Origin of the sequence: Caballeronia hypogeia, from assembly GCF_001544875.2 — a bacterium.
Lineage (GTDB): Bacteria > Pseudomonadota > Gammaproteobacteria > Burkholderiales > Burkholderiaceae > Caballeronia > Caballeronia hypogeia.
The window spans coordinates 1-56,291 of the sequence record NZ_FCOA02000009.1; the positions used below are offsets into that span (position 1 = coordinate 1).

Genomic DNA, 56,291 nt, shown 5'->3' on the forward strand with positions numbered 1-56,291 from the left:
CTTCCTGCAATTCGCTCAACATGGTTTGGAGCACAACGCCTTGTCGCATAAGGCTTTGAGGATTGTTCAGGGTCGACTCATTATCCTCATTGAACTGAAAAGGCGCCGGAAGGAAAAGGCGTTTTGCGCTTTTGGCGGCCAGATTTCCGCGAGATAATTCTGCGCGTTCCAGGCGGGATTTCAAAACAAGGCGAGGACCACCATGATGAACAATCCATTCAAACTGATAGCGATCGCAGCCGCACTGATCGCGTTCTTGCTCTCTGCGGCCTCGCACGCTCAATCCGTCGTTGTCCAGTACGGCAACCTTGTCTATCGCCACGCCTCAGGCGCGACCGAAGTGCTCACGGAGACGGGGGCCGACGGGAGCCCGGCGATTTCTCCGGATGGCAATCTGATTGCCTTTACGCGCCTGCGCCCAGGCGAACGGGAGAACTCGGAGATTACGGGTAGCGGGCCTCTGCGCGACGTGTATGTGATTCGCATCTCCGACCACGCGCTCAGGAAGATCGTTACAGCAACGCATTCGGCCCAACCGGAGAACGAGATTTCTGGCATCAACTCACTTAAGTTTTCTCCGGATGGCTCGACGCTCTATTTCAACACGGCAGCATGGGCTACCTCCGAAGCGATTCATGCCGTTCCGGTGCAAGGCGGTCGCGAGCGGTTTGTTACAAGCGGCAATGGCTTCGCGGTTGTCCAGCGCGGTAAATACGCGGGCTATCTAGTGACGAGCCAGCACAGATACATGGAAGGCCATGGATCATGGAATCCATACGTCTTGGTGAGCCCGGAAGGCAAGGAAATCAAGGTACTAGGGGAGTTCGGCGACGACAAAACGCGCGCCGAGATAGCGGCGCTTCGAAGTGCGGAGGGGAAGAGTGTTCCGCCTATTCCTGCAGCAGCCGGGGCCGACTCTACAAGTCCTGGCTACTCGGAAAAGATTCAGCGGCGCGTTCGCCCGAATATCGTGTGGTCCGGCGAAACCGCGGGGCTTGAAACGATCGTCTCGGTGCGCTGCTCGCCGTCCGGCACGCTCCTTTCCGCGACAATCATCCGCTCGAGCGGCAACGAGCAGTGGGATCAGGCCGTGTTGCGCGCGGTCCAGCGCTCAGCCCCGATGCCTGTCGACATCGACGGCAAGGCGCCCGATCGCTTCACGATCCCGCTACGGCCAGCTGGAGGGTAGTCCGATGAAGGTCGAACTGAAGATCAGGCGACCTCAACGCGCCCGAGGTCGCCGCGATTCGCCATCGTTTTCATCGCAAGGAGGTGCGAGGGAAGCCCACGAGGCGACTGGCAGTCCAAGTTTACTGTGGATCGATGCGACAGGCGAGTGTCCGCTGGCCGGCCCACATCCGACGGTTGACCGTCCGCGGCGTCCTCTTTACAAACGCCCCTTCCTGGCCGGAAGTCGCCGGTGTAAAGGTGTCTAACCGAGGTTTCAGGGGCTCATCGGTCGCGGAGATTCCCATTGACGCACCCGTGCGTGATGCGCACAGGCGTCTTATGGGCCTGCGCGGCGAAGGTTACGAATGAATGGCGGGGCGGGACGAAGTCAATGGGCCCGTGAGCGCATTCTCGAGTGTTGCCATCTCCATATCGTTCTGACTGCCGTCGATCCACTTCGCGTAGGTCCGCAAGAACATCTCCACCGTGTGTCCGAGTTGGCGCGCGCAGAATGCGGGCGTCATCCCAGCCATGAGCATGCTGGTATCAGTTGCTGCTCGAATACTTCACGTTCCCCGAGAAATTCATGTTCATCGACCTGTTCGGTCTGGACATGCGTGCGATTCCGGCAGGCGTCAAACATTTCGATGTCGAGATCGTGCTGGCCACGCCCTATCCGGATGACATGCGCTTTACCGAAGAGAACGTGCGCCTGTACTGCACGCCGGTGATCAACCTGTTCCCGATCGCCGCGGATCCCGTGAACGTCACGCAACTGGAGACGGAATACCGGGTGCGTGCGCGTGAACAATACGGCTCGACGGTCGATGTGTATTCGGTCGATACGGTGGACGGGATCGAAGGGGGCAAGCGCTTCGAATACGTGCCGTTCGCCGCGTTCAAACACCGCGGCGGGATGCTGCGTCATGAAATGCCCGAGCGGTATTTCCACACCCGCATGCGACGCGGGCCGTCAGGACGCTTCGACACGTGGATCACGCTGGGCGGTCACGCATGGGATCAGGCGACGACGCTCACCAAGGAAAAGCTCTCCGTGTCCGTCACGGGCACCAACGGCATGCTGCCACGCAAAGCCTTGCGAGAAGCAGGCATCACGCGTATGCGCGGCGGGTTTACCAATATCGGTGCAGTACGCAATCTGATTTCGCCCACGTTGCCCGTTTATCCGCCCACGGGCGATCGTTTTCAGTGGCGCGTGCTCTCGCACCTCGCGCCCAATTATCTGTCGTTGCTGGATGCGGAGATGCTGCGCGGGTCGCTTGGCATCTACGACTGGAGCGAGGGTGAGCTGAACCGTCGGCGCATCAACGCGATTACGGACGTGCGTCATCGGCCCCTTTCCAAACTGGTGAAGGGTGGCTTGATGCGTGGTGTCGAAATCACCGTGACGCTCGACAGCACGCGTTTCGCGGGCGACGGTGATCTTCATCTGTTCGGCAGCATGCTCAACCGATTCCTCGGTCTGTACGCGACGATCAATCTCTATACGAAACTCGCGATCGTCTCGCAACCGACGGGTAAACGGCTCGAATGGCCCGAAACGAAGGGCGAAGGAGCGCCATTTTGAACGCGCCCGAGACGTTGATCGACACGCGCATGCAGCAGCCGGATCGTCCGCTACTCGATGCGCTGCTCGATCAGGCGACGCAGATGAACTTCTTTCGTTTCTGCGAGCTGATCGAACTGGCCGCGCCCGATGCCGCGCCCATCGGCACGACCGACTCGCCGAAGAATGAACCGATACGCTTTCGCTCGCGCGGCAAGCTCGGGTTTCCGACGCGCGAGATCGATCGGATCGAACACAACGATGACAATCCTGCCGCGCCTGCATCGGTGCGCACGAGCTTCTTAGGTCTGTACGGCGTGGACGCGCGCATGCCGTCGTATTTCGTCGATGAGGTGGCGCAGAACCGCGACGGCGCGGAGTCGCTCGCGGGGTTTCTCGACCTCTTCCATCACCGAATTCTGACGCAGTTCTACCGCGTGTGGCGGAAGTATCGGTTTCCGGTCGGTTATCGCGAAGGCGGCACCGATCCGGTTTCGCGCTATCTGCTTGGCTTCGCAGGACTCGGACTGAGCACGCAGGCACCCGATGCGAAGTCCTTCGTCGATCCGCGCAAGCTGATGTCGATGCTGGGCATCATCGCGCAGAAGACGCGCACGGCGGAAGGCCTCGCGGGCGTGTTGCAGCACGCGGTGCCGGACGCTTCGATCACGGTGGAGGAGTTTTATCCGGTCTGGCGCGAGGTGAACGACTTCGAGCCGGCGGCGCTGGGTGAAAACTGTCTGCTCGGGCGCGGCTTTTACGATCGCTCGAACGTGGTGCGTGTAGTCATTACGCCCGACACGCGCGAGACGGTGCTGGATCTGACGCCGGGCCACGACACGCATCAGGAAATCATGGCGCTGCTGCAGTTTTATCTGGGGTACGAGGGCGAGGCGTATCTGGAGATGCTCGTGCGGCCGGAATTGATGCCTCAACCGGTACTCGCGCCTAAACAGACGAGTTTGGGGCTCACCACACAATTGACCTCACCATCCGGTGGCGACTCACGCATCACACGCGTTCATCTGGGACGCTGGAATGGCACGACAACATAAACACATGACGCAGGAAATCAATATGCAGGATATGAAGCACGGCCGTTGGCTCGCAGGTGCGGCCGCAGCGATCGCTACGAGCATCACGCTCTCCGGCTGCGGCGCGTGGCAAGCAACGAAAGATGGCACCGTGGACGCGTACAACTGGGCGTTCGTTACGCAAGTGAAGGCGATGAACATCGACCTCGATGCGCGCGCCGCGGCGAATGAAACAACGTCGGGCCAGTCGCTCTCGACGGTGGTGAGACTTTATCAACTGAAGGATTCGAAGACCTTCGCGCAACTCGAATACGTACAGTTGCAGAACCACGATCTGGAGTTGCTCAAAGCCGATCTCGTCGCGACTAAAGATGTCGTGATGCGTCCGGGATCGAGCGCGAGCGTGAGCGAGCCGATGGACAAAGATGCCGAATACGTGGGCGTCGTCGCGTTCTTCCGTTCGCCCAGCAGCGATGGTGTGTGGAAACTGCTGATTCCGAAGAAGCAGTGGAAGGACACCGATCCGGTCAAGGTGCACGTGCAGGGCAATTTGCTCGCCTATGACGGCGCGAACCCGAAGCCGGTCAAACGCGATGCGCCACAGCAAAGCACGCCGGCGCAGTCGGGCACTTCTGCAAGCGCTACCGCGAGCGCCAAGGAAGCAAGTAGTGCGTCGAAGGTACAGAGCACGATCAAACTGATCAACCCCGATGCCGCATTGGGCAATGCCAGTGATAGTCCGCAGGCTTTGGGTGCCGCATTGCCGACACCGACACCGACACCGACGCCCGCGCAACCCAGCATGCCGACAACGGTGCCATCGGCACCATCAGCCGGATCCGTGTCATCGAGCGTGTCGAAAGCATCGGCTGCGGGCAAGGCTGTGGCACCCAACCCCGCGCCGAAACTCAGTGCCGCAGCTGACGCGCTGTCGAAGGCCAAGGCAACCGCAAGCGGTCTCGCCAAAAGCGCCGCCGGGCTGCTCTCGCAGTGAGCCTGCTCTGGCCAAAGCCACGCGCTAAACCATTTATCCACTCAGCAAGAAAAGCATGAAAAACATCGTATCCCTCGCCGTGTGCGCGTTGTCTGTTTCATTGTTGTCCGCGTGTGCTACCGCGCCGAATCGAGACGAAGAGGTCGCCTTGAATCAGCAGGTTGGCATTGAGGTGACGCAGATCAAGGAAGGCGTGCAAGTGCGCTTGCCGGATCGTGTGCTGTTCGATTTCGACAAGTCCGCGCTGCGTGCCGATTCGGGGCCGGCACTCAGACGCGCGGTCGTGTTGCTCAAGCGCAGCCAGAAATCAGTCATCGTCGAGGGGCACACCGACAACAAGGGCACGCACGAATATAACCAGGCGTTGTCGGAAGCGCGCGCACAGACGGTGGCCAGCGCGCTGGAGCAGCGCGGCATCGCCGACTCTCGCATTACGACGAAGGGTTTTGCGTACGACAAACCGGCCGCGAGCAACGACACGCCCGAAGGTCAGGCGAAGAATCGGCGTACGGAGATTGTCGTGATCGGTGAATCGCTCGATGCGATCATGGGGAAGGCGAAGCGCTGAAGTGCGTCGCCAATTCTGACTCGGAATACAACGGAACCAGCCGATGACGTTGAGTAAAGCACCCATCAACGCCGACTTTGCCAAGCTAAACGCTCTTGCGGCGGAGTTCGGCTGGCGTTGTGGTTCGTCGAGCATGAGGTGCTGCAGCGGGCGTATCTGCATCGCGAAGCGCGCGTGCACGTGCTCGATCGACAACGGATTTCGCACACGCTGAGCACGGCTAGTGATGTGCGATCGACAATTGAGCCGTCGCGGGTCGATAGCGGTGAGAAGGCGTAAGCACGTCGGAACGCGAACGCCTCAAGGCACCGGAGCGCGAGGTTAAGGAACTGCGCCGTGCCAACGAGATTTTGAGGCTGGCGAGCGCATTTTTCGTCCAGGCGGAGTTCGACCGCCGCCTGAAATCCTGAAGGCCCTTATCGGTCAGCATCTCGACACCTCCGAGGTCGAGCCGATCTGCAAGGTCTTGCGGATTGCACCGTCAGGCTACCGGCGTCATGCCGCACAGCTTCGCGATCCGCCGCGGCGGTGTGCCCGCGCGAAACGCGATGACTTCTGCGCTCGCAGATTTGCAGGAAGCTCGCGGGATCCTCCAAACGATGACCAAAATGTGAGAATCGAGCCTCTGAAGCCTTCTGCTAGAATTGGCTCGCTCGCTTATCAGGCAAGGGTTTGGCGGGTTTTTGGTGGACGAATATAGACTGCCTTGGGGACGAACAGTCCCATTGAATCGACGCGAATACAGGATTCCACAGAAGCCCAAGCCGGCTGGCTCCTCGGCTGGACACCGCAAAGCGCAAAAGGCCACCCCATGACGCGCATCGAACGCAGCGATCAGACGCCCATCGACGCGGCACGCCTCGAAGACGAATGGCTCGAAGCCGATTCGTGCGGCGGCTTCGCCTCGGGCACCGTCGGCACCATGCGCACGCGGCGCTATCACGCGCTTCTGCTCGCAGCCACGCAGCCGCCCGCCGGACGCGTCGTGCTCATCAACGGCATCGAGGCGTGGCTCGACGTGAGCGGCCAGCGCTTTCCCCTGACGATGCAGCACTACGCCCCCGACGTGCGCTATCCCGACGCGTCGGCGAGCCTGCTTTCCTTCGACACCGAGCCATGGCCCACCTGGCGCTTTCGCGTCGGCGCGGATGCGGTCGTCGTCGCGGAGGCGTTCGTCGCGAAGGACATCCGCGAATCCGTGCTGCGCTGGCGTTTCGAAGGCACGACCACGCCCACGTTCGAAGCCGCGCGGCTGCACGTGCGCCCGCTCCTGTCCGGCCGCGACTATCACGCGCTGCATCACGAGAATCCGGCGTTTTCATTCGACGCGAGTCTCGAAGGCGAGCGCGTGCAATGGCAGCCCTACGGCGATCTGCCGACCATCTGCGTGACGTCGAACGGCGCCTACGATCACGCGCCCGACTGGTATCGAAATTTCTGCTACGCGCGCGAACGCGAGCGCGGCCTCGATTTCACCGAAGACCTCGCGAGCCCCGGCGCGTTCACCTTCGACCTCGCGCGCGGCGAAGCGGTCATGATCCTGCACGCGCACGCGGGCCACGACAAACCGTTCGAAGACAGCGCGATCGCGCATGCATCGCGGCTGGCGTCGAAGGAAGCGGAGCGCCGCGCGTCGTTCGGCTCGCGGCTCGCGCGCTCGGCGGACGCGTATGTCGTGACGCGCAACGTCGGCCGCACGATCATTGCGGGCTTTCCGTGGTTCACCGACTGGGGCCGCGACACTTTCATTTCGATGCGCGGCCTCCTGCTCGCGTCGGGGCGCGTTCAGGAAGCGGAATCGATCCTGCTCGAATGGGCCGACACCATTTCCGAAGGCATGGTGCCGAACCGCTTTCCGGACAGCGGCGGTCTGCCGGAATACAACTCAGTCGATGCATCGCTGTGGTTCGTCGTCGCCGTGCACGACTATCTGGCGACGGGCCACGCGCACGCCGCGACCACCAGCCGTCTGCAGCACGCAGCCGACGCGATTCTCGACGGCTATTCGCGCGGCACGCGTTTCAACATCGCCGCCGACACGGACGGCCTGCTGCGCGCCGGCGTGCCCGGCGTGCAGCTCACATGGATGGACGCCAAAGCCGGCGACTGGGTCGTGACGCCGCGCATCGGCAAGCCGGTCGAGGTGCAGGCGCTGTGGATCAATGCGCTGTGCATCGCGAGCGCGTGGGATCCGCGTTGGCAGGCGCCGCGCGATGAAGCGCGAAAGGCGTTCGCCGCACGCTTCGTCGATCCCGGCACACACACGCTCTTCGATGTCGTCGATGTCGATCACGCGCCGGGGCAGATCGATCGCTCGATTCGCCCGAACCAGATTTTCGCGGTGGGCGGCCTGCCGTTTCCGCTCGTCGATGGCGAGATCGCGCGCGCCGTCGTCGATCAGGTCGAAGCGCAGCTTCTCACGCCGCTCGGCCTGCGCACGCTCGCACCCGCCGATCCGGCCTACAGGCCGCACTACGCGGGCGGCGTGCTGGACCGCGATGGCGCGTATCACCAGGGAACGGTGTGGCCGTGGCTGATCGGCCCGTTCGTGGAGGCGTGGGTGCGCGTGCATGGCGCGGCGGGCGCGCGCGAGCGCTTTCTCGCGCCGCTGCACGCGCATCTGGACCGCTTCGGTCTCGATCACATCAGCGAAGTCGCCGATGGCGACGCCCCTCACACGCCCGGCGGCACGCCGTTCCAGGCGTGGTCGCTCGCGGAGCTGCTGCGCATCGAAAAGCTGCTGGACGCGGCCTGAGTTCGCACCGGGGCACGGCGCGCGCGGCCCTCTGTCAAACGCGTTAAATTACGAGTCTTGCCCGCCGCAAACGAGGAGACGCCCATGTCGAAATCGCGCCCCGTCAATCAGCTCGATACCGTCGAAGGCTCGCGCCTCCATTCGAAGGATTGCCCGCGCTGGCAGCGCTGGGGGCCATACCTGAGCGAACGCCAGTGGGGCACGGTGCGCGAGGATTACAGCGAATTCGGCACCGCGTGGGAATATCTTCCGCACGATCACGCGCGCAGCCGGGCATACCGCTGGGGCGAGGACGGCCTGGCGGGCTTTGGCGACGACAAGCTCAGCTGGTGCATCTCGCTGGCGCTGTGGAACGGCTGCGATCCGATCATCAAGGAGCGGCTTTTCGGTCTGACGAACCAGGAAGGCAATCACGGCGAGGACGTGAAGGAGCTGTACTTCTACCTCGACGGCACGCCCACGCATTCGTACATGCGCATGCTCTACAAGTATCCGCATGCGGCATTTCCCTACGCCGATCTCGTCGATGAAAACGCCCGTCGCGGCGCCGATGTGCCCGAATACGAAGTGCTCGACACCGGCGTGTTCGACGACGAGCGCTATTTCGACGTGTATGTCGAATACGCGAAGCACACCACCGACGACATCGTGATGCGCGTGACGGTCGAGAATCGCGCCAACGTGGCCGCCGCGCTCGACGTGCTGCCGCAATTCTGGGCGCGCAACACGTGGTCCTGGAAGACGACGCTGATCAAGCCGTGTCTGAAGCTTGAGACCGTGCAGGGCGAAGGCACTTACGTGCTCGCGACGCAGGGCAATCATGAGCCGATCGTCGTGTCCGCGTGGTCGCCCGACGCCGCGGGGATCGAATGGATCTTCTGCGAGAACGAGACCAACACGAAGCGGCTCTTCCACACGGAAGACCAAGGCCCATTCAAGGACGGCTTCAACGACTACATCCTGCAGGGCGATGAAAACGCGATTCGCCGCGATACGGGCACGCGCGCGGCGGCGCATGCGCGTCTGCAACTGGCGCCGCTCGGAAAGGCAGTCGTCTACATGCGCTGGCGTCCCGAATCGACTTCGGACGACGGCACGCCGCTCGATGTCGATGGCCTGTTCGAGCGACGTCGCGCGGAGGCGGACGAGTTCTACGGCGCTTTGCAGCACGACATCGCCGATGCGGATCAGCGGCTCGTGCAGCGTCAGGCGCTCGCCGGCATGCTGTGGTCGAAGCAGTACTATCAGTTCGACGTGCAGCGCTGGCTCGACGGCGATCCCTTGCAGCCGAAGCCGCCGAAGCAGCGCCGCTTCGGACGCAACGCGGACTGGCGGCATCTGTGCAACGCGGACATCGTGTCGATGCCGGACAAGTGGGAATACCCGTGGTACGCGTCGTGGGATCTCGCGTTTCATGCCGCCGCGTTCGCGCTGATCGATCCGGAGTTCGCGAAGCGCCAGTTGCTGCTGCTGGTGAAGGACCGCTATCAGCATCCGAACGGACAATTGCCCGCCTACGAATGGGCTTTCAGCGATGCGAATCCACCGGTGCATGCATGGGCGACGTGGCGCGTCTACGAGATCGATCGCGCGATCACCGGCAAAGGCGATCGCGACTTTCTGGAACTGGTGTTCCACAAGCTGCTTTTGAACTTCTCGTGGTGGGTCAACCGCAAGGACGCCGACGGCAAAAACATCTTCCAGGGCGGCTTTCTCGGGCTGGACAACGTGGGCATCTTCGACCGCTCGTCGCCGCTGCCGACGGGCGGCCACATCGATCAGGCCGACGGCACCGCATGGATGGCCGCTTATGCGCTCGACCTGATGCGCATCGCCGTGGAGCTGGCGTACGCGAACAAGGTGTTCGTCGATATCGCGGTGAAGTTCTTCGAGCACTTCCTGTATATCGCGGAAGCGGTGAGCTGCGAGGATAACTGCGACACCGGCCTCTGGGACAGCGAGGACGAATTCTTCTACGACAAGCTGCGTCTGCCGGACGGCTCGAACATCCCGATGCGCATCCGCTCCATCGTCGGACTGATTCCGCTGTTCGCCGTGCACGTGCTGGAGCCGACCGTGTACCGCTCGTTGCCGGAATTGCGCGAGCGCCTGCACTGGTTCCTCGATCATCGCACCGACCTGTCGAAGCTCGTGTCGCGCTGGAACGTGGCGGGGAAGGGCAACAGCGTGCTGCTCTCGCTGTTGCGCGGGCATCGCATGAAGGCGCTGTTGAAGCGCATGCTCGACGAAACCGAATTCCTCTCCGATCACGGCGTGCGCGCGCTGTCGCGCGTGCATCTGGATAACCCGTTCGTCTTCTATCACAACAGCGAGAGCTTCAGCATCCGCTATCTGCCGGCGGAATCGGACTCGCGCGTGTTCGGCGGCAATTCGAACTGGCGCGGGCCGGTGTGGATGCCGGTGAACTATCTGCTGATCGAATCGATCCACGAGTTTCATCGCTATTACGGCGATGAATTCCGCGTCGAGTATCCGACGGGCTCGGGGCAGAAGTTCACGCTCGCGCAAATCGCCGACGAGCTCGCGCGCCGCGTGACCACACTCTTTCTGCTCGACAGGAACGGCGAGCGCCCGGTGATGGGCGCGTATCCGCTGTTGCAGGCCGACCCGCGCTCGCGCGATCTCGTGCTGTTCCACGAATACTTTCATGGCGACAACGGGCGCGGCGTGGGCGCTTCGCATCAGACGGGCTGGAGCGGGCTCGTCGCATTGTTGCTTCAGCCGCACGCGACGGGACCGTCCGGCGTCGTGCCGCTCGCGGGTGAGGCGGATGCGGAGATTCAGGAGTTCGCGGGCGCGAAGTGACGCGTATCAGGCGGCCACCGCCTGCGTGGCCGCGCTCAACAACACGGGAATCGACTTCGATGTCGGCGTGCCCGCGCCATCCGCGACCGACGACAACGGCACGAGCGGATTCGTCTCCGGATAATACGCACCGAGGCAGCCGCGCGGAATGTCGTACTCGACGAGCTTGAAGCCGTTCACGCGACGCTCCGCGCCGTCGTCCCACACGCTCGTGATATCGACCAGCTCGCCCGGCTCGAAGCCGAGCATGTCGATATCCTCGCGGTTCGCGAACAGCACATGACGCTGGCCGTACACGCCGCGATAACGATCGTCGAGACCGTAGATGGTCGTGTTGTACTGGTCGTGCGAACGCGTGGTCATGAGCGTCATCAGGCGCTCGCCGTGAAGCGCACGGGCGCGGTGGATCGGCGTATCGAACGCGATCGCGTGGACGATGAAGGTCGCCTTGCCGCTCGGCGTCTTCCATACGCGATCGCGCGACGCCACGCCCAGATGAAAGCCGCCCGGTTGCTTCAGGCGTTCGTTGTAGCGCTCGAACCCTTCGATCACTTTCTCGATGCCGTCGCGGATCAGCGCGTAATCGTCGGCATGCGCGCGCCAGTCCACTTTCAATGAACCCAGCGTCGCGTGCGCCATGCGCGCGACGATGGCCACTTCGGAGAGCAGGTTCTGCGAGGCGGGCTTGTTCATGCCGTACGAAATGTGGACCATGCTCATCGAATCCTCGACGGAGACGCCCTGCGGCACGCCGTGCTGCAGGTCGATTTCGGTGCGGCCGAGCGTCGGCAGAATGAGCGCGTCGCGGCCGTGCACGAGATGGCTGCGGTTGAGTTTCGTCGTGATGTGCACGGTGAGATCGCACGCGCGCATCGCTTCCCAGGTGCGCGGCGTGTCGGGCGTCGCGATCGAGAAATTGCCGCCGAGGCCGATGAAAACCTTCACCTTGCCTTCGAGCATCGCGTGAATGGTTTCGACGACGTCGTAGCCATGCTCGCGCGGCGGCTCGAAATCGTACGCGGCGCCGAGCTTGTCGAGGAACGCTTGCGTCGGCTTTTCCTCGATGCCCACCGTGCGGTCGCCCTGCACGTTCGAATGGCCGCGCACCGGGCAGAGCCCCGCGCCGCGTTTGCCGATATTGCCGCGCATCATCATCAGGTTCGACAGGATCTGAATCGTCGGCACGGAGTTCTTGTGCTGCGTGAGACCCATGCCCCAGGTCGAGATCACAGCGCGGCCCTGAGCGTAGATGTCGGCGAGCCTGAGCACGTCGTCCATTTCCACGCCCGATTCCGCGATGATCGCGTCCCAGCTTTCGGCGCGCAGATCGTCCGCGAACGCATCGAAGCCGACCGTGTGCTGCGCGATGAAGTCGACGTCGAGCACGCGCTCCGCGCCGTTCGCGACGGCTGCGTCATCGAGTTCGATCACGCGCTTCGCCACGCCCTTGATCAACGCGAAATCGCCGCCGACTTTCGGGCGGATGAACACCGAACTGATCTTCACGCCCTTGGGCGAAAGCATGTCGAGCGTATGCTGCGGGCTCGCGAAACGTTCGAGGCCACGCTCCTTCAGCGGATTGATCGACACGATGGTTGCACCGCGCTTCGCGCAGTCGCGCAATTCTCCGAGCATGCGCGGATGATTCGTCGCCGGATTCTGGCCGAAGATCAGGAGTGTGTCGGCGTGCTCGAAGTCGTCGAGCGTGACCGTGCCCTTGCCGATGCCCACCGTATGCGGCAGGCCGCGGCTGGTCGCTTCGTGGCACATGTTCGAGCAGTCGGGGAAGTTGTTGGTGCCGTACATGCGCACGAACAACTGATACAGGAACGCGGCCTCGTTGCTCGCGCGGCCCGACGTGTAGAACGCGGCGCGGTCCGGATCGTCGAGCTGCTTCAGATGCGAGGCGATCAGCGCGAAGGCGTCGTCCCATTCGATCGGCACGTAGCGGTCGCGCTTCGCATCGTAGACGAGCGGGTCGGTGAGTCGGCCGTGCTGCTCCAGTTCGTAATCGGTCTGGCTCATCAGCGATTCGACCGTGTGCTCCTCGAAGAACGCGGGCGTCACGCGCTTGCTCGTCGCTTCGGCGGCCACGGCCTTCACGCCGTTTTCGCAGAATTCGAATGTCGAGCCGTGTTCGCGATCGGGCCACGCGCAGCCGGGGCAATCGAAGCCATCGGGCTGGTTCTGCTTGAAGAGCGTCTTGTAGTTGCCGCCCGCCACTCTCTCCTTGACGAGATTGATGGCGACCTGCTTCAGCGCGCCCCAGCCGGCGGCGGGATGCGTATAAGGTTCGATGCGCTCTTCTGGTTTCTTGAACATGGCGTGGCGTATGACACTTTCAGCTTGCGATGTTCGAATCCTACTGTGTTCCGAAATGCGCGGAGCGCACAGAAAATGCGAAAACGGAGGAGTACAGTTGCGGCGTTTTGGCATAGACTTGACGCATTGCCACCGGAACTCGAAAACCACTTGAAGCTATACGAAAAGCTCGCCGATGAAATCGAGGAAGCTGTGCGCCGCGGCGTGTTCGCGCCGGGCGAGAAGGTCGCGTCGGTGCGGCAGGCGAGCCAGCAGCACGACGTCAGCATCAAGACGGTGCTGCACGCATACGCGATCCTGGAAAGCCGCGGCATTCTGGAGACGCGCCCCCAGTCCGGCTACTTCGTGCGCGCGCAGCCGCAGGCTCTGAAAACCGAGCCGAAGCGCGCGGGTCGTGCCCTTGCGGTGGCCTCCGAAGTCGACGTGAGCCGCCTCGTGCTCTCGACCTTGCGCAGCATCGGCGCGCACGACGCCGTGCCGTTCGGCTCGCCGTATCCGGACCCCGAGCCGTTTCCGTGGCGGCGCATCAACCAGTACGCAAACGCCATCGCGCGGCGTCATTCGACCTGGAATCTGATCGACGACCTGCCGCCCGGCAATCCCGAACTCATCCGCCAGATCGCGCGGCGTTACGCGGAGAACGGCGTGCCGGTCGATCCGCAGGAGATCGTGATCACGGTCGGCGCGACCGAGGCGATCAATCTGAGCCTGCAGGCGGTCGCGAAACCGGGCGATACCGTGGCGGTCGAATCGCCGACCTACTACGCGATGCTCCACGCGATCGAGCGCCTCGGCATGCGCGCGATCGAGGTGCCGACGCATCCGGCCGAAGGCATCGACATCGAGGCGCTCGAGCAGATCATCGCGCGGCGCCGGATCGCGGCGTGCATGGTGATGCCGAACTTCCAGAATCCGTTGGGGTTCCAGATGCCGGATGAGCGAAAGCGCGCGCTCGTCGAACTGCTGTCGACGCATGACATACCGGTCATCGAAAACGACGTCTATCACGAGCTCTATTACGGCGAGGCGCGTCCGTCGACGCTCAAGAACTTCGACACCAAGGGCCTCGTGCTGCATTGCGCGTCGTTCTCGAAGAGTCTGACGGCGTCGTACCGGATCGGCTGGGCGATGCCGGGGCGCTATCGCGCGCAGGTGGAGAAGCTCAAGTTCCTCAACACGCTGACGACGCCTTCCGTGCCGCAGGTCGCGATCGCGGATTATCTGCGTCAGGACGGCTACGACCGGCATTTGCGGCGTGTGCGCAAGCTGTATCGGCAGCAGGCGCGCATCATGTCGTCGATGGTCGAGCGCTTCTTTCCGGCGGGCACGCGCATTTCGGCGCCGCAGGGCGGCTACGTGCTATGGGTGGAATTGCCTGGGCGTGTGGATTCGATGCGGCTTTATCGCGCGGCGCTCGAATGCGGCATCACGATCGGGCCGGGCTACATGTTTTCGACGCGCAATGCGTTCAGCCATTTCATCCGCCTCAACTACAGCTATCCGTGGACCGCGCAGAGCGAGGCCGCGCTGCAGCGGCTCGGAGCGCTCGCGGGCGAGATCGGTGCGCGGGGCGGCGGGCAATCGAATAAAGGAGACCGTCTATGAGCGATGACATCGATCCGGCGCTGGTCGCCGTGCTGACGCAACTGTGGCGCGCGCGCCTCGAAACGCCGGGGCGCAACTGGTCGCTCAACCGGCTCGCGAAGCAGTCCGGTCTGCCGATGAGCACGTTGCGGCGGCAACTGGCGGGATTGAGCGACGGCGGGCTGGTCGAGATGCAAACCGACGAGGACGGAGCCGGGTGCGCGTGGCTGACGGCAGAGGGCGTGGCGCTTTGCGAGGCGGTGTTCGGGGAAACCGGAGCGGCCTCCTGAGGCAATCTTGGACATCCACATCACCCTGCATGGCCGCCGCGACCTGACCGGCCAGATCTACGCGCAATTGCGTGCGGGCATCATCGAAGGGCGGCTCGCCGCGAACGCGCGCCTGCCGTCCACCCGCGATCTCGCCGCGCAACTCGGCGTCTCCCGCAAGACCACGCTCGAAGTGTTCGAGCGCCTTATCTCCGAAGGCTTTCTGCGCACGCGCGCGGGCGACGGCACGTTCGTCGCCGATGGGCTCGCGCGCCTGCCAGCCGCGCGCCCCGAGCCGGTCTCCGCGCGCGCCCGCGCGACCGGCATCTGGCGCAAGCTGCCCGAGCGCATGGCCATGCCGATGCCGCCCGCGCACGAAACGCTCGACTGCGACTTTAAGGGCGGCGTCACCGACAAGACGCTCTTTCCCTACGACGCCTGGCGCCGCTGCCTGAATCACGCGCTGCGCACGCAGGCGCGAGCGGGCGGCGGCATGGCGAGCTATCGCGATCCGGGCGGCGAGCAGGAATTGCGGCTCGGCATCGCGCGCTATCTCGCGTTCAGCCGCGCCGTGACGTGCAACTGGCAGGACGTGCTCGTGACGCAGGGCGCGCAGCAGGCGCTCGACCTGCTCGCGCGCGTCGTGATCCAGCCGGGCGATGTCGTCGCCGTCGAGGAGCCGGGTTATCCGCCCGCGCGCGCGCTGTTCGCGGCGCTTGGCGCGCGTATCGCGCATGTGCCGGTGGACGGCGAGGGCATCGTCGTGACGAAGTTGCCGCGCAACACGCGGCTCATCTACGTGACGCCATCGCACCAGTTCCCGCTCGGCATGCCGATGAGCCTCGACCGGCGCGTCGAATTGCTCGAATGGGCGGGCAAGCGCGGCGCGGTGATCGTCGAGGACGACTACGACGGCGAGTTCCGCTTCGAGGGGCGGCCAGTGGAATCGCTGAAGAGTCTGGATCGCGCGGGACTGGTCGCCTATGTCGGCACGTTCTCGAAGACGATGTTTCCCGACTTGCGACTAGGCTATGTCGTGCCGCCCGCGACGCTCTCCGAACCGCTGTGGAACGCGAAGCAGATCTGCGACTGGCATAGCTGCATGCTCACGCAGACGGCGCTCGGCGCGTTCATGCTCGACGGCGAATACGCGAAGCATCTGCGCCGCATGCACAAGGCTTATGCCGAACGGCGCGCGGCGCTGATCGCGCGTCTCGCCGACGATCTCGCGCCGTGGTTCGAAGCGCTGCCCGCGACGGCGGGCATCCATCTGGTCGCGCGTCTCGCCGCGCCGTGGCGCGAGGACGAAGTGGTCGCGGCGGCGCGCGCGATATCGGTCGGTATCTATGGCATCCGCCCGTTCTACGCGGGGGAACCGGCGCAGCAGGGCGTGCTGCTGGGCTACGGCGGCACGGAACTCGCCGCGATCGAGCGCGGCATGACGCGTCTCGCGGCGCTCATGCCGACGCTCGCCCGCTAACCCGCAAAGCTCACTGATCGCACAACAGCAGCAGCTTTTCCTGCGCGGAACAGGCCGCCTTCTTGGGCTTCTGGTCGGTCGCATCCTGATCGCCGCGCACCGCCACCTTGCGGGTCGAATTCTGCTGCGCCTTCTCTGCCGCCGCCGTGCGCTGCGCGATGCACGCGCGCAGGTGCTTTTCCATCGGCGGATAGTATTTCCAGCCGCGCGTGAGCGGCGGCAACTCCAGGTGCACCTGCTTCCACTTCGGATGCCCCTGCGCCTGCAGCGTGTCGAAGTTCGTGCACAGCGAATCGGCGAACTTCGACAGCGCGCCCACCGTGCCGCGCAGGCCGTAATCGTAGGTGACGAGGAACGCCTTCACGGTGAGCGTCGGCGTGTCTTCCTGGATCCAGTTCGGATAGCTCGTCGTGCGGATCGTCGCCGGGAAATAGGTCTGCTTGGCGCGCGCGGTTTCGGGCGCGCTCGTATCGAGGCGCAGCAGCTTGATCTGCTTGAGCAGTTCCGGATTCATGTCCTGAAACAGCTTCGCCGGCTGGCCCGCGACGATCACCGCCACATCGATCTTGCCGACGATCAGCTTCGCGAGGGAATCCTCGTTGTTGAGATGCTGCTCGTTCGCATCGGCGATCGGCTCGCCGAACATCAGCCGATACAGCGTCTCCGCCGATTGCGCCGTGCCGCTGCCGATCGGCCCCACGCTGATGTTCTTGCCCTTGATCTCGTGGATGTACTTCATCGGGGAATCCGAGCGCGTGACGAAGTAAATTTCCTCGTCGTAGAGCGGCATGATGAGCCTGAGCGGCTTGATGATCTTGCCCGCCTCGACGTTGCCCGAGGTCGCCATGTCCATGTACGCCTGGTAGACGTCCGACTGCACCAGCGCGAACTTCACGCCGGGTTCGTAGCGCATGCGCTGCACGTTTTCCGCCGATCCCTTCGACGGCAGCACTTCCAGCTCGATGCCGGCCGGCTCCGCCACGTACTTCGACAGATCCTGGCCGATCTGGATGTACGTGCCGCGCTCCTGGCCCGTCGTGATCTTGTACGGCACCGCATCGGCGGCCTGACTCGAGCCCGCGCCGATCAGTCCGGCGCTGGCTACCAGCGCGAGCGCGCCCCGTGCTGCATTGCGCATGCATTTCGTGATGAACATGATTGACCCTTAATCGGAGTTGGACGGGTGCTGTGAAACTCGCGCTCTGCGTACATGATGCGTACGCAATGCGCGCAATCCGGTCATGCCCGGTCACTCACATGCGGCTCAACGCGGGTCGCGTGACGTGTGTTTGCCGTGCGTCGTTGTCGTTGCTGCTCGGTTGCTTCGTTGTTCTGTGTCTCGTGATTCTTTTAATCGTGTCGGACTGGTTCAGCGCGAGGGCTTGGGCGCCGTTTCGCCGCCGCTCCAGCCGTACTGCTTGATGGCGCGCTCGAGTTCGTCGCTCTTGTCGGCGTCGGGGCGCGCGCTGCCGGACATCGTCGCGAATTGCGGCGATCCGCCGACGCCGTTGGCCTGCGCGCCACGGTTCGACGCGCTCGCCTGCGCCGGCGACTGGCCGACGATCGGCGGCACACGCTGCGCGGTTGCGGTCTGCGCGGCCGTCTGCGCGGCGATCGGCTGCGCGCTCGCCGACACGGGCGGGCTCGGCGCGGGCGCCTGCGCGCCCGTCGTAGCCGAGGGCTGCGGCATGTTCTGACTCGACTGCGGTGGACGCGGCACGGCCGTATGCGGCGCCGGGGCGGGCGCCGGCGGGTCCTCGCCGAGGTAATACGGCGCGTGCGGAGTCGCTGTGCGCGGCGCGCCGCCGCCCTGCGGCTCGTCCTCGCCGAGGTAATACGGCTTGCGCGCCGCCGGAGCGGGCAGCGCAGCGGGGGCGGGAGCCGGGGTCGTCCTGACGATGGACTGCTGCGTCGACGCCTGAGGCGCGGCCGGGGCCACCGACGCAACGGGCGCGGGCGGCGTGATCGTCGTCGGGGTGGTGGGCGCGGTGAGCGGCCCGATCGTAGCGGCGGTGATCGCGCTGGTCGCGGCCTGGCCGCGCGCGAATTTCTCGGCGGGCGAACCGTAGTCGTAGTCCACGTCCGCGTCGTCCGGCTGACGCACGGCGGTGTTGCGCTGCGCCGGGCGTTTCTGCGCGAACACGTTTGGTTTCGCAGCGGGCGGCGCTGCAACGTTTGCCTGCGCCGGCGCGAGCGCTGCGGTGTTCGCGGTCGATGTCGCGGACGGCGTCTTCTGAGCCAGCGCCGCCGAAGCCGTCGGCGCGAGCCAGCCAGCGTGCGAGATCACGCGTTCGAGCATTCCCTGCGATTCGGTGTTGCTGCCGTCGAGCGCGAGCGCTTCGCCCGCGTTCTGCTGCACGCAGGCCCAGGCGGAAGTCCGCTCGCAGGCGCGCGCCAGTTGCAGGGCGGCATCCCGCGCCAGTTCCCGCTTGACGAGCTCGTCCTTCAGCGCTTCGTATTCCGCGCGCGTCTGCTGCTGCGCCGGCTGCGCCTTGAGCCGTGCGCGCGCGGCGTTCAGGTCGTGCCGATCCAGCGCGGTGCGCACGCCTTGCAGCGGATCGCCGGGCGGCAGCGCGTGAGTATCGGGCGCGGCGCGCCGCTCCGCGATCGCCGGCGCGCCGGGTTTGGCCGGGGCGCCGGCGGCGTTGCCAGTGCTGGTCGCGCCGCGCGTAAGCGCATTGAGCTTCGAATCGATCGCGCCCGAAACGCTATGCTCGGTCGACGACGCGACTTCCGGCTCCTCATCGTCCGGATTGCCCTGATGCAGATAGAACGCTGCGCCGGCGGCCAGCACCAGCGCGCAGGCGGTCGCGATGATCGTCTTTTTCCGGTTCCAGCCCTCGGAGCCGGGCAGGGCGGTGGGGTCGTAGCTCGGATCGGTATAGGCGTTGCGGGCGGATTCCTCCAGGCGCCGCGCCCGGTGTTCCGCGGACCTCTGCGCGATTCGCTCGCTCGCGCGTTTCGCGTCCCAGGCGGGCCAGCCGGTGTGCAGACTCGGCTCGGCGCGCCCGGATTCGTTGGCGGCCGCGCCCACCGATGCGGAGGCGGAAGCGGATGCTGTGGAAGTCGCCGTGGCGGACGCCATCGGCGCGTCGTCGATCTGGTCGAACAGGTCTGCTTGCCGCTTCGGTTCCCGCGCCCCGAGCTCGGTGCCAAACGCGGCGCTGCGATCCGCGCCGCAATTGGGGCAGCTGTCGGCGTTCTTGCGCACCGTGCTGCCGCACCGCTGGCAGACGACGGAGAACATGGAGGCAGGAAACGTCAAACGCGTGGTCATGCTTGAGCCCTCGAAGGACAGGTGCGTGAGGTTGCCAGATTCGCGTGGCCGCCATTGCGCGCAGATTCGCCGCGCTTCAACGCGGGGACACCGTCCCTGCGGCAGCAATCCTTCGTATTGTTTCCTCGCGCGAACGACCGCTGGCGGGAAACGACTATCCGACTATGGTTCAATGCCATTCGGACGTCAATTGCCTTTCGCACCTATCCCGGGGTCGCCGGACCCTGAGCGACTACAGCCTTGCATTCTCGTGGTTCCTCATATTCCTGCCGGATCGTGCCGTCCGGATTCTGGCCCTGAAGCCGATGTGAAAGCGCAGGACGGGCTCACGCCGCGCTTCTCTCGCGCACTATCTTTCTGACATTTTCGGCCGCCTGAGGCGGTTTTGAACCGCCAATCCTTAGCCCTTAACCGACAAGGACCCGCGACTGGCCGGTAACCCACTGATGCCAAAGCGAAACGTCGTCGCGACGCGCAACGTGGGCGCCGCGCAACGCCGGCTTGCGTGCGCGGGCGGGGTGTGCGTGGTCGGCGTCGCCGGTTTGAGAGGACGAACCGATCAGGCATCCGAAGCATCGTTCGGAAAGATTGCCTTTCGCGCAGCTTTCCGGCGCCGCGAAAACGACGCGGGCCGTGGCGCTTCGTCAGCGCACACGGCCCGCGTCGGGTCACGCTCCGATACTTACTTCGCCAGTTCCAGCTTGCCGTCGATGCGACGGTTCAGGCCGAGCGGGTTCTCCGTCTTCAGCGCCTCGGGCAGCAGCGCGTCAGGCAGATCCTGATAGCTCACCGGACGCAGGAAGCGGTTGATCGCCAGGCTGCCGACCGAGGTCGAGCGGCCATCCGCCGTCGACGGGAACGGGCCGCCGTGCACCATCGCGTGGCCGACTTCCACGCCCGTGCCGAAGCCGTTCACCAGCAGGCGGCCGGTGCGGCGCTCGAGCGCGGGGAGAATGCGGCGCGCTTCGGCGTAGTCGGCTTCGTCGATATGCAGCGCCGAAGTGAGCTGGCCTTCCAGCGACTCGACCAGCGCGAGCATGGTCGCGAGGTCCGGGCAGCGCACCACCAGCGACGACGCGCCGAAGATTTCTTCCTGCAGATCGTGGCTCTTGCGGAACGCGCCGGCGGTGGTCACGAACAGCGCCGACTGGCCCTGATTCTCGCCCTTGGCCTCGACGCCGCGCGCGGCGGTCGTCACGTCGGCGTGGGCGCCCGCGCGCTCCACGGCGCCGCGGTAGGTCTTGCAGATGCCCGGCGTGAGCATGGTCTGCGCGGCGGTTTCCTGGAGCGCCGCCGATGCCGCTTCGATGAACTTGTCGAGATCCGGACCGTCGACGGCCAGCACCAGACCCGGGTTCGTGCAGAACTGGCCCGCGCCGAGCACGAGCGAGCCGACGAACGCCTTCGCGATGCCTTCCGCGCGGTTCTTGAGCGCGTTCGGGAACAGCAGGACCGGGTTGATGCTGCTCATTTCCGCGTACACAGGGATCGGCTCCGTGCGCGCAGCAGCAATCTTCATCAGCGCCGTGCCGCCGCCGCGCGAGCCAGTGAAGCCCGCCGCCTTGATGCGGTTATCCGCCACCAGACCCTGGCCGACGTCGCGGCCGCTGTCGAACAGCAGCGAGAACGTGCCTTCGGGCATGCCGCAGTCCTTCACGGCCTTCTGCACCGCGCGGCCGACGAGTTCCGCCGTGCCCGGATGCGCCGAGTGCGCCTTGACGATGACCGGGCAGCCGGCCGCCAGCGCGGACGCCGTGTCGCCGCCCGCGACCGAGAATGCGAGCGGGAAGTTGCTCGCGCCGAACACCGCGACCGGGCCGACGCCGATATGACGCAGACGCAGATCGACGCGCGGCAGCGGCTTGCGTTCCGGCTGGGCCGGGTCGATGCGCACGCCGAGGAAGTCGCCGTTGCGGACCACGTCCGCGAACATGCGCAACTGGCCGACCGTGCGGCCGCGCTCGCCTTCGAGACGCGGGCGCGGCAGGCCGCTTTCGCTCATGCAGCGCTCGATCAGGTCGTCGCCGATATCGAGGATGTTCTGCGCGATGGTTTCGAGGAACTTCGCGCGCGCCTCGGGCGAGGTTTCGCGATAGACGTCGAACGCGGCCCATGCGAGCGCGCACGCGCGGTCGAGGTCGGCGAGCGTCGCGCCGCCGAAAGCCGGTTCGATGGCCGCGCCGGTCGAGGCGTTGACGGCCTTGATCGTGCCGTTCGAGCCGAAGAGCGATGCTTGACCGATGAGCAGGTTGCCAGTGAGTTGCATGATGTCTCGTCCTTGCTGGAAATGTTTCGCGGCGGCCGGTCGTGCGAGTTGTACGATGACTGCCACCTTGCCCGACTATACGGCCTCGCGCGGGCGGCTGTATAGTGAAACCTTTCCATCGCTTGATCGCTTTTTGGAATCACCCCGGCCTTATGAAGAACACGCTGGACGTGCTCATGTCGCGGCTGCGCATGAAGCAGTTGCAATTGCTGATCGCGCTCGACGATCATAAATCCCTGCACAAGGCGTCGAGCGCCATGGCCATGACGCAATCCGCCGCCAGCAAGGCGCTCGCCGAGCTCGAATCCATGCTGGAAGCGCCGCTGTTCGAGCGCGCGAAGACCGGGCTGATCCCGAATCCGTTCGGCCGCTGCGTGGTGCGCTACGCGCGCGTGCTCGCGGCCGATCTCAACGCGCTATGCCAGGAAGTCGCGCAGATTCGCGCGGGCACCGGCGGGCGGCTGACGGTCGGCACGATCATGGGCGCGGTGCCGGGCGTGGTCGCGCCGATCGTCAACGAGATGCACGCGAAGCATCCGGATCTCGCAATAGAGATCGTCGAGGATACGAGCGCGCGCATGCTGCCGATGCTGGACGACGGCCGCGTCGATCTCGTCATCGGCCGGGCGAGCGTGTCGGATCAGCCGTCGAAATATCACTATCAGCCGCTCGCGGACGAGCCGCTGTGCATTGTCGTAGGACATGGGCACGAGCGCACCGGCGCGCGCGAGGTCGGCTTCGCGGATCTGGCGCATTACCGCTGGGTGACTTACCCGAGCTATATGCCGATGAGCGCGCTGCTCGAACGCGAACTCGATCTGGCCGGCCTGCCGATGCCCGCCAATCCCATTTCCACCGCGTCGCCGCTGATGACGGTGACGCTGCTGCAGGAGAGCGCGGAACTCGTGTCGATTCTGCCGGCGAGCGTCGCGAAGGTGTTCGAGGGTCACGGCATGCTGCGGATCCTGCCGGTGCGCATGAAGTCGAAGTCGCAGACTTACGGCATCGTTACGCGCCGCGGCGGCGCGCTTTCTCAGGCCGCGCGGCAGTTCGTGCAGATGTTGCGCGAACAGAGCCGGCCGCACTGACGCGGCGGGTTTCAGCGCGTCGCGACGATGAACAGGCGCGGAAAGGGCAGCAGCACGACGCCGTCGTCATGCACCGTGTACGCGGTTTTCAGGCCGTCACGGTAGCGGTCGAGAAACGCCGCGCTTTCCTGCGCATCGAGTTTCGCGAGGAACGGCCGGAGCGCCGTGCCCTTGAACCATTCGATGATCGCATCGACGCCACCCTGCAGCGGGTGATGATAAGTCGTGCGCCAGACATCGACGCGCGCGCAGAGCGGCTTCAAAAGCGCGTAATACCGTTCGGCCCGAAAACGCTCTGTGCGCTCGACGCCTTTCAGCTTGTCGCGCCACGGACCGTCGGCTGCGGCGTCGCGCATCAGCCGGTGCGCGGGTTCGTCGAGGTTGTCGGGCATCTGCACGGCGAGCTGGCCGCCTTGCGCGAGCTTCGCGACGAGCGCGGGAAAAAGCGTCTCGTGGTCGGGCAGCCACTGCAGCGCCGCGTTGGCGAGAATCAGGTCGAAAGGACCTTGCGCCTGCCACGCGGAAATGTCGGCCAGTTCGAACGCGACCTGCGGCAGACGCTTCTTCGCCGCGTCGATCATGTCGCTCGAATTGTCGATGCCGATCACGCGGGCCTCCGGCGTGTAGGCGATGAGCGTTTCCGTCGAATTTCCGGGGCCGCAACCGAGATCCACCGCGCTGCGCGCGCTCGCGACTTGCGTCGCGTTCAGCAGATCGCGAACCGGACGCGTGCGCTCCGCTTCGAACAGCGAGTACTGGCGAGCTTGCCATTCGGCCGATGATGTCGTCATGTCTAATTTCCGTCGATGCTTGGTGGTGGGGCAAAGGCGATTCTGGACTGGCGGCGACGCGGCGTAAAATGAATTTATGCTGCTGATTATTTGGTTTTTCTTATGAAAATCGACACGCTGGGCGTGCAGGCTTTCGTCGCCATCGCCGATCAGGGTAGCTTCAAAGGCGCCGCCGAGCGCCTCAACATCACGCAGACGGCGATCACCCAACGCCTGCAGAAACTCGAGGAGTTTCTCGGCGTGCCGCTGATCGAGCGCACCACGCGATCGATGAATCTCACCGAAACGGGACGCACTTTCCTGCCGCAGGCGAGGCGCCTGCTCGCGGAACTGTCGGCGGCGCTGGTCGAAATTCGCGAAACCGGCATGGCGCAACGCGGCGATGTGTCGATCGCCTGTGTGCCGACCGTTGGCGTGCAGTATCTGCCGCGCGTGTTGCAGGCGTATTCGGCGCGCCATCCGCACAACCGCATCCGGATTCTGGATCACGCGTCGTCGGCGGTCGCGCAGGCGGTGCTGCATCGGGAAGTGGAGTTCGGCATCAAGATCGCGGGCGAGCATCATCCGGATTTGCATACCGTGCCGCTGGTCGAAGATCGCTATGTGCTGGTATGCCAGCGCAATCACGCGCTGGCGCGGCGCAGGCGCATCGCCTGGCGAGCGCTCGCCGACCATCCGCTGATTCTCGCCGGCGACGTGAGCGGCAACCGCGCGCTTATCGACGCCGCGCTGGAGGGCAGCGGCATCGAACTGCATTCGTTCTATGAAGTGCAGCGCAGTTCCACAGCGCTCGGGCTCGTGGCTCAGGGCGTGGGCGCCGCCGTGGTGCCGGGACTCGCGATCCAGAAAGACGCGTATCCCACCGTGCGGGCGATCGAACTGGTCGAGCCCGCCATCACGCGCGCGCTCGTGCTGGTGACGCGCAGGACCGCGTCGCTGTCGCCGGCCGCGCAGGCGCTCTACGACATGCTGCTCGCGCAGGCCGCCGATGACCGGAGCGCCAGGCCACGCGCGCGATGATCCGCGCGATCTGTAGGGAATGCTGAATCCAACGCGCGCGCCTCGCTGCAAGGTCCAGCGGAACACTCGAATTTGCCCCTTGGCGCGCGAGCATCGTCCTATACTGGCGGGGCATCGGCGGGCGGCTCCGGCGCGACATCGCGGCATTGCTTCCGACTGCATATCACCATGCGCGCCGTCTTGCGGCGCTTCAGGCATTCGGGGAATCGCAGATGAGCGATACGTCGGTCGGCGGCTTGGATGATGTTGGCGGTTCGGGCGGTTCGGGCGGTCCGGGTGGTCTCGTAGCCGCTCTGCGCGCGCAGCAGTCCGCGCTGACCGAGCGATGGATGAAGCTCGTGTTCGGCGATCAGGAAGTCGAGCATTCCGACCAGCTCACCTACCGTCAGCTCGCCGACCATCTCCCGAGCATCTTCGATGAAATCTGCATCGTGCTTGAATCGCACAATCTGCGCGATCAGGAAGGCGCGATCGAGCGCAACGCGCGCCAGCATGGTCAATGGCGCTGGCAGCAGGGATATCGCGTCGATGAGCTGGTGCGCGAGCTCGATCTGTTCCGCCAGGTGCTGCTGCTCGCGATCGGCGAATACGCGTCAGCGCACGCGGACTTCTCCCGCGCCGACGAAGAGCACGCGCGCCTGATGACCGATGAAGTCGTGAGCTTCGTCACGCTCGCGTCGATCCGCGAGGCGGTCGGCGAGCGCGATCGCAAGATCGACGAATACACCGGCATGCTCGAGCGCGCGAACTACGAGCTCACGCTCAGGCAGAAGCTCATCAGCGATCTGTACGAGACGCGCATGCAGGTCACGCGGCGCGTTGCGCACGACCTGCGCAACTTCCTCAACGTGTTCTCGACGGCGCTGCAACTCGCCGCGCGCTCTCCCGCGAAGCGCGAAACCGCGCTCGGGCTCGCGAACCGTCAGGTCGCGGACATGGCGACGCTCGTCGATGAAATGGTCGAATACTCGAAGGTGCTCAGCGACGATTCGGTGCTGACCGTCGAGCCGTTCGATCTCGTCGGCCTGTTCGACGAACTGATGCAGGCGTGCCGCGTGGCGACCGAGGCGAAGGGCCTCAGGCTGATCGGCCAGCTCGATCCGGCGCTCGGCACGGTGAGCTCGAACCGGCTGAAGGTGAAGCAGGTCGCGCTGAATCTGCTGTCGAATGCGATCAAGTACACGGCCTCGGGCGAGATCGTGCTGTCGATCAACGCCGTGAGCGGTGCGCGCTGGCGCCTGCGCGTGACCGACACTGGAGTGGGCATCGGCGAGGACGATCAGGAGCGCGTGTTCGAGGAATTCGAGCGCGCCGCCGGAGACGACATTCCCGGCGCGGGACTCGGGCTTGCCATCGTCAAGGAACTGTCGCGCACGCTCGAAGGGGAATTGCGCTTCCAGTCGTCGAAGGGGCACGGCAGCGTTTTCGAAGTGACGTTTCCGATCACGCTGGAACCGAAGGCGCCGACCGGCGCGCCATGAAAAAAGGCGAACAGGTTGCCCCGTTCGCCTTCCGGTCACTTCGACGCCTGATCGATGCTCAGGCCGCCGCTTCTTCTTCGACCACTGCTTCGTCTTCCACCGAGGCGCGGATCAGATGATCGAACGCGGACAGCGATGCCTTCGCGCCTTCGCCGACCGCGATCACGATCTGCTTGTACGGCACCGTGGTCACGTCGCCGGCGGCGAACACGCCCGGAACGGAAGTCGCGCCTCTCGCATCGACGACGATCTCGCCGTGCTTCGACAACTCGACCGTGCCCTTCAGCCATTCGGTGTTCGGCACGAGACCGATCTGCACGAACACGCCTTCCAGTTCGACGTGATGCGACGCGCCCGTCGCGCGATCCGTGTAGGTGATGCCGTTGAGCTTCTTGCCGTCGCCGGTGATTTCCGTGGTTTGCGCGTTCGTGATGATGGTCACGTTCGCCATGCTGCGCAGCTTCTTCTGCAGCACCGCGTCGGCGCGCAACTCGGTGCCGAACTCGATCAGCGTCACCGCCGAGACGATGCCCGCGAGATCGATCGCCGCTTCCACGCCCGAATTGCCGCCGCCGACCACCGCGACGCGCTTGCCCTTGAACAGCGGGCCGTCGCAGTGCGGGCAGTACGCCACGCCGCGATTGCGATACTCGCGCTCGCCGGGCACGTTGATCTCGCGCCAGCGCGCGCCGGTCGAGAGAACGACCGTCTTCGCCTTCAGGACCGCGCCGCTCGCGAGATGAATCTCGTTGATGCGGCCCGGCACGACCTTCTCGGCGCGCTGCACGTCCATGATGTCGACTTCATAGTCGTTCACGTGCTGCTCCAGCGCGACCGCGAACTTCGGCCCTTCGGTTTCGCGCACGGAAACGAAGTTTTCGATCGACATGGTGTCGAGCACCTGGCCGCCGAAACGCTCCGCGACGACGCCCGTCGCGATGCCCTTGCGCGCCGAGTAGATCGCCGCCGCCGCGCCCGCCGGGCCGCCGCCGACGATCAGCACGTCGAACACCGGCTTGTTTTCCAGCTCTTTCGCCGCGCGCGCCGATGCGCCCGTGTCCAGCTTCGCGAGAATTTCCTTCACGCCCATGCGGCCCGAACCGAAGCTTTCGCCGTTGACGAACATCATCGGCACGGACATGACCTGGCGTTCCTCGACTTCCTGCTGGAACAGCGCGCCGTCGATAGCGACGTGCTTGATACGCGGGTTGATGATCGCCATCACGTTCAGCGCCTGCACCACTTCCGGGCAGTTCTGGCACGACAGCGAGAAATACGTTTCGAAGGCGAAGTCGCCGTCGAGATTCCTGATCTGCTCGATGGTGGCGTCATCGAGCTTGATCGGATGACCGCCCGCCTGCAGGAGCGCCAGCACGAGCGAGGTGAATTCGTGGCCCATCGGAATGCCGGCGAAGCGGATGCCCGCATCCTTGCCCGGCTCGCCGATGGTGAAGGACGGACGACGCACGCCGGCGTCCTCTTTCTCGACGACGCTGATCCGCGCGGACAGCGAAGCGATTTCGTCGAGCAGGCTTTTCAGCTCGCGCGACTTGTCGCCATCGTCGAGGAAGGCGACGAGTTCGATCGGCCGGGTGACTTTTTCCAGATACGCTTTCAACTGATTCTTGAGATTGGCGTCGAGCATGGCGATGTCCGTTCCTTGACTGAGGTGTTGCAGACGCGATTCGACGCGGCGCTGCGAAATTCGCGGCGCCGGACGAACGCTTTCTTCTTGGGGTGAACCTGCCGCTGACTCGCGGCAGATTCCTTACGACTCGTAGAGGGTACGAGCTTAGATCTTGCCGATCAGGTCGAGCGACGGGGTCAGCGTTTCAGCGCCCGGCGTCCACTTGGCGGGGCACACTTGACCCGGGTTCTTCGCGATGTACTGAGCAGCCTGAACCTTGCGCAGCAGTTCGCCGGCGTCACGGCCGATACCGTTGTCGTGCACTTCGCACAGCTTGATCTCGCCTTCCGGGTTGATCACGAACGTGCCACGCAGCGCCAGGCCTTCTTCCTCGATCAGCACGTCGAAAGCGCGCGAGATGGCGAGCGTCGGGTCGGCGAGCATCGGGTACTTGATCTTCTGGATCGTGTCCGACGTGTCGTGCCAGGCCTTGTGCGTGAAGTGCGTGTCGGTCGAGACCGAGTAGATTTCCACGCCGAGCTTCTTGAACTCTTCGTAGCGGTCAGCCAGGTCGCCCAGTTCGGTCGGGCACACGAACGTGAAGTCGGCCGGGTAGAACACGAACACCGACCACTTGCCCTTCAGGCTTTCTTCGGTGACGGTCACGAATTCGCCATTGTGATAGGCGGTTGCTTTGAACGGCTTGACTTGGCTGTTGATGATCGGCATTACCAGTTTCCTTTTGGAGTGGTGTTGAAGAAGTGAGTGAACTATACAGGAAAGCTATCGTTGCTGCGAAGTGGATTGATTTTATTGTCGAGATAGGCCGAGACTATCAGGCCGATATTTCTCGTTTTCCCGCGCTTTTCCAGTTTGAGGCATTGCGCTTGCGGACGAGTTCCGTCCACCTTTAACTTCAGATGGCGGCTTACATCTCCATTTCAACAGGAGGCATCATGAAAATCGGAATTATCGGAGCCGGGAATATCGGTTCCGTGCTGGCTTTGCGTTTCGGCGAGAACGGGCACGACGTGCGCATCGCCAATTCGCGCGGGCCGGCGTCGCTCGCGGATATCGAGCGGACGACCGGCGCGAAGGCCGTCGAGGCCCGCGACGCGGTGCAGGGCGCGGATGTCGTCGTCGTGACGATTCCCGAGTCGAAGGTGCCGGATCTGCCGAAGGATCTGTTCGCGGGCGTGCCGGCCAGCGTCGTCGTGGTCGATACCGGCAACTACTATCCGCAGCAGCGCGACGGGCGCATCGACGGCATCGAGAAAGGCATGCCGGAGAGCCGTTGGGTCGAAAATCAGCTTGGCCGGCCGGTCGTAAAGGCGTTCAACAATATTTATGCGGCGCATCTGAAGGACAAAGGGAAGCCGGCAGGCGCCAGAGGGCGCGTCGCGCTGCCGGTCGCGGGCGACGACGCGAAGGCGAAAGCGATCGTAATGAAGCTCGTCGATGAAATCGGCTTCGATGCGGTGGATGCCGGCGAAATCGACGATTCCTGGCGGCAGCAGCCCGCCACGCCCGTCTACACCGGCGATTTCGACGCGGCCGGCGTGCGCGCGGCGCTGCACGAGGCTGATCCGCTGCGCAAACCCGAGTGGCGCGCAACGGACCGAAGCCCCGGCACGTTCGAGAACCCGGCTTGATTGGAGACCGCGAACGCAAAGAGCGGAACGCCCGTACGGGAAAGCGCGGGAAGCGGCGCGCGCCGTGCGACAATCTGCAAACTTTCCCGATGGGCTTTAACATGACGAACCGGGCTGGCGTGACTGAAACACGCTCTGGTCCGGCGTCGTGGACTCGCTGATTGACTATGAAAACCGCTTCTCCCCCGCAGGACGTGCAGGACCCGCAACAGCGCTTCGGCGTCTGCGACGAGTGCGCGGACGTCGAACTCGTGGCGACCGCCACCATTCCGACCCGCTACGGCACGTTCGACTCATATGTGTATCGCGTGAAGCACACGGAAGTCGAGCATATCGCCTTCGTCATGGGCGACGTGAGCAACGGCGAATCGGTGCTGACGCGCCTGCATTCGGAATGCGTGACGGGCGACGTCTTCGGCTCCTACCGCTGCGACTGCGGCGAGCAGCTCGATCTGGCGCTGCGCTATATCGCCGCGGAGAGCCGCGGCATTCTCTTGTACCTGCGCGGTCATGAAGGGCGTGGCATCGGGCTGGCGAACAAGATCCGCGCATACGCGCTGCAGGAGCAGGGGCTCGACACCGTCGATGCGAACCTGCATCTCGGCCTGCCCGACGACGCCCGCGAATATGACTCCGCCGCCGCAATCCTCCGTTCGATGAACGTGAAATCGGTGCGCCTGATGAGCAACAATCCGTCGAAGTTCGACACGCTGCTCAAGCACGACATTCCCGTGTGCGAGCGGGTCGCGCTGGCCATTCCGATGCGCGAGGAAAACGAGCGCTACATCAAGACGAAGCAGGCGCGCTTCGGGCATTACTTCGACGAGAACGAGTAACGCTCCTTACGGTTTCACTGCGCGTCGTGGAAGATCACCCCGAGCATGTGCCGCCGCCCCGATCGGAGGCGGCTCACGCCATGTCTCATGTTCACCCGATACGGCCCACGGGTGCCCTGCACCGGCCGATGATGCACCGCGAAGAACACCACATCGCCCTGTGCGAGCGGCACGACTTCCGCGCGCGACTGCATGCGCGGACGCTGCTCCGTCATCACGAACTCGCCGCCGGAAAAATCGCGGCCGGGCGCGGAAAGCAGTATCGCCATCTGGATTGGAAAGACGTGCTCGCCGTAGAGATCCTGATGCAGGCAGTTGAAGTCGCCGGGCGCATAGCGCAGTAGCAGCGGCGTCGGCCGCGTCTGCCCCGCGCGATGACAGCGCTCGACGAACGCCGCATGCTCGCGCGGATAGCGCGTCTCGATGCCCATCACGTTGTTCCACCGGTTGGCGATCGGCGCGAGATGCGCATAGGCGGCGCGCCGCACGTCACCTATGGCGTCGGGCAGCGGATAGGCGAAATACTTGTATTCCCCGCGCCCGAAGCCATGGCGCTCCATCACCACGCGGCTGCGGAAAATGCCTTCGCGGTCGTACAGCGCGGCGAGCGCCTCGCATTCTTCGCGTGAGAGCAGCCCCGTCGCGGTGGCGCAGCCATAACTGTCGAGCTGCGCTCCGAGATCGGCCCAGTCGAGCGCGTCGATGCGTTCTCCCGGATTCGTGGTGGTCGCGCGTTCCAGCACCTTCATGTCGTTTCTCCGGATGTGCGTGAGTTTGCCTCGCAGTGTGCACCGCGCGCGCCACGCGCGCACTCCGGGTCTTGCTGCGCAATTCGTCGACTTGCGCGCGGGATGCGTCAGTGCTCCATCGTTGCCATCGCGGCCTCGGCGATGCGCGCCTGCAGCGCGGTCTTCCGCGCGGCGATCTTCGGAGCCAGCGCGAGGAGATCGATCTGCGTCCTGCGCACCTCCGGAAACAGCGTCGATTCTTCCTCCTCGATGTGATGCGTCGTGTTTTCCTTGAGCACCTTGAAGGTCGCGTCGAAGCCGTCCTCGCCGGCGCGCAGCTTCGCGAATCGCTCGATCAGCGTCTGGACGAGGAAATGCTCGACATAGGCCTCGTCCACGTCAATTCGCTCGTGCGCGCCGAGCGCCTGTTGCGCGGCCGGATACAGCATTTCTTCCTCGACGATCGAGTGGATCGTCAGCAACTCGCAGGCGCGCTGCGCGAGCGTATTCCTGCGTTCGAAATCCTTCGCATCCGCGCGTTCGAACGCATCGAACAATTGTTCGATGGCGCGGTGATCGGCTTCGAGCATGTCGAGCGCGTCCGGACGTCGCGGGGGTTGGGCGATAGACATGTGGATTCTCCAGATAGGGCTCTAGCGGCCCGGTAAGAACATCTGTGTGTTCCTGAGGTGCCGAAGAGAAGCAAAGCGAATGCCCGCGATTGGATCAGTTAACGGCCTCGGCCTGCGCGTCTAAATAGTCGATTCCTTCGAAAAGCCGAGATCGCGTTGCCGCAGCACTTTCACCTGCCACCAGGCGGGCAGCAGACGCCGAACTTCGGCGCGCGCGAAACGGTCGTCGATCAGATAGAGGACGCCGCGATCGAGCGGTCCGCGAATCACGCGTCCGGCCGCCTGCACGACTTTCTGCAGACCGGGAAAAAGGTACGTGTACGCGTAGCCTTCGCCGAAGGCCTCGTGCATGCGCGCTTTCATTTGCTGGTTGACGGGGTTCAGTTGCGGCAGGCCGAGCGTCGCGACGAACGCGCCGATGAGCCGCGTGCCCGGCAGATCGATCGCCTCGCCGAACGCGCCGCCCAGCACCGCGAAGCCGATGCCGCGTCCGTCCGGCGCGAAGCGTTCGAGGAATTCGCGCTGCGCCGCTTCGCTCATCGCGCGCGATTGCTGCCAGCACGGAATCGACGGATGACGCGCCGCGAGCGCCTGCGCCACCTGCCCGAGATACTCGAAGCTGCTGAAGAAGCTCAGGTAGTTGCCCTCGCTTCGGAAGAACTGTGCGGCGATCAGGTCGGCGATGCGCTCGACGGAGCGTTCGCGGTCGCGATAGCGCGTCGAGACATCGGCGATGGCGCGCACGTCGAGCTGATCGGCGGTGAAGGGCGATTCGACCTCGATGCGCACCGCCGACGGCGGCAGGCCGAGCGTGTCCGCATAGAAGTGCGCGGGCGTGAGCGTCGCCGAAAACAGCGCGACGCTGTGCGCGCGCGCTAAACGCGGCGCGAGATGCGGCGCGGGAATCACGTTGCGCAGGCACAGCACGGCATTGCGCTTCTTCGCGATCGAAGGCTCGCCCGCGAGCGTGATATCGAAGATCGAATGCGCGCCGAAACGCTCCGCGATGCGCGTGAAATGCACGGCATCGAAATAAAAGCGCAGGGTGTCGGGCGTGAAGGCGTCGGGTTGTTCGCCAAGCGTTTCCGTCATCAGCGAGACGGCCTGGCCGAGCGCGTTCAGAAAGGGCTCGGGCGCCTCCGCGTGCGCCGCGTATTCGGTGCCGGCCGCGTGCTGCTCGCGCGTGGTCTCACTCCAGCTTCGCGCGACGCGGCCGAGCGCTTTCTTGAGCAACGGCGGCGCGCCGCGACGCATCGAGTTGAAGGCGCTTTGATCGAGCGTCGCGGAATACATGCCGCGTGCGCGTTCGACGAGGTTGTGCGCTTCGTCGACGAGCACCGCCACGCGCCAGCGGTTCGCCTCCGCGAGCGCGAACAGCATCGCGCTGGTGTCGAAGTAATAGTTGTAGTCGCCGACGATCACGTCGCCCCAGCGCGACAATTCCTGGCTCAGATAGTACGGACAGACTTCATGAAGACGCGCGACTTCCGCCACCGACGCGCGATCGAGTTGCGCGCACTGGAGCGCGTCGGCCCGCGCGGCGGCGAGGCGATCGTAGAAGCCGCGCGCGAGCGGGCACGATTCGCCGTGACACGCGCGATCCGGATACACACAAGCCTTGTCCCGCGCGACGAGTTCGACGACGCGCAAGGGTCTGGCGGCGAGCGTCGTCAGCGCGTCGAGCGCGAGCTGGCGGCCCGCGCTTTTCGCGGTCAGAAAGAAGATCTTGTCGATGCGCTGGCCGGGCCACGCCTTCAGGAGCGGAAACAGCGTGCCGACCGTCTTGCCTATGCCGGTCGGCGCTTGCGCGGCGAGACATCGGCCGGAAACCGCCGCGCGATACACCGCTTCGGCGAGCGCGCGCTGGCCGGGGCGGAAATCCGCGTGTGGAAAGACGAGCGTCTTCAGGGCTTCGTCGCGCGCCGCGCCGTGTTCGAGTTCCTGCCGCGCCCACGCGATGAAGCGCTCGCACTGCGCCTCGAAATGCGCGGCGAGCGCGGCCGCCGTCTGCGTTTCGACGAGCACGGTCTCGCCCTGATCGGCGATATCGAAATACACGAGCGCGATCTCGATGGCGTCCAGCCCGAGCTTGCGGCACATCAGATGCGCATACACGCGCGCCTGCGCCCAATGCAGATGCCGATGGTTCTGCGGCATCTTTTCGAGCTTGCCGCGATGCGTCTTGATCTCTTCGAGGCGGTTGAGCGCGGGATCGTAGCCGTCGGCGCGGCCGCGCACGCATAACGGGCCGTACGTTTCCGAAAGCGAGATTTCCTTCTGGTATCCGGCAGGGCGCCGGTTCGTCACGGTGACGTGGCCCGCGACGCCTTCCTGCGCGCTCGGCGTCGGCGTGAAGCGTAGATCGAGATCGCCCTGTTTCGCGGTGAACTCGCACAGCGCGCGCACGGCGACGGTGTAGGCGGGCTCGGATACTGTATGCATGTACAGCAGTCTAGCATGCGCCGGATGGCGCAAAAGCGCTATCTAGGACGGCGCGCGCAGCAGTTCTCCGAGCGTTTTCATCGCGCTTTCGGTTTGCGTCGACCATGGATGACCGAAGTTGATGCGCACGCAATTCCCGAACGCGTGACGCGCGGAAAAGATCGGCCCCGGCGTCACGTTGATGCCGCGCGCGAGCGCCTGCCGGTGCAACTGCATCGCATCGACGTGCCCGGGCAACTCGAGCCACAGGAAATAGCCGCCGTCCGGCCGCGCGAACGCGATCTCCGCCGGCAGCCAGCGCGCGATGGCGGTCTCCATTGCGCCGCGTTGTGCGAGCAGGGCGCCGCGCAGCTTGCGCAGATGCTTGTCGAAGCCGCCATGCTGCAGATAGTCGGCGATGCCCGCCTGAATCGGAATGCTGGTCGAGATGCTCGTCATCAGCTTGAGACGGCGGATCGCGTCCGCGAAACGTCCCGCCGCGACCCAGCCGAGCCGGTAGCCCGGCGCGAGCGTCTTCGAAAGCGACGCGCAATGCATGACGAGACCTTTCGTGTCGAAGGCTTTCGCGGGCGGCGGACGATCCTGCGCGAAATGCAGCTCGCCGTAGACATCGTCTTCGATCAGCGGAACTTCGTGCTTCGCGAGCAGTTCGACGAGCGCGCGTTTTTTATCGATGGAAAGCGTGACGCCGGTCGGATTCTGGAAGTTGGTCATGAACCAGCACGCGCGCACCGGATGCTTGTCGAGCGCTTCGGCGAGCACGTCAAGATCGAGCCCTTCGCGCGGATCGACGGGAATCTCGACCGCGCGCAACCCGAGATGCTCGACCGCCTGCAACGCGGCGTAAAAGCACGGCGATTCGATCGCGACGACATCGCCCGGGCGGGTCACGGCCATCAGGCAGAGCGTGAGCGCTTCCATCGCGCCGTTCGTGACGATCAGCTCCTCGACCGGCTGTGCGATGCCCATGCCGATGTAACGCAGCGCGAGCTGCCGACGCAAAGGTTCGTTGCCGGGCGGCATGTCGACCACGGTGCTCCACGGATCGAGCATGCGCGTGGCGTGCGCGAGCGACTTCGAAAGACGCGCCAGCGGAAACAGTTTCGGCGATGGAAACGCGGAGCCGAGCGGCACGACATCCGGACGCTTCACCGCATCGAGCACGGAGAACACGAGGCTGCTCACGTCGATGGGCGCGGGCTCCGCCAGCGGCGAGGGCGGCGTGCCCGCGGGTGCGGGAAGCCCGGCGCCCGGCGCGACGTAATAGCCGGAACGTTCGCGCGCGCGGATCAAACCCCATTCTTCGAGCAGGTAATACGCGCGAAAGACCGTCGACTGGCCGACGCCGTATTGCGTCGTCAGATGACGCACGGAAGGCAGGCGCGTGCCGACCGGCAGGCGGCCCGCGCGAATCTCGGCGGCCATCGTGTCGGCAAGGGCTTGATAGCGCTTCATCGCGTGGCTCGATTGAAAGAACGCGCGAAGGCTTTGCGCGGCGCGAAATTGTCTCACACGCCCGGCGAAGGAATATCGACGCGCCGCCGCGCGTTTAAAGAGCAAGCGGCTCAATCGCCGCGCCTGTCTCTTTCGTTTCTTTCGGAGGTGATTTCATGAAGCTCGCCAGAATCGCGACAGTCGTGTTCGCGTTGCTCGCCGGATTGCTCGCGGGATGTCAGACCGATGCCAGCGGTGGCTCATCGGGCGCGTCGTCGACCAGCGGCAGCAGCGGCGGATATTGAGCACGCAGGCTGTATCGGACGCGGCGCTCGCGGCCTTCGCCGATGCGCTTGGCCCCGACGCGGTGTTGTCGGGCGATGTGTCGTCCTACGCCGATCCGTTCGCGCCCGGCGATGCCGCGTCGTACGCGCCATCCGCCGTGGTGCTGCCGTCGAATGTGGAAGACGTGCGCGCCGCGCTCGCGGTCGCGAACCGGTTTCGCGTGCCGCTCTGGACCGTTTCGACCGGCCGCAACTTCGCGTACGGCGGCGCCGAGCCGCGCGTGAACGGCAGCGTCGTGCTCGACTTGCGGCGCATGAAACGCATCATCGAGATCGACCAGACGCTGGGTCATGCGCTCGTCGAACCGGGCGTGACTTACTACGACCTGCATCGCGCGCTCGGCACGCCGCGCCGCTTCTGGCTCGATCCGCCCGCGGCCGGCTGGGGCAGCGTCATCGGCAACACGCTGGAACGCGGCTACGGCACGACGCCCTACGGCGACCACGCGGCGCAGCAGTGCGGCATGGAAGTGGTGCTCGCCAATGGCGATATCGTACGCACCGGCATGGGCGCGATGTCCGCGAGCCGCGACTGGCAGGTCTTCAAAAGCGGCTTCGGGCCGTCCTACGACGGCATGTTCATGCAATCGAATTTCGGCGTCGTCACGAAGCTCGGGGTGTGGCTCATGCCCGCGCCCGAGGGCTACATGATCTGCCGCTATGCGTTCGCGCGCGAAGACGATCTGGAGCGCGTCGTCGATACGCTGCGTCCGCTCAGGATGGACGGCACGATCCAGAGCAATGCGGTGATCGAAAGCGCGGTGCGCTGGGCGGCGGGCGTGTCGACGCGCAAGGACTGGTACGACGGTCCCGGCGCCATGCCCGACGAAGCCATCGACGCAATGGCGCGCAAGATCGGCATCGGACGCTGGAATCTGCGTTTCTGCCTGTACGGACCGCTGTCGCTCGTGAAGGCGCGGCGCGATATCGTGCATGCGCGCTTTGCGGATATCGCGGGCGCGACGCTGTTCGAGATGCCTTATCGCGATGCGTCCGTCGAGCCCGAAGGCGGCGGCGATCGCGCGCAGGTCGGCATTCCGAACATGGAGGCGTTCAATCTGCTGAACTGGCGCGGCGGTTCGGGCGCGCATGTCGATTTCTCGCCGATATGCGCGCCGCTCGGACGCGAAGCCGCGACGCAGGCTCGCATGGTGCGCGAGCGCGCCGCGCAGTCCGGCTTCGATTATTACGGCGGCTTCACGATGGGCGAGCGCGCGATGCATCACATTTTCGCGGCGATTTTCGACCGCGACGATCCGCAACAGTCGCGCGCCGCCGGCACACTGATCGAAACGCTGATTCGCGAGGCGGGCGCGGCGGGCTACGGGCAATATCGGACGCATCTGGCGTTCATGGACCTGGCCGCCGCGCAATACGACTTCAACGATCGCGCGCTGATGCGGCTGTCCGAAACCATCAAGCACGCGCTCGATCCGAACGGCGTCTTGTCGCCGGGCAAGCAGGGCATCTGGCCTGCGAAGCGAACATCCGGCGGAGGCGCGCCATGACCACGACCCGGCGCGCGTTTCTGATCGCCACCGGCGCTTCGGGATTGTTGCTGTCTGCGTTCGCGGGCGCGACGACGCTCCGCGCAGGATCGCCGCGCATCTGGGTCATCGACGAAGACTTGCCTGGCAGCGCCGCGCTCGTGCAGCGCGCATTGGTTCATGGCGCGCGCATCGAACCGCTGTGCGGCGATGCGGGCTGGTTGTGGTTCGAGCGCCTGTCGCGCGCTCGCGCGATCGCGGGTGTGACGCGCGGCGCCGATGCTTTCGTCCTGACGCAACTCGGCGCGCAAAACGGCATGCGCGTGACGCAGCGCATGTGGCTCGGGGGCGCGGTGCGCTGGATGCTGGAATCGGCTGAAAGCGCGGGCTTCGTTACGCGATCCGGTTCGCTAGAATGACACGTGTCTCAATATTGCCGCGCGCGGATGAAATGATGGGAGTCACGGATACACGCACGATTGTCGACTGGCATGCACACGTCTACTTCGACGCCGCGAGCCGCGACGCGGCCTGGGCGCTGCGGCTGGTCATCGAAGCGCATTTTGCGGGCGAACTGCAAGGCGGCGCGCTGCGCCTCGGGCGTTTTCACGAACGTCCGGTCGGCCCGCATCCAATGTGGTCGTTCCAGCTGGGATTCGGCGGTGAACTGCTCGCGCCGATGCTCGCGTGGCTCGCGCTCAATCACGGCGCGCTCGACGTCTTCATGCATCCGAATACGGGCGACGCGCTGCGCGATCATCGCGATTCGGCGGTGTGGATCGGGCGCTCGCATGAGCTCGTCCTGTCGAAACTGATCGGCTGAATCGACGCGCAAAAAGAAAAAGGCGGATCGCGTCCGCCTTTTCCTGTTTGAAACCTGCTTACTTCCGGGCGCTGGCCGCTCGCGTCGGCACGGCGCGCACGGCCGTCTGGCTGGCGACGGAGGCGTCGTTCTGCGCGGCTTCGACGACCTGTTGCGCGGCCTTCTTAGCGGCTTCGTACGCCGAGTTCGCGGATTCCGTGGCGGCGTCGATCGCCGATTTCCACGCGCTCACGACTGCTTCGCTGCCCACGGGCGCATGGCTCGCGAGGCTTTCGACGAACGCCTGAACGTTGCGCTGGGACTTTTCGATCTGGTCCTGGGCCGCTTCCAGATAGCCGCCGCGCACGCCGGTGGCGATTTCATAGACGCCGATCCAGTACGCCTGCACGCGCTTCGCGCTGTCCTGCAGATGCTGGTTCTGGAGCGCGAAGAATTCCTGCGGATCGCGCACCGAGAACGACCGGGCGACGAGAGCCTGATGTTCGTCGAGCGCGGTCCTGATCGTGCGCACGTTCAGGTCGACCAGCTTTTCGAAACCACCGACGGCCTGGGCGGCGAGACCGAAGGTCGTATCCAATCCTTCCTTCTGCGTTGCGATGACGTTTTCCGGTGCAAGACTGCTCATGCTCGACTCCATAAGGAAGTTGCCAATTGATTACGCGATGAATTTGTGCAGTGCAGCGAATGCACTATTTTAAGGAAAGCGCGCGGAGTGTCAATTACGTTTTCCCCGCTTGACTTTAAAACATGATGCCCAAAATCAAAAATGATTGCTTTAAACAGTAAATAAGCCCGCTTATTAAAGCTGGAATACCGTAATCGTCTACGACAAAGTGGGTACGACCTTATTATTTTCGTGAATCTTTCAATCTCAGCAACAATCCCGTCCGGTCGGATTACGAATGCACGTTCGCTGTGCGCACGCGTGGCAGGCCCAATCGGGCATCCTCTGGTAAACACCTAAGTCAAAATGTGGCTAATGCGTTGTTTCCCCAGTTGACGAATTGATGCGATAGTTGAAAAAATCTCGCACTGCAACACACGCGCGAATTGATGATTTCAGGCAGGTGTTTTGACCGGTTTTCCTGTCACTGCCTCGTCATCGTAAATGCGTAGGATCCATCCTCGCGCGAATGAGCCGGCGCTGAACGGCAAAATATATAAAACTGAGAGATTTGAAGAAAATGGGGCGACATTCCCAAACCCTTGGCCACCTTGAACGTAGTCACGAAGACAACACCCTGCGCCGCGCCATGGCCGCGCGACTCGACCGGGCCTTGCAGAAGGCCAACATCAGTTCCGCGAAAGCCGCTGGCTGGCTCGAGGTGAGCGAGCACGACGTGCAGTTCTGGCGGCGCGGCATCACGGTTCCGCCGTTTGCCGCGTTCAACCGTATCGCCAAGGCGCTGGATATCGATCCGCACTGGCTCTGCACGGGCCAGGCGCAGCACGCGCATCAGCCAAACTGATCCCGCTGGCGGCGTCTCGCATTGAACTGCGCCGCCTGCGTCACGTTTTTCCGAACGTTCAGACTTTTGCTGCCGATTCCGCCGCCGCGGCCTTGCGTCCATGCAGCAGCATGGTGCCGATGCCGCTCGCCGCGATCACGCACATGCCGATGGCCATCCACTGGTCCGGCACCTGGCCGAACAGCAGCCAGCTGAACAGGGCGGCGAACGCGAGCTGTCCGTAAGAGAACGGTGTGAGAATCGAAAGCGGCGCGCGCCGCAAGGCCTGCAACATGAGGCCGTGGCCGAACGTGGCCATGCTCGCCATGAAGATCACTTGCAGCCAGCTCACCACCCGTACTTGGGCGAGCGCCGGCAAGGTTTCGGCCTGATCCATCCAGACCAGCACGCACAGCACCGCCGTCGCGACGAGCGCCGTCAGGAAGTTGGTGGTGATGGCGTCGTCGACGCGCGAGAGATGGCTCGACACCACCTGGAAGCACGCGAAGGTCGTCGCCGCGCCGATCGGATACACGACCGTCCAGGTGAACTGGCTACCACCGGGCCGTACCACCAGCAGCATGCCGATGAAGCCGAGCACGACCATCGCCCATTTGCTGCGCGGCACGTGATCCTTCAGCAGGAGCGCGGCGAGCAAGGTGGAGATGAGCGGCGCGAGCATGGCAAGCGACGTGGTGACGGGCAACGGCAGATGCCGTAGTCCGGCGAACGTGCATGCGGAATTGGTAAGAAGGAGCACGGCGCGCACGATCTGCAGCTTGACGCTGCCCGTGCGGAACAGGCCGAACGCGCCGCGCCGCACTTGCCAGACGCCCATCACGACCATCTGAAACAGATAACGCACCCAGAGCAGTGCGAGCAGAGGGACGGCGGTGCCGATCAGCTTGACGGTGGAATCGCTGGCCGCGAAGGTCGCCGTCGTCAGGATCATGATGGCGATTCCAGCTCCGGTGTTATCGGTATCAAACTGGTATCGCGCCTTGCCCTCTAAGGTTGCCATCGGGTTCTCGTGGGGTTCGCCGCAGCGCCAACGACGCGTCCAGTCAGACTGGATTCGATGGGCCGACGCCCGGCGTTTCTGCTGACGGCATTCAGGAAAGAACGGCTTTTACACCGTTGCTTCAATTCTCCCGGCATCGCAGGTCGCTGGCAAGGCGACAGTAAAGTTCTTTTCGGACGTGTTGTGCGCGTGTCACTGCCCGACAAAATTAACTAGACGGTTCGTTAAGGGCAGCGTCGGCACCGCGCGCGGGCGTCTGCGGGGAGTCGGCGTCGGCGTTATCGCGCGTTACGATTGTTTCACCCGCATCCTTTGCCAACATCAATTTGCCGCCTACACTTAAAGTAGTTTCTCAACTGCTTCGAGGGAGGCAACGATGAGAACCAGAACACGCGAAGTCGTACGCATGCTCGCGACCTTCCGGCATTCGGCGCAGTGCAGCCGTTTGCGCGCGGCTGCGGCGGCGCAGGAGGTGCGCGATCTCGCGAACGAAGAAGCCGACGACGCAGTTCAGGAAGACGACGAGCGCGCGCAGTCGGGCGGCGACGCGCTCATCGGCCCGCGCAAGCCGCATCCGGGCATGCATTGACGCTCGTGCCGGTCACATGCCGGACGGATTCCTGAATGGCGAGAAGCGCCAGTGCCCGCTCGCGTCTTTCACGGCGATAGCACCATGCTCGTGCAGGAGCTCACCGACAGCGAGCGGCTTGATGTCGTCGGTGATGCGGATCACGAGCAAGGTGCGCTGCGGCGTCGCGTCGTCTGGCGCATGCGGCGCCTTGGGCTCAGGCATGCGTCGCGGCGAAGATTCGCCCGGCACGAAGCGATTGCGCGCACCGATCACACCCTGATGCTCGCCATGCGCGACATACTCGGCTTCGTCTTCGTCGTGCGTGGGCGGCAGCAATGCGTCGATATCGACTTCGCCGCGTCCGGCCCGGTAAAGGTGCGCATCGTCGCGTCGCAAGCCGGCGAGCTGCAATGCGCGAAGCGCTTCGTGTCCGTCCCGATAGGAACCGAACACTCCAACTATCACCTGATTCATCGTCGCCCCCTCTGTCGGTCCGCCTCGACGGCATGCCGAGCAACAGATGTCTTCGTGCGCGGCCGCGGATCGAGCGCCGCGCTGTTGTAATCGTCAGATGAACTGGGAGCAACGGCCGTTCCCGCATGATTGTTTGGAAAGCGGGCAGCGCGTTTCACCGACAAAGCCGGCGCGGTTGCGACCCCATCCGCTATCACCTAAAGTACCTGAGCTTCTTTTCACGAAACCGCGCGTCACGCGACGCGCCCTTCGCGGGGTTCGAATGATGCGCAAAGCCTGTGCTTGGCTGTTCCTGCTGGTGGCAGGGGCGGCCACCGCTGCGCCCTGCTACAACGATGGCGACGTCGTCACGCTCGAAGGCACGGCCGCTCGACAAGCGCCACACGAGGGCGATGTCTCCGCGAAGACGGCCTGGGTGCTGACTTTGTCGAGCCCGGTCTGCGTGCTGAGCGCGAGCGCAGGGCAGAGCGGGCGACAGCAGTCGAATGTGTCGGCGGTGCAGATCATCGACGCCACGCCGACCGAGAATGCGCGCATCCAGTTGACCGGCAAGCTCGTCACCGGCAACGTAAGCGGCTACTACGCGGTGCCGACCGCGATCTGGGTGCTCAAGGAACGGGTGCTCTCGCGGCAATAGCATGCCGCCCGCATGCCGCGGCTGCGGGGGCGTCGCGAATGGATCGGCGAACCAATCGCTCAGGCCGCTTTCGCGCGCGCCTCGCAACGCCAGTATTCGGCGACGACGAAATGCAGCGGCTGATGTTCGAGCTTGTGCTCTTCGGCGAAACGCAGAATCGCGTCGAGTTGTTTGCCGGTGCAGCCGAATGCTGCACGGCGCGGCGCCGTCTGGTTTTTCTTGTGCTTGTTCATGGCAATCCTTTTTCCAGGACCTTCCCCGACAGGGCAGCATCGTGTGCGCGCTGCCTGCTGCTTCTGCATTAAGCCGTAGCCGCGCGGCCGCGACCGGGCGTTAGCGCACATAGCCGTCGATACGCTTTCGTTTGCGCGACTCCGCGCACTGGAATAAAGCCGTTGCCGGCATCGTTTTGCAGTCATGGAACCCGCGCCGATAGCCAAGCGCGGGTCGAGGAGAAGCCTGTGAGCGCCGATCGGCACGCGCAAGAGGAACTCGCGCACATCGGGCGGATGATCGCGGAACTGCAGCGCCTCGCGACGAGCGGATGCGGCCCGCAGACGCGTCATGCCGTCATGCGGCCCGAGTACTGGCAGCGGCGCATCGATGCGTTGATGGAGACATCGACAGACGAGCCCTCGCGGCGCGATGCAGCCTTGCTGCGCGAGCGTCTCGCGGACGTATTCACGGGCGCGCCGGAACGAAGCACGGGGAGCGCGTGGGAGCCTGCGCGGGAGACTGGCGGCAGAAAATGAGGCGAAGCGGTGAACGTGGCGAGAGCGGCGGCGCGGGCGCGACACGCAGGCGCCGCCGCGACGTCATCCGGTTTGCTCGACGGGCGTTACTTCGAGATCGAGCTTCTGCGTGCCGCGCAGCACCGCGATCTTCACCGCACGGTCGATGCGCGATGCATCCAGCGTGCGCTGCAGGCCATCCACGCTGTCGACGGTAATGTCATCCACGGCGACGATGCGATCGCCCGTTCTCAGCCCGCCGATTGCCGCCGGACTGTCCTTCACGATCTCCATCACATGCACGCCGCTCGCCGCCGCGAGCCCGAAGAAGCGCTGCACGCGCCGCGAGATCGGCGTGGTCGTGCCCGCGACGCCGATATACGCGCGCCGCACGCGGCCGTACGCGAAGATCTGCATGATGACCCACTTCGCGGTATCGATCGCGGTGGCGAACGAGATGGCTTGCGCGCCCGCGATGATCGCCGTGTTGACGCCGATCACCTGTCCCGCCGAATTGATGAGCGGACCGCCGGAATTGCCGGGGTTGAGCGCGGCGTCGGTCTGAATCACGTCGTAGATCATGCGGCCGGCGGTGGAGCGCAGCGAACGCCCGAGCGCGGACACGACGCCCGTGGTGACGGTCTGGGCGAGTCCGAGCGGATTGCCCACGGCAATGGCGATCTGCCCGACGCGCAGGCTGCCCGATTCGCCCAGTTCCACATGCGGCAGCGGCTCCGGCGAGCCGATGCGCAGCACCGCGAGATCGCTCGCGGGGTCGTCGCCGACGAGGTCCGCGTCGAAACGCGCGCCATCCGCGAGCGTGACGACGATATGCGTCGCGCCGTGCACGACGTGACTATTGGTCAGCAGATAGCCATCCGGCGTGAAGATGAATCCCGAGCCCGTGCCGCCGACATTGCGGCGCGCGCCGCGCTGATCGGCGAGCTGGCGCTCGACGGAGATGAACACCACTGCTTGCTGCACGCGCTCGAGCGCGCCGATGACCGTGCGCGAATAAGCGTCGAGCAGCGCGGAATCGTCGAGCGGGGCGGATTGCGCGGCGTCCTGCGCGCCGCGCGCAAGGTCGTCGATGAATTGAGGCCGGCTTCCCATGTGCGTTGAACTCCCGATGTCTGGATGCCGACATGCGGGCCTGCCGCGCGGATTTCAAGAGATAGTTGCATCTGCAAGCAGTTTCATCGGCCCGAGTGTTTCGAGGATGCGGCGTTGCGCGTCGTCGCGCACGAACAGCGAGCCCGCGAAGCCGAGCGCATTCAGCGCGATGCCTTCGACATGCGACACGCCGCGCGGCGCCGCGAGCATCCAGCGACGCGTGACGAGCAGGTTATACGGCGCGCTTTGATGCATGACGCCCGCGACGTCGAGCGGCTGCACGCCGATTGCGTCCAGCAACTGCAGATAGGTCGCGTGGGCGTGCGCGGGATCGTCATCGTCGAGCCATGCGGCGGCGTGCGTGAAAGCGAGCTGCGGCGCGCGAAAGACGCCGTCGGCGCGAGCATGTTCGATGGCAGGCTCGATGGACAGCGCGTGTCCGTCCAGCGGCAACGGCACCATCTGCAGATGCTTGTGCGGCTGGCTCGATCCGGCAATGGCGCCGCCGTTGTAGAAGCCGAGAGCATCGAAACGATCGAGGCATGCGAAGAGCGCGGCGAAGTCGTCCGCATGGATGAGCGACTCTTGCGGCTCGAAATCCGTGGTCACGATGAGCAGATGATTTGCTAGCACGTTGAACTTGTTGAGCAACAGGAAGTGCCGCGCGCCGATATCGCCGACACGCAGGGACGCTTCGCACGGCGAGAACGGATCACGCCACGCGCTCGCGGCGTCGGCGGTGGCCTTGGCTGCGACCTTCGACGCCTCTTCCTTGCGTGCGAGATTGGCCGCCTGCCGCACGAGAAAGCGCACGCCGCCGTCCTCGATCACGCTTCGCACGGTATCGAAGGAACGCAGCGCTCCGCACGCGAGCGCGCTTTCGGTTCGCGTGACGACGTCGTCCCACGAAGGGGCATTGATTCGCGCCATGCTTCTCCCTGCTGGATTCGTTCAAGAAGTTTCGACGATGCCATGTGCCGCACATCGTCGCACAAGGCTGCGCAGCGCGCGTGCCCGCACGTTGTTCGGCAAACGTAAGGCGCAGGAGGCGAGGCCGGGCGTTCCTGTGCGTGTCGTCTATAGTGGATTCATGAGACGGAGTGCGGAGGCGCGAGATGAGGCGCATCTATTTTCTGCTGCCGAGCGTGGCTAGCGCGAAGAGCATCATCGACGAGTTGTTGCTGAAGCGGATCGAATGGCGGCATATCCATGTGCTCGCGCGGCCTCATGAGCCGCTGGCGGACTTGCCGGAAGCGACGCTGGTACAGCGCACCGACCTTTTGCCGGCGCTCGCGCGCGGCACGGCTGCGGGCGGCGTGACGGGCGCGCTGGCGGGGCTCGTGGCGATGGCGTTTCCGCCTGCCGGATTGACAATCGCGGGTGGGGCTGTCGTGTGCATGACGCTGGCGAGCATGGGCTTCGGCGCATGGGCCGCGACGATGATCGGCGTGGGCATTCCCAATACGCGCTTGCGGCGCTTCGAACACGCCATAGAAGATGGCGAGTTGCTGATGATGGTCGACGTGCCGAAGGATCGCGTCGAGGAGATCGAGGCGCTGGTGAAGAGTCACCATCCGGAGGCCGATGTGGAAGGCGCCGATCCCACGATTCCGGCGTTTCCTTGATGCGTTCTCGCAGATGCCAAAGCCGAGTCATTCTGATGCGCTAAGATCACACCCCGGGACACCGGTCGACCCATAAAACGACAACAAGAAAAACCTGACGACCGTTCAGAAACCGAGGAAGAAAAACCCGATGCGCCGTGTGGTCTTCAATCAAAAAGGTGGAGTAGGGAAATCCACCATCGTCTGTAATCTCGCCGCGATCAGCGCCTCCCGCGGCCTGCGGACGCTCGTCATCGACCTCGATCCGCAAGGCAACGCGAGCCAGTATCTGCTCGGCGCCGAAGCCCGCGACGCCCAGCCCAATCTCGCGAGTTTCTTCGAGTCCGCGCTGAGCTACAGCTTTCGCGAGCCCGCATTCGAGTCGTTCATTCATGCCACGCCGTTCGAGAATCTCGACATCGTGCCTTCGAGTCCGAATCTCGAAGCGCTGCAGAGCAAGCTCGAATCGCGCTACAAGATCTACAAGCTGCGCGATGCGCTGAAAAATCTCGACCAGTACGATGCCGTCTATATCGACACGCCGCCTGCGCTCAACTTCTTCACGCGCTCGGCGCTGATCGCGGTCGAGCGCTGCCTGATTCCCTTCGATTGCGACGACTTCTCGCGCCGCGCGCTCTATTCCGTGCTCGACAACGTGCAGGAAATCCGTCACGACCACAATCCGGACCTGAGCGTGGAAGGCATCGTCATCAATCAGTTTCAGCCGCGCGCGAGCCTGCCGCAGCAACTCGTCGACGAACTGCGCAGTGAAGATCTGCCCGTGCTCAATTCGCATCTGTCGCTCTCGGTGAAGATTCGCGAAAGCCATCAGCACGCGCGCCCGATGATCTATCTCGAACCGCGTCACAAGCTCGCGCAGGAATACATGGCGCTGCACGAGGAATTGAACGGCTGACGCGCCGCGTCTCGCCATGCCGGTCACGTCGAAGGTTGTCATCGCCATCATCGTCGAAGCCGCGCTGTTCGTCGTGCTGCTGTTCGGCGCTGCAGGCACGCTCGAATGGGGCGCGGGCTGGGCATGGATGGTCCTGATGTTCGGCGGCGGCGGCGTGGTCACCCTGCTGCTCGCGCGAAACGATCCGGCATTGCTCGCCGAACGCATGCGCTCTCCGATGCAGCCGGACCAGCCCTTGTGGGACAAGGTCTTTCTCGTCGTGATGGGCGTGCTGTGGTGCGCGTGGCTCGTGCTGATGGGCCTGGACGCCGTGCGCTTTCGCTGGTCCGCCATGCCGCTGTGGCTCGCCTCGGTCGGCGCCGCGCTCGTCGCCGTGTCGTTCTGGCTGGTCGCGCGCGTGTTTCTCGAGAACACCTTTCTCGCGCCCGTCGTGAAGATTCAGACGGAGCGCGGGCATCGCGTCATATCGAGCGGGCCGTACGCGGTCGTGCGCCATCCGCTGTATGCCGCCGCGGCCATCATGATTCCCGCGAGCGCGCTCGTGCTCGGCTCGTGGTGGGGGCTCGCGTTCAGCGTGCTGCTGCTCGCGGGCCTGGTCTGGCGCACGATCATGGAAGAGCGCGAACTCGTCGCGCATCTCGAAGGCTATGCGCAATACACCGGGCGCGTGCGTTATCGGCTAGTGCCGTTCGTCTGGTAAGCGCTTCGCGCGAAAACCTCGGGAATAAACCGGCTTCGCGGACGTTCATGCAGGAGACAGGCGCATTCCGTCGCGCCTCACTTCCTGCCGGATACCGCATATGTCCACCGCTCCTTCACAGGCCCCGAATGGCCCTCCGACCACGGAAAGTCTCTCTGGCATGGTCGCGTTCGTGCGCGCGGCGGAGTCGGGCAGTTTCGTGGCGGCAGGGCGCGCGCTCGGGCTCTCGGCATCGGCCGTGGGCAAGAGCGTGATGCGGCTTGAAGCCAAGCTCGGTGTGCAACTGCTCAACCGCACCACGCGCCGCATCGGCCTGACGCACGAGGGCGCGCGCTTTTTCGCGCGCTGCAAGCGCATGCTCGCGGACCTGGAGGATGCGGAGAGCGAGTTGTTCCATTCGACCTCGTCGCCACGCGGGCGCCTGCGTATCAGCGCGCCGTCGCTCGGCGGCCGGCTTTTGCTGCCGCTCGTGCCCGAATTCAGGCGACGTTTCCCGGACATCGAGCTCGATATCGAATTCAGCGATCGCGTGGTCGACGTCACGCAGGAAGGCTACGACGCCGTGATCCGCACCGGACGTCTCGCCGATTCGCAACTGCTCGCGCGGCCGCTCGCGCAATACGGGCCGGTCGTGGTCGGCTCGCCCGCGTATTTCGCGGGACACGGCGAGCCCGCGACGCCCGACGATCTCGAAGGCCATGCGTGCATCCGCTTCCGCTCGCCGGGAAGCGGCCGCGCGGAGCCGTGGCGTTTCGCGCGCGACGATCACACCTTCGCCATCGATCCCCACGCGACGCTGACGTTCAATGACATGGAAGCGGTGCTGGCGGCGTGCATATCGGGCCTGGGGCTCGCGTGCGTGCCCGATTTCTTTGCGAAAAGCGCGATGGAAGGCGGCCTGTTGCGCACGGTGCTCGGCGCGCACATGCGCACGGAAGGCGTGTTTCAGATTCTCTGGCCGCCGAGCCGTCATGAAGCGCCGCGTCTGCGCGCGTTCATCGATCACGTCGCGTCGCGACTGGGCGGTTTGCCAGCGCACGAAGTGCGCTTTCGCGCGGCCTGAAACAGCGCTGAAGCACGCGCCGGGTTCAGCTCTTTCTCGATGTCTTCGCGACGAACGGCGCGGGCGCATGCGCGACTTTCTCGCTGCCGCACTTGGGGCATTTGAGCTGCACCGTCGCATGCTCGACGATGTGCTCCGCATGCTCGAAGGTCTCGCCGCAATCCTGGCAACGGTATTGATAAGTCGGCATGGCATCCTCCGCGCGCGAGGCGTAGATCCGGCGCGGAACGCGCCGGCTCCACCCATTCTAGTTCAGCGTTTCGCGCAGCGATTTCAGTTGACGACGCGACGCACGAGCGGCGTTTCCGGCGTCGGATAGCCGGCCTGCCTGAAGGTCTCGATGATCGCGCGATTGGTGTCGAAATAGACCTGCCAGTAGTCGTTGGTATTGGTGTAAGGACGTACGCACAACAGCGGCCCTTCCGGCGTGAACGACAGCACCTCGATATCCGGCGCGGGATTCGTCGAAACATTCGGGATCTTCGCGACGGCTTCCTTCAGGCGCGCGATGGCGTCGAGCGGATCGACGCCGTTGGCGATCTTCGCCGTCAGCTCCACGCGCCGATGCGGCAGGAGGCTGAAGTTCCAGATGGTGTCGGAGAAGATCTTGTTGTTGCCGATGATGGCCGCGACGTTGTCCGGTGTCGTGATGGTGGTGCCGAACAGGCCCAGTTCGGTGACGGTGCCGGTCACGCCGCCCGCCGTCACGAAGTCGCCCACCTTGAAGGGGCGCAGCACCTGCATGAACACGCCCGCTGCGAAGTGCGCGAGCAGCCCGCCCCACGCAGTGCCGATGGCAAGACCGAAACCTGCGAGCAGCGCGGCGAACGATGTGGTCTGCACGCCGAAGACCTGCAGAATCGCGAGAATCAGCAGCAGATTGAGAATGACGCCGACGATCGAGCCGAGATAATGCGCGAGTGTGGGATCAACGCGGCCGTTGCGCGAGAGAAGCTTGCGCATCGTGCTGGTGACGAGATTGATGAGCCAGCGCCCGATGATCCATAGCGCGATCGCGCCGATCACCATGATCCCAAAGTCGACGCCGCGCGTCATGATGAATACACGTACGGTTTCGAGGTTCATGTCTTTCTCGCGTGCGTGGAGTTTCGTCGGATGGACACGTCAGGCCGGGAAAACATGCCGCATGGGCCAGACGAGTTATAGGCGACGCACCGCGTCATCGCAAGTTTTACGCGCTTGTTTAACGTTTGCTCGGAAGAAATGACCGCTTCGCGAAACAATCGCGGCGATCATGTCCATTCCGCTTCGTCCGCGTTCTGATCGGGCAGGGTCAGCCCGGAAGCGGGCAGCGGCAGCGCGGTCTTGTAGCGGACCTGCTTGAGCGCAAAGCTCGAGCGAATGTTGGCCACGCCCGGCATTTTCGTGAGCCTTTCGATAATGAAGCGCTCGAGCGCGGCCACGTCGGGCAATACGACACGCAACAGGTAATCGGCGTCGCCCGTCATCAGATAACACTCCATCACTTCGGGGCGCTCGCTGATCGCCTGCTCGAAACGCGCGAGCGCGTCCTTGATCTGCTTTTCCAGACTGACTTGAATGAAGACATTGATGGAAAGGCCGAGCGCTTCCGGATTGAGCAGCGTGACGTGCTGTTTGAAAAGCCCCGCTTTTTCCAGCGCGCGCACGCGGTTGAAGCAGGGCGTGGGCGAGAGATTCACCGCGCGCGCGAGCTCCGAGTTGGTGATGCGCGCGTTTTGCTGCAATTGATTCAGGATGCCGATGTCGGTGCGGTCCAGGCGCTGCTTGGCATTGGCCGTCATGGTCGAAAGATTCCGGTTTTTGACGATTTAGAAGAATAAATACACTACCGCAAAGCGCCCGTGCAGCCAAATGAGACGCACATTCTGCGCAACCATGGATATGCTTGAGTCATCCTTCAGCCACAGCGGAGTCGCGACATGACCGACTTATCGAGCGGAACCACCCAGCTTCTTTCCATTGCCCGAGGCCGCGAGGACATCGATCCCGGTGAGACCGCCGAATGGCTGGAGGCGCTCGATGCGGTCGTCGAACATGTCGGGAGCGAGCGCGCGCAGTATCTGTTCGACCGGCTTGCTGAGCATGCGCTGTCGGTGGGCGTCGAATCGGCGCGGGCGCGCGCCACGCCCTATGCCAACACGATTCCCGTCGCGCAGCAGAAGCCGTATCCCGGCAATCTCGATGTCGAGGAAAAGCTCGCCGCCGTGCTGCGCTGGAACGCGCTCGCGATGGTGGTGCGCGCGAACCGGGCCTATGGCGAACTGGGCGGGCATATCGCGAGCTATGCGTCGGCGGCGGACCTGTTCGAAGTCGGCTTCAATCATTTCTTTCGCGCGGCGAATGCGGATCATGGCGGCGATATCGTCTATTTTCAGCCGCATTCGTCGCCGGGCGTGTATGCGCGGGCCTTCCTCGAAGGCTTTCTGAGCGAAGATCATCTGCGCCACTATCGGCGCGAGATCGCGGGGCCGGGCTTGTGCTCCTATCCGCATCCGTGGCTGATGCCCGACTTCTGGCAATTCCCGACCGGCTCGATGGGCATCGGCCCGATCAATTCCATTTATCAGGCGCGCTTCATGCGCTATCTGCGGAACCGCGGCCTGTTGCAGACCGAAGGGCGCAAGGTGTGGGGCTTCTTCGGCGACGGCGAGATGGACGAACCCGAATCGATCGGCGCGCTCTCGCTCGCGGCGCGCGAGCAGCTCGATAACCTCGTGTTCGTGATCAACTGCAACCTGCAGCGGCTCGACGGCCCCGTGCGCAGCAACGGCCGTATCGTCGATGAGCTCGAAGCGCAGTTCACCGGCGCGGGCTGGAACGTCATCAAGGTGCTGTGGGGCTCGGACTGGGACGCGCTGTTCGCGCGCGATCAGAACAATGCGTTGCTGCGCGCGTTCGCGCATACCGTCGACGGACAATTCCAGACCTTCTCGGCCAACGACGGCCGCTACAACCGCGAACGCTTCTTCGGCCAGAATCCCGAACTCGCGGCGCTCGTCGCGCATATGTCGGATGAAGACATCGACCGTCTGCGCCGTGGGGGCCACGATGTGCGCAAGCTGCACGCGGCATACGCGAAGGCGCTCGCGCACAAGGGCCAGCCGACCGTGATCCTCGCCAAGACCATGAAAGGTTTCGGCATGGGCACGGTGGGGCAGGGCCGCATGACGACGCATCAGCAGAAGAAGCTCGATCTCGACGATCTCAAGGCGTTCCGCGACCGCTTCCGCCTGCCGCTTTCGGATGAAGACGTCGAGCAACTGAAGTTCCACAAGCCCGCCGACGACGCCCCCGAGATGCGCTATCTGCACGAGCGCCGCGCGGCCTTGGGCGGTTACCTGCCGCGCCGTCGCGCGAAGGCGTCGCAGGGGATCACGCCGCCCGCGCTCGCCACATGGGGCCAGTTTGCAATCGATGCATCGGCCAAGGAAATGTCCACGACCATGGCCTTCGTGCGCATGCTCGGCAGTCTCCTGAAGGACAAGACGCTCGGGCCGCGCATCGTGCCGGTGGTCGCGGACGAGGCGCGCACCTTCGGCATGGCCAATCTGTTCCGTCAAGTGGGCATTTATTCGCCGCTCGGCCAGTTGTACGAGCCGGAAGACATGGGCTCGATGCTGTATTACCGCGAGGACACGCGTGGTCAGATTCTCGAGGAAGGCATCTCGGAGGCGGGCGCGGTGTCGTCGTGGATCGCGGCGGCGACTTCGTACAGCGTGCACGACCTGCCGATGCTGCCGTTCTACATCTACTACTCGATGTTCGGCTTCCAGCGTATCGGCGATCTGATTTTCGCGGCGGCGGATCAGCGCTCGCGCGGCTTTCTCATCGGCGCGACGGCGGGACGCACGACGCTCGGCGGGGAAGGTCTGCAGCATCAGGACGGCACGAGCCATCTCGCTGCATCGACGATTCCGAACTGCCGCGCCTACGATCCCGCGTTCGCGTACGAAGTCGCGGCGATAGTCGATGAGGGCATGCGTGAAATGATGGAGCGCCAGAACGACGTGTTCTATTACATGACTGTCGGGAACGAGAATTACGCGCAGCCTTCCGCGCCGCACGGTTCGCTGGACGCGCGCACGCGCGAGGGCATTTTGCGCGGCATCTATTGCATCGATGAAGACAGCGCGCAGGCGCAAGTGCAACTGCTCGGCTCCGGCGCGATCCTGAACGAAGCCATTGCCGCGCGCGCGATGCTGAAGCAGGACTGGAACATCGACGCCGCCGTGTGGAGCGTGACGAGTTTCACGGAGCTTCATCGCGATGGCGCTTCGAGCGAGCGTCGGGCGCGGCTGAACGATGACGACGCAGCCACGCCGTTCGTCACACGCGCGCTTGAAGCTTCATGCGGTCCGGTGATCGCCGCGACGGATTACGTGCGCGCGGTGCCGGAGTTGATTCGCGCGTACGTGCCGCGCCGCTATGTGACGCTCGGCACCGATGGCTTCGGCCGCAGCGATACGCGCTCCGCGTTGCGCGAGTTCTTCGAGGTGGATCGCGTGTCGATCGTGATTGCCGCGCTGAAATCGCTGGTGGATGACGGTGTCATCGACAAGACCGTGCTCAAGGCCGCGCGCGAGAAGTACGCGCGGACGCAAACGGCGCAAGACGCGCCGTGGGCGCGCTAGACGTCCTTCTGCGCCGTGGGCGCGCTAGACGTCCTTCTGCGCCGCGTCGAGCAACTCGCGCACTTCGGCGTCGCTGGTCTGGTCGAAGTCGATATAGAACTGGCCGACGCCGAAGTATCGAAGCGGGCGCATCACGCAGACGAATTCGTCGACGACTTCTTCCACGCGCGCTTCCGAATCGAGCGGCGCGACCGGCAACGCCGCGACGATCTTCGCGGGATGCGCCTGCCGCAGCGACATCGCGGCGGCCTTCATGGTCGCGCCCGTCGCCATGCCGTCATCGACGACGATGGCGATACGGCCGGGCACATCGAGCGGCGGTCTTTCGCCGCGATAAAGCTTCTCGCGCCGTTCGAGTTCGGCGCGCTCGCGTTCGATCACGCGCGCGAGGTCGTCTTTCCCGACCCCCGCGTACTCGACGATGCGCTCATCCAGAAAGAAGGCGTCGCCTGATGCGATCGCGCCCATAGCGAGTTCGGGCTGAACCGGAACGCCGAGCTTGCGCACGACCAGCACGTCGAGCGGCGCGCCGAGCGCGCGCGCCACTTCATACGCGACCGGCACGCCGCCGCGCGGCAGCGCGAGCACGCTGACATCGGCGCGCTTCGCGTAGTGCGTGAGGTGCGTCGCGAGTTCGCGGCCCGCCTCTCTGCGATTTGCGAATATCGAGCTCATGCGGCTTTCCTCTCAGCTTCCATCGCGCGACACGAAACGCCGCGCGCCGGCGAGTCCTTCGTCGAACACCGCGCGATAGCCGTTCGCGCCTTCACGCCGCAGCGCCTGGGCGAGATCGGCGTCGAATGCGTTTTCGTGGAGCGAACGCAGATCGGCGCGCAACGCCGCCTGCGGCAGCGCGGCCAGCTCGCAGGCAAGCGCCTCCGCGACGGCGCGCGCTTCGCCCGGCGGCGCGATGCGGTTCGCCAGGCCGATGGCCAGCGCCTCACGCGCATCGACCGCGCGCCCGGTGAGAATCAGATCGAGCGCGCGCGACATGCCGATGAGACGCGGCAGCCGGATCGTGCCGCCATCGATCAGCGGCACGCCCACGCGCCTGCAGAACACTCCCAGCACCGCCTGTTCCTCGACCACGCGCAGATCGCACCATGCGGCCAGTTCTAGGCCGCCCGCGACCGCGTATCCAGCGATGGCGGCGATCACCGGCTTGTGCAGCACGAGACGCGTCGGACCCATCGGGCCTGGGCCGCCGCCGTCGGGATGCACTTCGTTGCGGCGCGCGTCGTCGCCGAGCACGGCGAGATCCGCGCCCGCACAGAATGTCCCGCCCGCGCCCCACAGCACGGCGACGGAGCGGGCGTCGTCGGCGTCGAAGCGTTCGAACGCTTCGCGCAAGGCATCCGCGATGGCGCGATCCACGGCATTGCGCCGCGCCGGACGGTCGAGCACGATCGTGACGACGCGCGGGTCGCGCGCGAGCGGTTCGACGCGGACGTACTCGCAGGTGTTCTCCATCCTCGTCGCTCCTTTCCCATCAGCATAGTCGCCTGCATCGCCCGACGGTGTTTCTCGTTCGCGCCCGCGGCAATGCTTGCGAAATCCATACATAGAGCCTTCATGCTGAAAATTTAAGCACGAAGGCGGTGCATTCGATGCTGCACGACGGGGCATCGCACCATATTCGAGCGAGCCGGAATGAACCCTGACGGCGCACCATGCACCATGCTCCACCGCGCGCCTGAACGACCGCGCACCGTTTCGATGCCGTTTGCGCCAACTTGGCCCGGAACTTGCGAAATAAGCGCCTTTTCCGCTCCGACCGTCCGATCATGCAGGCACTTCAATCCGGAACCAACACTCTCTTTCTGCTGCTGGGCGCCGCGATGGTGCTTGCGATGCACGCGGGCTTCGCCTTCCTCGAACTCGGCACCGTGCGCCGCGAGAATCAGGTGAACGCGCTCGTGAAGATTCTCGTGGACTTCGCGGTCTCGACGCTCGCGTACTTCTTCATCGGCTACAACATCGCGTATGGCGTGCAGTTCATGCACAGCGCCGATATCCTCGCCGAGCACAATGGCTATGCGCTGGTGCGCTTCTTCTTCCTGCTGACCTTCGCGGCCGCCATTCCGGCGATCGTCTCGGGCGGCATTGCCGAGCGCTCGAAGTTCAATCCGCAACTGTTCGCGACCTGCGTGATCGTCGGCTTCATCTATCCGCTGCTGGAAGGCGTCGCGTGGAACGACCGCTTCGGCATCCAGGCGTGGCTCACGCAGGTCTTCGGCGCGCCGTTCCATGACTTCGCGGGTTCGGTCGTCGTGCACGCGTTCGGCGGCTGGGTCGCGCTGCCGGCCGTGCTGCTGCTCGGGCCGCGTCATGGGCGTTATCACAAGGACGGGCGCATCGCGGCGCATCCGCCGTCGAGCATTCCGTTTCTCGCGCTCGGCGCGTGGGTGCTCGCGGTCGGCTGGTTCGGCTTCAACGTGATGAGCGCCCAGACCGTCGACAAGATCAGCGGCCTCGTCGCCGTGAACTCGCTGATGGCGATGGTCGGCGGCACGCTCGCCGCGTGGTTCGCGGGCCGCAACGATCCGGGCTTCACCTATAACGGGCCGCTTGCCGGTCTGGTCGCGGTGTGCGCGGGCTCGGACCTGATGCATCCGCTCGGCGCGCTGATCGTCGGCGCGGTGGCGGGCGTGCTGTTCGTACAGATGTTCACGTGCGTGCAGAACCGCTGGCGCATCGACGACGTGCTGGGCGTCTGGCCGCTGCACGGCATGTGCGGCGCGTGGGGCGGCATTGCGGCGGGCGTCTTCGGGCAGAAGGCGTTCGGCGGCATCGGCGGCGTGTCGATCTGGTCGCAAGTGCTGGGCACCGTCGGTGCGGTGGCTTTGGCGCTCGCCGGCGGCGCGGCGGTGTATGGCGTCATC

General features: G+C 64.6%; 50 protein-coding genes, 2 pseudogenes and 1 other annotated feature (1 of these 53 running past the window's edge). Of the genes and pseudogenes, 30 read left to right on the forward strand and 22 right to left on the reverse strand.

Features of this window, described 5'->3' with window-relative positions; all coding sequences use genetic code 11:
- Positions 1 to 202: 202 nt before the first annotated feature.
- From AWB79_RS38900 to AWB79_RS15385, 8 genes and pseudogenes are all read left to right on the forward strand, one after another.
- Complete coding sequence (locus AWB79_RS38900) at positions 203 to 1,189, forward strand: TonB family protein (protein ID WP_082862372.1); 987 nt, start codon at positions 203 to 205, stop codon at positions 1,187 to 1,189.
- A 525-nt stretch (positions 1,190 to 1,714) separates the two neighbouring features.
- Positions 1,715 to 2,758, forward strand: a pseudogene (gene tssF / locus AWB79_RS15360) (type VI secretion system baseplate subunit TssF); the annotation flags it as partial.
- A gap of 29 nt (positions 2,759 to 2,787) precedes the next feature.
- On the forward strand, positions 2,788 to 3,792 hold the full coding sequence (gene tssG / locus AWB79_RS15365) for a type VI secretion system baseplate subunit TssG (protein ID WP_061168460.1): 1,005 nt from the start codon (positions 2,788 to 2,790) through the stop codon (positions 3,790 to 3,792).
- Positions 3,793 to 3,814: 22 nt separating this feature from the next.
- Positions 3,815 to 4,765 (forward strand): type VI secretion system lipoprotein TssJ, encoded by a 951-nt coding sequence (gene tssJ / locus AWB79_RS40945; protein WP_332459665.1) that lies wholly within the window; start codon positions 3,815 to 3,817, stop codon positions 4,763 to 4,765.
- Positions 4,766 to 4,913: 148 nt separating this feature from the next.
- Entirely contained in the window at positions 4,914 to 5,333 is a 420-nt protein-coding gene (locus AWB79_RS15375) for an OmpA family protein (RefSeq protein ID WP_374728544.1), read from the forward strand.
- A gap of 272 nt (positions 5,334 to 5,605) precedes the next feature.
- A pseudogene (locus AWB79_RS38295) lies at positions 5,606 to 5,886 on the forward strand (IS3 family transposase); the annotation flags it as partial.
- Positions 5,698 to 5,814, forward strand: a sequence feature (AL1L pseudoknot). (Overlaps the previous pseudogene by 117 nt.)
- Positions 5,887 to 6,144: 258 nt before the next feature.
- Complete coding sequence (locus AWB79_RS15380) at positions 6,145 to 8,088, forward strand: amylo-alpha-1,6-glucosidase (protein ID WP_061168286.1); 1,944 nt, start codon at positions 6,145 to 6,147, stop codon at positions 8,086 to 8,088.
- 84 nt (positions 8,089 to 8,172) lie between these two features.
- A complete protein-coding gene (locus tag AWB79_RS15385; protein ID WP_061168287.1) occupies positions 8,173 to 10,914 on the forward strand; it encodes an MGH1-like glycoside hydrolase domain-containing protein in 2,742 nt (913 codons plus the stop codon).
- A 6-nt stretch (positions 10,915 to 10,920) separates the two neighbouring features.
- Here AWB79_RS15385 and AWB79_RS15390 read toward each other — a convergent pair whose 3' ends face one another.
- The gene (locus tag AWB79_RS15390; RefSeq protein ID WP_061168288.1) at positions 10,921 to 13,236 is read right to left on the reverse strand and encodes an FdhF/YdeP family oxidoreductase; all 2,316 of its coding nucleotides are present in this window, start codon (positions 13,234 to 13,236) and stop codon (positions 10,921 to 10,923) included.
- 150 nt (positions 13,237 to 13,386) lie between these two features.
- Between AWB79_RS15390 and AWB79_RS15395 the strand changes: the two genes are divergently transcribed.
- From AWB79_RS15395 to pdxR, 3 genes are read left to right on the forward strand one after another with little or no spacing between them, the layout of a single operon-like run.
- Positions 13,387 to 14,841 carry an aminotransferase-like domain-containing protein gene (locus tag AWB79_RS15395; protein ID WP_061168289.1) on the forward strand — a complete coding sequence of 485 codons (1,455 nt, stop codon included), beginning with the start codon at positions 13,387 to 13,389 and terminating at the stop codon, positions 14,839 to 14,841.
- Positions 14,838 to 15,110, forward strand: coding sequence for a helix-turn-helix domain-containing protein (locus tag AWB79_RS15400; protein WP_061168290.1), 273 nt, complete (start codon positions 14,838 to 14,840; stop codon positions 15,108 to 15,110). Before AWB79_RS15395 ends, AWB79_RS15400 begins: the two co-directional genes overlap by 4 nt.
- A 7-nt stretch (positions 15,111 to 15,117) precedes the next feature.
- Positions 15,118 to 16,569 carry a MocR-like pyridoxine biosynthesis transcription factor PdxR gene (gene pdxR, locus AWB79_RS15405; protein WP_061168291.1) on the forward strand — a complete coding sequence of 484 codons (1,452 nt, stop codon included), beginning with the start codon at positions 15,118 to 15,120 and terminating at the stop codon, positions 16,567 to 16,569.
- Between the two features lie 10 nt (positions 16,570 to 16,579).
- On the opposite strand, the gene AWB79_RS15410 is transcribed toward pdxR, so the two are convergent.
- The 3 genes from AWB79_RS15410 to AWB79_RS15420 all read right to left on the reverse strand — a co-directional run bounded on the left by AWB79_RS15410 (position 16,580) and on the right by AWB79_RS15420 (position 22,112).
- Entirely contained in the window at positions 16,580 to 17,725 is a 1,146-nt protein-coding gene (locus AWB79_RS15410) for a TAXI family TRAP transporter solute-binding subunit (protein WP_082862374.1), read from the reverse strand.
- A 213-nt stretch (positions 17,726 to 17,938) separates the two neighbouring features.
- Positions 17,939 to 19,846, reverse strand: coding sequence for a zinc ribbon domain-containing protein (locus tag AWB79_RS39105; protein ID WP_061168292.1), 1,908 nt, complete (start codon positions 19,844 to 19,846; stop codon positions 17,939 to 17,941).
- Positions 19,847 to 20,528: 682 nt separating this feature from the next.
- Positions 20,529 to 22,112 carry an aldehyde dehydrogenase (NADP(+)) gene (locus tag AWB79_RS15420; RefSeq protein WP_061168293.1) on the reverse strand — a complete coding sequence of 528 codons (1,584 nt, stop codon included), beginning with the start codon at positions 22,110 to 22,112 and terminating at the stop codon, positions 20,529 to 20,531.
- A gap of 152 nt (positions 22,113 to 22,264) precedes the next feature.
- Here AWB79_RS15420 and AWB79_RS15425 point away from each other — a divergent pair, with 152 nt between their 5' ends.
- Entirely contained in the window at positions 22,265 to 23,200 is a 936-nt protein-coding gene (locus AWB79_RS15425) for a LysR family transcriptional regulator (protein WP_061168294.1), read from the forward strand.
- Positions 23,201 to 23,211: 11 nt separating this feature from the next.
- Here AWB79_RS15425 and tam read toward each other — a convergent pair whose 3' ends face one another.
- On the reverse strand, positions 23,212 to 23,991 hold the full coding sequence (gene tam, locus AWB79_RS15430) for a trans-aconitate 2-methyltransferase (protein WP_061168295.1): 780 nt from the start codon (positions 23,989 to 23,991) through the stop codon (positions 23,212 to 23,214).
- Between the two features lie 102 nt (positions 23,992 to 24,093).
- Here tam and AWB79_RS15435 point away from each other — a divergent pair, with 102 nt between their 5' ends.
- Positions 24,094 to 25,011 (forward strand): LysR family transcriptional regulator, encoded by a 918-nt coding sequence (locus tag AWB79_RS15435; protein ID WP_061168296.1) that lies wholly within the window; start codon positions 24,094 to 24,096, stop codon positions 25,009 to 25,011.
- A gap of 212 nt (positions 25,012 to 25,223) precedes the next feature.
- The gene (locus AWB79_RS15440; protein WP_061168462.1) at positions 25,224 to 26,492 is read left to right on the forward strand and encodes a sensor histidine kinase; all 1,269 of its coding nucleotides are present in this window, start codon (positions 25,224 to 25,226) and stop codon (positions 26,490 to 26,492) included.
- Positions 26,493 to 26,550: 58 nt separating this feature from the next.
- Here AWB79_RS15440 and ahpF read toward each other — a convergent pair whose 3' ends face one another.
- Together ahpF and ahpC are read right to left on the reverse strand one after the other, a co-directional pair.
- A complete protein-coding gene (gene ahpF, locus AWB79_RS15445; RefSeq protein ID WP_061168297.1) occupies positions 26,551 to 28,137 on the reverse strand; it encodes an alkyl hydroperoxide reductase subunit F in 1,587 nt (528 codons plus the stop codon).
- A gap of 147 nt (positions 28,138 to 28,284) precedes the next feature.
- Complete coding sequence (gene ahpC / locus AWB79_RS15450; RefSeq protein ID WP_061168298.1) at positions 28,285 to 28,848, reverse strand: alkyl hydroperoxide reductase subunit C; 564 nt, start codon at positions 28,846 to 28,848, stop codon at positions 28,285 to 28,287.
- A 227-nt stretch (positions 28,849 to 29,075) separates the two neighbouring features.
- On the opposite strand from ahpC, the gene AWB79_RS15455 reads away from it, so the two are divergent.
- Both AWB79_RS15455 and ribA read left to right on the forward strand, forming a co-directional pair.
- Positions 29,076 to 29,771: an NADPH-dependent F420 reductase gene (locus AWB79_RS15455; protein WP_082862376.1), complete on the forward strand. Its 696-nt coding sequence runs from the start codon at positions 29,076 to 29,078 to the stop codon at positions 29,769 to 29,771.
- Positions 29,772 to 29,938: 167 nt separating this feature from the next.
- Complete coding sequence (ribA, locus tag AWB79_RS15460) at positions 29,939 to 30,607, forward strand: GTP cyclohydrolase II (protein ID WP_061168299.1); 669 nt, start codon at positions 29,939 to 29,941, stop codon at positions 30,605 to 30,607.
- A gap of 14 nt (positions 30,608 to 30,621) precedes the next feature.
- Here the strand turns inward: ribA and AWB79_RS15465 are convergent, their stop codons facing one another.
- From AWB79_RS15465 to AWB79_RS15480, 4 genes are all read right to left on the reverse strand, one after another.
- Complete coding sequence (locus AWB79_RS15465; RefSeq protein WP_061168300.1) at positions 30,622 to 31,356, reverse strand: 2OG-Fe(II) oxygenase; 735 nt, start codon at positions 31,354 to 31,356, stop codon at positions 30,622 to 30,624.
- A gap of 107 nt (positions 31,357 to 31,463) precedes the next feature.
- Complete coding sequence (locus AWB79_RS15470) at positions 31,464 to 31,967, reverse strand: hemerythrin domain-containing protein (protein ID WP_061168301.1); 504 nt, start codon at positions 31,965 to 31,967, stop codon at positions 31,464 to 31,466.
- 120 nt (positions 31,968 to 32,087) lie between these two features.
- Positions 32,088 to 34,409, reverse strand: coding sequence for an ATP-dependent DNA helicase (locus tag AWB79_RS15475; protein WP_061168302.1), 2,322 nt, complete (start codon positions 34,407 to 34,409; stop codon positions 32,088 to 32,090).
- Between the two features lie 42 nt (positions 34,410 to 34,451).
- Complete coding sequence (locus tag AWB79_RS15480) at positions 34,452 to 35,864, reverse strand: aminotransferase-like domain-containing protein (protein WP_061168303.1); 1,413 nt, start codon at positions 35,862 to 35,864, stop codon at positions 34,452 to 34,454.
- Positions 35,865 to 36,019: 155 nt separating this feature from the next.
- On the opposite strand from AWB79_RS15480, the gene AWB79_RS40805 reads away from it, so the two are divergent.
- The 4 genes from AWB79_RS40805 to AWB79_RS15495 are packed head-to-tail and all read left to right on the forward strand — an operon-like array spanning position 36,020 to position 38,497.
- On the forward strand, positions 36,020 to 36,148 hold the full coding sequence (locus AWB79_RS40805) for a hypothetical protein (protein ID WP_269767957.1): 129 nt from the start codon (positions 36,020 to 36,022) through the stop codon (positions 36,146 to 36,148).
- The gene (locus AWB79_RS15485) at positions 36,145 to 37,695 is read left to right on the forward strand and encodes an FAD-binding oxidoreductase (RefSeq protein ID WP_232470912.1); all 1,551 of its coding nucleotides are present in this window, start codon (positions 36,145 to 36,147) and stop codon (positions 37,693 to 37,695) included. Before AWB79_RS40805 ends, AWB79_RS15485 begins: the two co-directional genes overlap by 4 nt.
- Entirely contained in the window at positions 37,692 to 38,093 is a 402-nt protein-coding gene (locus tag AWB79_RS15490) for a hypothetical protein (RefSeq protein ID WP_061168304.1), read from the forward strand. Before AWB79_RS15485 ends, AWB79_RS15490 begins: the two co-directional genes overlap by 4 nt.
- Before the next feature lie 35 nt (positions 38,094 to 38,128).
- Positions 38,129 to 38,497: a DOPA 4,5-dioxygenase family protein gene (locus AWB79_RS15495; RefSeq protein ID WP_061168465.1), complete on the forward strand. Its 369-nt coding sequence runs from the start codon at positions 38,129 to 38,131 to the stop codon at positions 38,495 to 38,497.
- 58 nt (positions 38,498 to 38,555) lie between these two features.
- Here AWB79_RS15495 and phaP read toward each other — a convergent pair whose 3' ends face one another.
- Complete coding sequence (gene phaP / locus AWB79_RS15500) at positions 38,556 to 39,122, reverse strand: TIGR01841 family phasin (protein ID WP_063963505.1); 567 nt, start codon at positions 39,120 to 39,122, stop codon at positions 38,556 to 38,558.
- Positions 39,123 to 39,750: 628 nt separating this feature from the next.
- Here phaP and AWB79_RS15505 point away from each other — a divergent pair.
- Positions 39,751 to 39,966: a helix-turn-helix domain-containing protein gene (locus AWB79_RS15505; protein WP_082862379.1), complete on the forward strand. Its 216-nt coding sequence runs from the start codon at positions 39,751 to 39,753 to the stop codon at positions 39,964 to 39,966.
- 58 nt (positions 39,967 to 40,024) lie between these two features.
- Here AWB79_RS15505 and AWB79_RS15510 read toward each other — a convergent pair whose 3' ends face one another.
- Entirely contained in the window at positions 40,025 to 40,966 is a 942-nt protein-coding gene (locus AWB79_RS15510; protein WP_061168307.1) for a DMT family transporter, read from the reverse strand.
- Positions 40,967 to 41,342: 376 nt separating this feature from the next.
- Between AWB79_RS15510 and AWB79_RS15515 the strand changes: the two genes are divergently transcribed.
- Positions 41,343 to 41,555, forward strand: a complete 213-nt coding sequence (locus tag AWB79_RS15515) for a hypothetical protein (RefSeq protein ID WP_157695787.1) — start codon at positions 41,343 to 41,345, stop codon at positions 41,553 to 41,555.
- A 12-nt stretch (positions 41,556 to 41,567) separates the two neighbouring features.
- On the opposite strand, the gene AWB79_RS15520 is transcribed toward AWB79_RS15515, so the two are convergent.
- Positions 41,568 to 42,011 (reverse strand): hypothetical protein, encoded by a 444-nt coding sequence (locus tag AWB79_RS15520; RefSeq protein ID WP_061168309.1) that lies wholly within the window; start codon positions 42,009 to 42,011, stop codon positions 41,568 to 41,570.
- 262 nt (positions 42,012 to 42,273) lie between these two features.
- Here AWB79_RS15520 and AWB79_RS15525 point away from each other — a divergent pair, with 262 nt between their 5' ends.
- Positions 42,274 to 42,648 carry a hypothetical protein gene (locus AWB79_RS15525; protein WP_232470913.1) on the forward strand — a complete coding sequence of 125 codons (375 nt, stop codon included), beginning with the start codon at positions 42,274 to 42,276 and terminating at the stop codon, positions 42,646 to 42,648.
- Positions 42,649 to 42,707: 59 nt separating this feature from the next.
- Here AWB79_RS15525 and AWB79_RS39520 read toward each other — a convergent pair whose 3' ends face one another.
- Entirely contained in the window at positions 42,708 to 42,881 is a 174-nt protein-coding gene (locus AWB79_RS39520) for a hypothetical protein (RefSeq protein ID WP_157695788.1), read from the reverse strand.
- 228 nt (positions 42,882 to 43,109) lie between these two features.
- Here AWB79_RS39520 and AWB79_RS15530 point away from each other — a divergent pair, with 228 nt between their 5' ends.
- Positions 43,110 to 43,400: a hypothetical protein gene (locus tag AWB79_RS15530; protein WP_061168467.1), complete on the forward strand. Its 291-nt coding sequence runs from the start codon at positions 43,110 to 43,112 to the stop codon at positions 43,398 to 43,400.
- Positions 43,401 to 43,463: 63 nt separating this feature from the next.
- Here the strand turns inward: AWB79_RS15530 and AWB79_RS15535 are convergent, their stop codons facing one another.
- Both AWB79_RS15535 and AWB79_RS15540 read right to left on the reverse strand, forming a co-directional pair.
- Complete coding sequence (locus tag AWB79_RS15535; RefSeq protein WP_061168310.1) at positions 43,464 to 44,492, reverse strand: S1C family serine protease; 1,029 nt, start codon at positions 44,490 to 44,492, stop codon at positions 43,464 to 43,466.
- Positions 44,493 to 44,546: 54 nt separating this feature from the next.
- On the reverse strand, positions 44,547 to 45,422 hold the full coding sequence (locus AWB79_RS15540; RefSeq protein WP_061168311.1) for an ATP adenylyltransferase family protein: 876 nt from the start codon (positions 45,420 to 45,422) through the stop codon (positions 44,547 to 44,549).
- Between the two features lie 185 nt (positions 45,423 to 45,607).
- Here AWB79_RS15540 and AWB79_RS15545 point away from each other — a divergent pair, with 185 nt between their 5' ends.
- From AWB79_RS15545 to AWB79_RS15560, 4 genes are all read left to right on the forward strand, one after another.
- A complete protein-coding gene (locus AWB79_RS15545; RefSeq protein ID WP_061168312.1) occupies positions 45,608 to 46,117 on the forward strand; it encodes a hypothetical protein in 510 nt (169 codons plus the stop codon).
- Between the two features lie 130 nt (positions 46,118 to 46,247).
- Positions 46,248 to 47,012: a ParA family protein gene (locus AWB79_RS15550; protein ID WP_061168313.1), complete on the forward strand. Its 765-nt coding sequence runs from the start codon at positions 46,248 to 46,250 to the stop codon at positions 47,010 to 47,012.
- 16 nt (positions 47,013 to 47,028) lie between these two features.
- A complete protein-coding gene (locus AWB79_RS15555) occupies positions 47,029 to 47,712 on the forward strand; it encodes a methyltransferase family protein (RefSeq protein WP_061168314.1) in 684 nt (227 codons plus the stop codon).
- 160 nt (positions 47,713 to 47,872) lie between these two features.
- Complete coding sequence (locus AWB79_RS15560; RefSeq protein WP_061168315.1) at positions 47,873 to 48,775, forward strand: LysR family transcriptional regulator; 903 nt, start codon at positions 47,873 to 47,875, stop codon at positions 48,773 to 48,775.
- Positions 48,776 to 48,800: 25 nt separating this feature from the next.
- Here the strand turns inward: AWB79_RS15560 and AWB79_RS15565 are convergent, their stop codons facing one another.
- From AWB79_RS15565 to AWB79_RS15575, 3 genes are all read right to left on the reverse strand, one after another.
- Entirely contained in the window at positions 48,801 to 48,965 is a 165-nt protein-coding gene (locus AWB79_RS15565; protein ID WP_061168316.1) for an FmdB family zinc ribbon protein, read from the reverse strand.
- 83 nt (positions 48,966 to 49,048) lie between these two features.
- Positions 49,049 to 49,861 (reverse strand): mechanosensitive ion channel family protein, encoded by an 813-nt coding sequence (locus tag AWB79_RS15570; RefSeq protein WP_061168317.1) that lies wholly within the window; start codon positions 49,859 to 49,861, stop codon positions 49,049 to 49,051.
- Positions 49,862 to 50,028: 167 nt separating this feature from the next.
- Positions 50,029 to 50,559 carry an Lrp/AsnC family transcriptional regulator gene (locus AWB79_RS15575; RefSeq protein WP_061168318.1) on the reverse strand — a complete coding sequence of 177 codons (531 nt, stop codon included), beginning with the start codon at positions 50,557 to 50,559 and terminating at the stop codon, positions 50,029 to 50,031.
- Between the two features lie 138 nt (positions 50,560 to 50,697).
- On the opposite strand from AWB79_RS15575, the gene mdeB reads away from it, so the two are divergent.
- On the forward strand, positions 50,698 to 53,409 hold the full coding sequence (mdeB, locus tag AWB79_RS15580; RefSeq protein WP_061168319.1) for an alpha-ketoglutarate dehydrogenase: 2,712 nt from the start codon (positions 50,698 to 50,700) through the stop codon (positions 53,407 to 53,409).
- A gap of 24 nt (positions 53,410 to 53,433) precedes the next feature.
- Here mdeB and AWB79_RS15585 read toward each other — a convergent pair whose 3' ends face one another.
- Positions 53,434 to 54,084, reverse strand: coding sequence for a phosphoribosyltransferase (locus tag AWB79_RS15585; RefSeq protein WP_061168320.1), 651 nt, complete (start codon positions 54,082 to 54,084; stop codon positions 53,434 to 53,436).
- 12 nt (positions 54,085 to 54,096) lie between these two features.
- Positions 54,097 to 54,879: a crotonase/enoyl-CoA hydratase family protein gene (locus tag AWB79_RS15590; RefSeq protein ID WP_061168321.1), complete on the reverse strand. Its 783-nt coding sequence runs from the start codon at positions 54,877 to 54,879 to the stop codon at positions 54,097 to 54,099.
- Positions 54,880 to 55,193: 314 nt separating this feature from the next.
- Between AWB79_RS15590 and AWB79_RS15595 the strand changes: the two genes are divergently transcribed.
- A protein-coding gene (locus tag AWB79_RS15595; RefSeq protein WP_061168468.1) for an ammonium transporter crosses the window boundary here: on the forward strand, positions 55,194 to 56,291 show its 5' portion. It continues 105 nt past the right edge of the window; only the first 1,098 of its 1,203 coding nucleotides appear in the window; its start codon is at positions 55,194 to 55,196; its stop codon lies off the right edge, out of view.

What these genes read in the sequence shown, in the direction of transcription:
- AWB79_RS38900 (WP_082862372.1), top strand. Translation starts at nt 203, where the DNA reads ATGATGAACAATCCATTCAAACTGATAGCGATCGCAGCCGCACTGATC.
- tssG (WP_061168460.1), top strand. Translation starts at nt 2,788, where the DNA reads ATGCAGCAGCCGGATCGTCCGCTACTCGATGCGCTGCTCGATCAGGCG.
- tssJ (WP_332459665.1), top strand. Translation starts at nt 3,815, where the DNA reads ATGCAGGATATGAAGCACGGCCGTTGGCTCGCAGGTGCGGCCGCAGCG.
- AWB79_RS15380 (WP_061168286.1), top strand. Translation starts at nt 6,145, where the DNA reads ATGACGCGCATCGAACGCAGCGATCAGACGCCCATCGACGCGGCACGC.
- AWB79_RS15385 (WP_061168287.1), top strand. Translation starts at nt 8,173, where the DNA reads ATGTCGAAATCGCGCCCCGTCAATCAGCTCGATACCGTCGAAGGCTCG.
- AWB79_RS15390 (WP_061168288.1), bottom strand. Translation starts at nt 13,236, where the DNA reads ATGTTCAAGAAACCAGAAGAGCGCATCGAACCTTATACGCATCCCGCC.
- AWB79_RS15400 (WP_061168290.1), top strand. Translation starts at nt 14,838, where the DNA reads ATGAGCGATGACATCGATCCGGCGCTGGTCGCCGTGCTGACGCAACTG.
- AWB79_RS15410 (WP_082862374.1), bottom strand. Translation starts at nt 17,725, where the DNA reads ATGTTCATCACGAAATGCATGCGCAATGCAGCACGGGGCGCGCTCGCG.
- AWB79_RS39105 (WP_061168292.1), bottom strand. Translation starts at nt 19,846, where the DNA reads ATGACCACGCGTTTGACGTTTCCTGCCTCCATGTTCTCCGTCGTCTGC.
- AWB79_RS15420 (WP_061168293.1), bottom strand. Translation starts at nt 22,112, where the DNA reads ATGCAACTCACTGGCAACCTGCTCATCGGTCAAGCATCGCTCTTCGGC.
- AWB79_RS15425 (WP_061168294.1), top strand. Translation starts at nt 22,265, where the DNA reads ATGAAGAACACGCTGGACGTGCTCATGTCGCGGCTGCGCATGAAGCAG.
- tam (WP_061168295.1), bottom strand. Translation starts at nt 23,991, where the DNA reads ATGACGACATCATCGGCCGAATGGCAAGCTCGCCAGTACTCGCTGTTC.
- AWB79_RS15435 (WP_061168296.1), top strand. Translation starts at nt 24,094, where the DNA reads ATGAAAATCGACACGCTGGGCGTGCAGGCTTTCGTCGCCATCGCCGAT.
- AWB79_RS15440 (WP_061168462.1), top strand. Translation starts at nt 25,224, where the DNA reads ATGAGCGATACGTCGGTCGGCGGCTTGGATGATGTTGGCGGTTCGGGC.
- ahpF (WP_061168297.1), bottom strand. Translation starts at nt 28,137, where the DNA reads ATGCTCGACGCCAATCTCAAGAATCAGTTGAAAGCGTATCTGGAAAAA.
- ahpC (WP_061168298.1), bottom strand. Translation starts at nt 28,848, where the DNA reads ATGCCGATCATCAACAGCCAAGTCAAGCCGTTCAAAGCAACCGCCTAT.
- AWB79_RS15455 (WP_082862376.1), top strand. Translation starts at nt 29,076, where the DNA reads ATGAAAATCGGAATTATCGGAGCCGGGAATATCGGTTCCGTGCTGGCT.
- ribA (WP_061168299.1), top strand. Translation starts at nt 29,939, where the DNA reads ATGAAAACCGCTTCTCCCCCGCAGGACGTGCAGGACCCGCAACAGCGC.
- AWB79_RS15465 (WP_061168300.1), bottom strand. Translation starts at nt 31,356, where the DNA reads ATGAAGGTGCTGGAACGCGCGACCACCACGAATCCGGGAGAACGCATC.
- AWB79_RS15470 (WP_061168301.1), bottom strand. Translation starts at nt 31,967, where the DNA reads ATGTCTATCGCCCAACCCCCGCGACGTCCGGACGCGCTCGACATGCTC.
- AWB79_RS15475 (WP_061168302.1), bottom strand. Translation starts at nt 34,409, where the DNA reads ATGCATACAGTATCCGAGCCCGCCTACACCGTCGCCGTGCGCGCGCTG.
- AWB79_RS15480 (WP_061168303.1), bottom strand. Translation starts at nt 35,864, where the DNA reads ATGAAGCGCTATCAAGCCCTTGCCGACACGATGGCCGCCGAGATTCGC.
- AWB79_RS40805 (WP_269767957.1), top strand. Translation starts at nt 36,020, where the DNA reads ATGAAGCTCGCCAGAATCGCGACAGTCGTGTTCGCGTTGCTCGCCGGA.
- AWB79_RS15490 (WP_061168304.1), top strand. Translation starts at nt 37,692, where the DNA reads ATGACCACGACCCGGCGCGCGTTTCTGATCGCCACCGGCGCTTCGGGA.
- AWB79_RS15495 (WP_061168465.1), top strand. Translation starts at nt 38,129, where the DNA reads ATGGGAGTCACGGATACACGCACGATTGTCGACTGGCATGCACACGTC.
- phaP (WP_063963505.1), bottom strand. Translation starts at nt 39,122, where the DNA reads ATGAGCAGTCTTGCACCGGAAAACGTCATCGCAACGCAGAAGGAAGGA.
- AWB79_RS15505 (WP_082862379.1), top strand. Translation starts at nt 39,751, where the DNA reads ATGGCCGCGCGACTCGACCGGGCCTTGCAGAAGGCCAACATCAGTTCC.
- AWB79_RS15510 (WP_061168307.1), bottom strand. Translation starts at nt 40,966, where the DNA reads ATGGCAACCTTAGAGGGCAAGGCGCGATACCAGTTTGATACCGATAAC.
- AWB79_RS15515 (WP_157695787.1), top strand. Translation starts at nt 41,343, where the DNA reads ATGAGAACCAGAACACGCGAAGTCGTACGCATGCTCGCGACCTTCCGG.
- AWB79_RS15520 (WP_061168309.1), bottom strand. Translation starts at nt 42,011, where the DNA reads ATGAATCAGGTGATAGTTGGAGTGTTCGGTTCCTATCGGGACGGACAC.
- AWB79_RS15525 (WP_232470913.1), top strand. Translation starts at nt 42,274, where the DNA reads ATGATGCGCAAAGCCTGTGCTTGGCTGTTCCTGCTGGTGGCAGGGGCG.
- AWB79_RS39520 (WP_157695788.1), bottom strand. Translation starts at nt 42,881, where the DNA reads ATGAACAAGCACAAGAAAAACCAGACGGCGCCGCGCCGTGCAGCATTC.
- AWB79_RS15535 (WP_061168310.1), bottom strand. Translation starts at nt 44,492, where the DNA reads ATGGGAAGCCGGCCTCAATTCATCGACGACCTTGCGCGCGGCGCGCAG.
- AWB79_RS15540 (WP_061168311.1), bottom strand. Translation starts at nt 45,422, where the DNA reads ATGGCGCGAATCAATGCCCCTTCGTGGGACGACGTCGTCACGCGAACC.
- AWB79_RS15545 (WP_061168312.1), top strand. Translation starts at nt 45,608, where the DNA reads ATGAGGCGCATCTATTTTCTGCTGCCGAGCGTGGCTAGCGCGAAGAGC.
- AWB79_RS15550 (WP_061168313.1), top strand. Translation starts at nt 46,248, where the DNA reads ATGCGCCGTGTGGTCTTCAATCAAAAAGGTGGAGTAGGGAAATCCACC.
- AWB79_RS15555 (WP_061168314.1), top strand. Translation starts at nt 47,029, where the DNA reads ATGCCGGTCACGTCGAAGGTTGTCATCGCCATCATCGTCGAAGCCGCG.
- AWB79_RS15560 (WP_061168315.1), top strand. Translation starts at nt 47,873, where the DNA reads ATGGTCGCGTTCGTGCGCGCGGCGGAGTCGGGCAGTTTCGTGGCGGCA.
- AWB79_RS15565 (WP_061168316.1), bottom strand. Translation starts at nt 48,965, where the DNA reads ATGCCGACTTATCAATACCGTTGCCAGGATTGCGGCGAGACCTTCGAG.
- AWB79_RS15570 (WP_061168317.1), bottom strand. Translation starts at nt 49,861, where the DNA reads ATGAACCTCGAAACCGTACGTGTATTCATCATGACGCGCGGCGTCGAC.
- AWB79_RS15575 (WP_061168318.1), bottom strand. Translation starts at nt 50,559, where the DNA reads ATGACGGCCAATGCCAAGCAGCGCCTGGACCGCACCGACATCGGCATC.
- mdeB (WP_061168319.1), top strand. Translation starts at nt 50,698, where the DNA reads ATGACCGACTTATCGAGCGGAACCACCCAGCTTCTTTCCATTGCCCGA.
- AWB79_RS15585 (WP_061168320.1), bottom strand. Translation starts at nt 54,084, where the DNA reads ATGAGCTCGATATTCGCAAATCGCAGAGAGGCGGGCCGCGAACTCGCG.
- AWB79_RS15590 (WP_061168321.1), bottom strand. Translation starts at nt 54,879, where the DNA reads ATGGAGAACACCTGCGAGTACGTCCGCGTCGAACCGCTCGCGCGCGAC.